The sequence below is a fragment of the Sphingomonas oleivorans genome, assembly GCF_003050615.1.
Taxonomy (GTDB): domain Bacteria; phylum Pseudomonadota; class Alphaproteobacteria; order Sphingomonadales; family Sphingomonadaceae; genus Sphingomonas_H; species Sphingomonas_H oleivorans.
The window spans coordinates 1-57,671 of record NZ_NWBU01000010.1 but is presented as its reverse complement, the minus strand read 5'-3'; the positions used below and the strand labels follow the sequence as shown (position 1 = coordinate 57,671).

The 57,671-nt window shown below is 64.6% G+C and carries 46 protein-coding genes, 2 tRNA genes and 1 pseudogene (1 of these 49 running past the window's edge); 21 read left to right on the top strand and 28 right to left on the bottom strand.

Annotated features, from left to right (window positions below; translation table 11 throughout):
• The 5 genes from CLG96_RS11680 to CLG96_RS11665 all read left to right on the top strand — a co-directional run.
• Positions 1–1,123 carry the 3' portion of a PrkA family serine protein kinase gene (locus tag CLG96_RS11680; RefSeq protein ID WP_207796673.1) on the top strand. The gene continues 821 nt to the left of window position 1, outside the view, so only the last 1,123 of its 1,944 coding nucleotides appear in the window; its start codon lies off the left edge, out of view; the stop codon is at positions 1,121–1,123.
• A gap of 21 nt (positions 1,124–1,144) precedes the next feature.
• Complete coding sequence (locus CLG96_RS11675; protein WP_107968172.1) at positions 1,145–2,452, top strand: YeaH/YhbH family protein; 1,308 nt, start codon at positions 1,145–1,147, stop codon at positions 2,450–2,452.
• On the top strand, positions 2,449–3,987 hold the full coding sequence (locus CLG96_RS11670; RefSeq protein WP_107968171.1) for a SpoVR family protein: 1,539 nt from the start codon (positions 2,449–2,451) through the stop codon (positions 3,985–3,987). The genes CLG96_RS11675 and CLG96_RS11670 overlap by 4 nt, the downstream gene beginning before the upstream one ends.
• Positions 3,988–4,086: 99 nt before the next feature.
• Entirely contained in the window at positions 4,087–4,245 is a 159-nt protein-coding gene (locus CLG96_RS18790) for a hypothetical protein (RefSeq protein ID WP_165799633.1), read from the top strand.
• 292 nt (positions 4,246–4,537) lie between these two features.
• On the top strand, positions 4,538–11,215 hold the full coding sequence (locus CLG96_RS11665; protein WP_107968170.1) for an autotransporter outer membrane beta-barrel domain-containing protein: 6,678 nt from the start codon (positions 4,538–4,540) through the stop codon (positions 11,213–11,215).
• Positions 11,216–11,584: 369 nt separating this feature from the next.
• On the opposite strand, the gene CLG96_RS11660 is transcribed toward CLG96_RS11665, so the two are convergent.
• A tRNA-Arg gene (locus CLG96_RS11660) sits at positions 11,585–11,661 on the bottom strand.
• Positions 11,662–11,767: 106 nt separating this feature from the next.
• On the opposite strand from CLG96_RS11660, the gene CLG96_RS18785 reads away from it, so the two are divergent.
• Entirely contained in the window at positions 11,768–12,304 is a 537-nt protein-coding gene (locus CLG96_RS18785) for a hypothetical protein (protein WP_165799632.1), read from the top strand.
• Positions 12,305–12,314: 10 nt separating this feature from the next.
• On the opposite strand, the gene CLG96_RS11650 is transcribed toward CLG96_RS18785, so the two are convergent.
• From CLG96_RS11650 to CLG96_RS11635, 4 genes are all read right to left on the bottom strand, one after another.
• A complete protein-coding gene (locus CLG96_RS11650) occupies positions 12,315–12,848 on the bottom strand; it encodes a gamma carbonic anhydrase family protein (protein WP_107968168.1) in 534 nt (177 codons plus the stop codon).
• 22 nt (positions 12,849–12,870) lie between these two features.
• Positions 12,871–13,866: a porphobilinogen synthase gene (gene hemB / locus CLG96_RS11645; RefSeq protein WP_107968167.1), complete on the bottom strand. Its 996-nt coding sequence runs from the start codon at positions 13,864–13,866 to the stop codon at positions 12,871–12,873.
• Positions 13,867–13,930: 64 nt separating this feature from the next.
• A complete protein-coding gene (gene fghA, locus CLG96_RS11640) occupies positions 13,931–14,782 on the bottom strand; it encodes an S-formylglutathione hydrolase (protein ID WP_107968166.1) in 852 nt (283 codons plus the stop codon).
• A 10-nt stretch (positions 14,783–14,792) separates the two neighbouring features.
• Positions 14,793–15,905, bottom strand: a complete 1,113-nt coding sequence (locus CLG96_RS11635) for an S-(hydroxymethyl)glutathione dehydrogenase/class III alcohol dehydrogenase (RefSeq protein ID WP_107968165.1) — start codon at positions 15,903–15,905, stop codon at positions 14,793–14,795.
• Between the two features lie 112 nt (positions 15,906–16,017).
• Here CLG96_RS11635 and CLG96_RS11630 point away from each other — a divergent pair, with 112 nt between their 5' ends.
• Positions 16,018–16,905 (top strand): diacylglycerol/lipid kinase family protein, encoded by an 888-nt coding sequence (locus CLG96_RS11630; RefSeq protein ID WP_107968685.1) that lies wholly within the window; start codon positions 16,018–16,020, stop codon positions 16,903–16,905.
• Between the two features lie 63 nt (positions 16,906–16,968).
• Positions 16,969–17,379, top strand: coding sequence for a DUF6766 family protein (locus CLG96_RS11625; RefSeq protein WP_243395752.1), 411 nt, complete (start codon positions 16,969–16,971; stop codon positions 17,377–17,379).
• Positions 17,380–17,460: 81 nt separating this feature from the next.
• On the opposite strand, the gene CLG96_RS11620 is transcribed toward CLG96_RS11625, so the two are convergent.
• From CLG96_RS11620 to CLG96_RS11600, 5 genes are all read right to left on the bottom strand, one after another.
• Positions 17,461–20,112 carry a valine--tRNA ligase gene (locus CLG96_RS11620; protein WP_107968164.1) on the bottom strand — a complete coding sequence of 884 codons (2,652 nt, stop codon included), beginning with the start codon at positions 20,110–20,112 and terminating at the stop codon, positions 17,461–17,463.
• A gap of 67 nt (positions 20,113–20,179) precedes the next feature.
• Positions 20,180–22,231: a S9 family peptidase gene (locus CLG96_RS11615; RefSeq protein WP_107968163.1), complete on the bottom strand. Its 2,052-nt coding sequence runs from the start codon at positions 22,229–22,231 to the stop codon at positions 20,180–20,182.
• 87 nt (positions 22,232–22,318) lie between these two features.
• A complete protein-coding gene (locus CLG96_RS11610) occupies positions 22,319–22,765 on the bottom strand; it encodes a DUF2497 domain-containing protein (RefSeq protein ID WP_107968162.1) in 447 nt (148 codons plus the stop codon).
• 57 nt (positions 22,766–22,822) lie between these two features.
• A complete protein-coding gene (locus tag CLG96_RS11605; protein WP_107968161.1) occupies positions 22,823–24,325 on the bottom strand; it encodes a TolC family outer membrane protein in 1,503 nt (500 codons plus the stop codon).
• A gap of 28 nt (positions 24,326–24,353) precedes the next feature.
• Complete coding sequence (locus CLG96_RS11600; protein WP_107968160.1) at positions 24,354–25,019, bottom strand: protein-L-isoaspartate O-methyltransferase family protein; 666 nt, start codon at positions 25,017–25,019, stop codon at positions 24,354–24,356.
• Between the two features lie 314 nt (positions 25,020–25,333).
• Between CLG96_RS11600 and CLG96_RS11595 the strand changes: the two genes are divergently transcribed.
• Entirely contained in the window at positions 25,334–25,528 is a 195-nt protein-coding gene (locus CLG96_RS11595) for a hypothetical protein (RefSeq protein ID WP_107968159.1), read from the top strand.
• On the top strand, positions 25,525–25,938 hold the full coding sequence (locus tag CLG96_RS18990) for a hypothetical protein (RefSeq protein WP_207796671.1): 414 nt from the start codon (positions 25,525–25,527) through the stop codon (positions 25,936–25,938). Before CLG96_RS11595 ends, CLG96_RS18990 begins: the two co-directional genes overlap by 4 nt.
• A gap of 32 nt (positions 25,939–25,970) precedes the next feature.
• On the opposite strand, the gene CLG96_RS11585 is transcribed toward CLG96_RS18990, so the two are convergent.
• Complete coding sequence (locus CLG96_RS11585) at positions 25,971–26,192, bottom strand: hypothetical protein (protein ID WP_107968158.1); 222 nt, start codon at positions 26,190–26,192, stop codon at positions 25,971–25,973.
• Between the two features lie 29 nt (positions 26,193–26,221).
• Between CLG96_RS11585 and CLG96_RS11580 the strand changes: the two are divergent.
• Positions 26,222–26,527: pseudogene (locus tag CLG96_RS11580) on the top strand (substrate-binding domain-containing protein); the annotation flags it as partial.
• Between the two features lie 21 nt (positions 26,528–26,548).
• Here CLG96_RS11580 and CLG96_RS11575 read toward each other — a convergent pair.
• From CLG96_RS11575 to CLG96_RS11535, 9 genes are all read right to left on the bottom strand, one after another.
• Entirely contained in the window at positions 26,549–28,042 is a 1,494-nt protein-coding gene (locus CLG96_RS11575) for a CYTH and CHAD domain-containing protein (protein WP_107968157.1), read from the bottom strand.
• 120 nt (positions 28,043–28,162) lie between these two features.
• Positions 28,163–29,140 (bottom strand): glycoside hydrolase family protein, encoded by a 978-nt coding sequence (locus CLG96_RS11570; RefSeq protein ID WP_165799631.1) that lies wholly within the window; start codon positions 29,138–29,140, stop codon positions 28,163–28,165.
• A gap of 101 nt (positions 29,141–29,241) precedes the next feature.
• The gene (locus tag CLG96_RS11565) at positions 29,242–29,547 is read right to left on the bottom strand and encodes an ROK family protein (RefSeq protein WP_107968155.1); all 306 of its coding nucleotides are present in this window, start codon (positions 29,545–29,547) and stop codon (positions 29,242–29,244) included.
• Positions 29,540–30,577, bottom strand: a complete 1,038-nt coding sequence (locus tag CLG96_RS11560; protein ID WP_107968154.1) for an ABC transporter ATP-binding protein — start codon at positions 30,575–30,577, stop codon at positions 29,540–29,542. The genes CLG96_RS11565 and CLG96_RS11560 overlap by 8 nt, the downstream gene beginning before the upstream one ends.
• 68 nt (positions 30,578–30,645) lie before the next feature.
• On the bottom strand, positions 30,646–31,779 hold the full coding sequence (locus tag CLG96_RS11555) for a glycoside hydrolase family 172 protein (protein WP_107968153.1): 1,134 nt from the start codon (positions 31,777–31,779) through the stop codon (positions 30,646–30,648).
• Positions 31,780–31,837: 58 nt separating this feature from the next.
• Positions 31,838–32,677 (bottom strand): carbohydrate ABC transporter permease, encoded by an 840-nt coding sequence (locus CLG96_RS11550; RefSeq protein ID WP_107968152.1) that lies wholly within the window; start codon positions 32,675–32,677, stop codon positions 31,838–31,840.
• Positions 32,674–33,663 carry a carbohydrate ABC transporter permease gene (locus CLG96_RS11545; RefSeq protein ID WP_107968151.1) on the bottom strand — a complete coding sequence of 330 codons (990 nt, stop codon included), beginning with the start codon at positions 33,661–33,663 and terminating at the stop codon, positions 32,674–32,676. The genes CLG96_RS11550 and CLG96_RS11545 overlap by 4 nt, the downstream gene beginning before the upstream one ends.
• Positions 33,660–34,982, bottom strand: a complete 1,323-nt coding sequence (locus CLG96_RS11540) for an extracellular solute-binding protein (protein ID WP_107968150.1) — start codon at positions 34,980–34,982, stop codon at positions 33,660–33,662. Before CLG96_RS11540 ends, CLG96_RS11545 begins: the two co-directional genes overlap by 4 nt.
• Before the next feature lie 148 nt (positions 34,983–35,130).
• Positions 35,131–37,677 (bottom strand): TonB-dependent siderophore receptor, encoded by a 2,547-nt coding sequence (locus CLG96_RS11535; RefSeq protein ID WP_165799630.1) that lies wholly within the window; start codon positions 37,675–37,677, stop codon positions 35,131–35,133.
• Positions 37,678–38,115: 438 nt separating this feature from the next.
• Here CLG96_RS11535 and CLG96_RS11530 point away from each other — a divergent pair, with 438 nt between their 5' ends.
• Positions 38,116–39,132: a LacI family DNA-binding transcriptional regulator gene (locus tag CLG96_RS11530; protein ID WP_107968148.1), complete on the top strand. Its 1,017-nt coding sequence runs from the start codon at positions 38,116–38,118 to the stop codon at positions 39,130–39,132.
• A gap of 26 nt (positions 39,133–39,158) precedes the next feature.
• Here CLG96_RS11530 and CLG96_RS11525 read toward each other — a convergent pair whose 3' ends face one another.
• Both CLG96_RS11525 and CLG96_RS11520 read right to left on the bottom strand, forming a co-directional pair.
• The gene (locus tag CLG96_RS11525) at positions 39,159–39,707 is read right to left on the bottom strand and encodes an ankyrin repeat domain-containing protein (protein WP_107968147.1); all 549 of its coding nucleotides are present in this window, start codon (positions 39,705–39,707) and stop codon (positions 39,159–39,161) included.
• A 78-nt stretch (positions 39,708–39,785) separates the two neighbouring features.
• Complete coding sequence (locus CLG96_RS11520) at positions 39,786–41,327, bottom strand: catalase (RefSeq protein WP_243395751.1); 1,542 nt, start codon at positions 41,325–41,327, stop codon at positions 39,786–39,788.
• A gap of 571 nt (positions 41,328–41,898) precedes the next feature.
• Between CLG96_RS11520 and CLG96_RS11515 the strand changes: the two genes are divergently transcribed.
• The 4 genes from CLG96_RS11515 (at position 41,899) to CLG96_RS11495 (ending at position 47,388) form a co-directional block, all read left to right on the top strand.
• Positions 41,899–43,524, top strand: a complete 1,626-nt coding sequence (locus CLG96_RS11515) for an efflux MFS transporter permease (RefSeq protein WP_107968145.1) — start codon at positions 41,899–41,901, stop codon at positions 43,522–43,524.
• 2 nt (positions 43,525–43,526) lie between these two features.
• Complete coding sequence (locus CLG96_RS11510) at positions 43,527–44,645, top strand: HlyD family secretion protein (RefSeq protein WP_107968144.1); 1,119 nt, start codon at positions 43,527–43,529, stop codon at positions 44,643–44,645.
• Positions 44,642–46,027, top strand: coding sequence for an efflux transporter outer membrane subunit (locus tag CLG96_RS11505; RefSeq protein ID WP_107968143.1), 1,386 nt, complete (start codon positions 44,642–44,644; stop codon positions 46,025–46,027). Before CLG96_RS11510 ends, CLG96_RS11505 begins: the two co-directional genes overlap by 4 nt.
• 455 nt (positions 46,028–46,482) lie before the next feature.
• Positions 46,483–47,388, top strand: a complete 906-nt coding sequence (locus tag CLG96_RS11495) for an AraC family transcriptional regulator (RefSeq protein WP_107968141.1) — start codon at positions 46,483–46,485, stop codon at positions 47,386–47,388.
• 21 nt (positions 47,389–47,409) lie between these two features.
• On the opposite strand, the gene CLG96_RS18780 is transcribed toward CLG96_RS11495, so the two are convergent.
• The 4 genes from CLG96_RS18780 to CLG96_RS11480 all read right to left on the bottom strand — a co-directional run bounded on the left by CLG96_RS18780 (position 47,410) and on the right by CLG96_RS11480 (position 49,277).
• On the bottom strand, positions 47,410–47,562 hold the full coding sequence (locus CLG96_RS18780) for a hypothetical protein (RefSeq protein WP_165799629.1): 153 nt from the start codon (positions 47,560–47,562) through the stop codon (positions 47,410–47,412).
• A 2-nt stretch (positions 47,563–47,564) separates the two neighbouring features.
• Positions 47,565–47,807 carry a DUF1275 family protein gene (locus CLG96_RS11490; RefSeq protein ID WP_423828203.1) on the bottom strand — a complete coding sequence of 81 codons (243 nt, stop codon included), beginning with the start codon at positions 47,805–47,807 and terminating at the stop codon, positions 47,565–47,567.
• Between the two features lie 66 nt (positions 47,808–47,873).
• Entirely contained in the window at positions 47,874–49,028 is a 1,155-nt protein-coding gene (locus CLG96_RS11485) for an aminotransferase class I/II-fold pyridoxal phosphate-dependent enzyme (RefSeq protein WP_107968682.1), read from the bottom strand.
• Between the two features lie 175 nt (positions 49,029–49,203).
• A tRNA-Cys gene (locus CLG96_RS11480) sits at positions 49,204–49,277 on the bottom strand.
• A 164-nt stretch (positions 49,278–49,441) separates the two neighbouring features.
• Here CLG96_RS11480 and CLG96_RS11475 point away from each other — a divergent pair.
• Together CLG96_RS11475 and CLG96_RS11470 are read left to right on the top strand one after the other, a co-directional pair.
• The gene (locus CLG96_RS11475; RefSeq protein ID WP_107968139.1) at positions 49,442–50,380 is read left to right on the top strand and encodes a 2-hydroxyacid dehydrogenase; all 939 of its coding nucleotides are present in this window, start codon (positions 49,442–49,444) and stop codon (positions 50,378–50,380) included.
• Between the two features lie 140 nt (positions 50,381–50,520).
• A complete protein-coding gene (locus CLG96_RS11470) occupies positions 50,521–50,958 on the top strand; it encodes a PRC-barrel domain-containing protein (protein ID WP_165799628.1) in 438 nt (145 codons plus the stop codon).
• Positions 50,959–51,013: 55 nt separating this feature from the next.
• Here the strand turns inward: CLG96_RS11470 and CLG96_RS11465 are convergent, their stop codons facing one another.
• Positions 51,014–51,802, bottom strand: coding sequence for an HdeD family acid-resistance protein (locus CLG96_RS11465; protein WP_165799627.1), 789 nt, complete (start codon positions 51,800–51,802; stop codon positions 51,014–51,016).
• A 244-nt stretch (positions 51,803–52,046) separates the two neighbouring features.
• Here CLG96_RS11465 and CLG96_RS11460 point away from each other — a divergent pair, with 244 nt between their 5' ends.
• Both CLG96_RS11460 and CLG96_RS11455 read left to right on the top strand, forming a co-directional pair.
• On the top strand, positions 52,047–53,357 hold the full coding sequence (locus CLG96_RS11460; RefSeq protein ID WP_107968136.1) for a cytochrome b/b6 domain-containing protein: 1,311 nt from the start codon (positions 52,047–52,049) through the stop codon (positions 53,355–53,357).
• A gap of 67 nt (positions 53,358–53,424) precedes the next feature.
• Positions 53,425–53,859, top strand: a complete 435-nt coding sequence (locus CLG96_RS11455) for a hypothetical protein (protein WP_243395750.1) — start codon at positions 53,425–53,427, stop codon at positions 53,857–53,859.
• 19 nt (positions 53,860–53,878) lie between these two features.
• Here CLG96_RS11455 and CLG96_RS11450 read toward each other — a convergent pair whose 3' ends face one another.
• Complete coding sequence (locus CLG96_RS11450) at positions 53,879–55,087, bottom strand: hypothetical protein (RefSeq protein ID WP_107968135.1); 1,209 nt, start codon at positions 55,085–55,087, stop codon at positions 53,879–53,881.
• Positions 55,088–55,194: 107 nt separating this feature from the next.
• Between CLG96_RS11450 and CLG96_RS11445 the strand changes: the two genes are divergently transcribed.
• The gene (locus CLG96_RS11445; protein ID WP_107968134.1) at positions 55,195–57,492 is read left to right on the top strand and encodes a coiled-coil domain-containing protein; all 2,298 of its coding nucleotides are present in this window, start codon (positions 55,195–55,197) and stop codon (positions 57,490–57,492) included.
• Positions 57,493–57,671 lie beyond the last annotated feature (179 nt).

Below are 57,671 nucleotides of genomic sequence, written 5' to 3'. Positions count from 1 at the left end.
GCTGCATCCGCTGCTGACCGCGACGCAAGAGGGCAATTATATCGGTACCGAGAATATCGGCGCGATCCCCTTCTCAGGCATCGTCATGGCGCATTCGAACGAGACCGAATGGCGCAACTTCAAGAACAACAAGGCCAACGAGGCGTTTATCGACCGTATCTACGTCATCAAGGTGCCCTATGTCCTGCGCGCGACCGAGGAGCGTCAGATCTATGAGAAGCTGTTGCGCGGATCCGAGCTCGCCAAAGCGCCGTGCGCGCCCGGCACGCTCGACATGCTCGCGCGCTTCTCCGTGCTGACGCGGCTGCGCGAGCATGAGAATTCGAGCATCTATTCGAAGATGCGCGTCTATGATGGAGAGACGCTGCGCGAGGTCGATCCGCGCGCCAGGGGCCTGCAGGAGTATAAGGATGCCGCGGGCGTCGACGAAGGGATGGACGGCATCTCGACGCGCTTCGCCTTCAAGGCGCTATCGGCGACCTTCAACCATGACCCGGCCGAAATCTCGGCGGATCCGGTGCACCTCATGTATGTGCTCGAGCGGATGATCCGTCAGGAGCAGCTCCCTGCCGAGACCGAGGCCCGTTACCGGGAGTTCGTCAAGGGCGAGCTCGCGCCGCGCTATGCGGAGTTCATCGGCAACGAGATCCAGAAGGCCTATCTCGAATCTTACCATGATTATGGCCAGAATTTGTTCGACCGCTATGTCGCCTATGCCGACGCGTGGATCGAGGATCTCGACTTCAAGGATCCCGATACCGGCCAATTGCTCAATCGCGAGGTGATCAACCAGGAGCTTTCCCGGATCGAGAAGCCCGCCGGGATCGCCAATCCCAAGGATTTCCGAAACGAGGTGGTCAAGTTCGCGCTCAGGATGCGCGCGAGCAACCATGGCCGCAACCCGAGCTGGACCTCCTATGAGAAGATCCGCAACGTGATCGAGCGGCGCATGTTCAGTCAGGTCGAGGACCTGCTTCCCGTCATCAGCTTCGGCTCGAAGAAGGACAGCGATACCGAGAAGAAGCATGACGAGTTCGTCGCGCGGATGATTGAGCGCGGATATACCGAACGCCAGGTCCGCCGCCTTGTCGAATGGTATATGCGTGTGAAGCAGGCAGGATGATGGGGGCGGGCTAGTCGGCAGATGTACATTATCGACCGACGCTTGAACCCGGGCGGCAAGAGCCTTGTCAACCGGCAGCGCTTCTTGCGGCGCGCGAAGGCGTCGGTTCAGCGGGCGGTCCGCGACAGCCTGAAGGATCGTAGCATAAGGGAGCTCGATCGGGACGGCGAGATCACGATCGTGCGCGACGGCGTGCACGAACCAACTTTTCATCGCACGGCGCAGGGCGGAAATCGGGACTATGTCCTGCCAGGCAACAAGGAGTATCTGGAAGGCGATACGATCCCGCGCCCGGGAGGCGGAACTGGCGGGCCGTTCGCCGGCACGGGCGACGGCGCGGACGAGTTCCGCTTCATATTGACGCGCGAGGAATTTCTCGATCTGTTCCTCGACGATCTCGAGTTGCCCGATCTGGCAAAGCGGCGTCTGGCCGGCGCTGTGGTGGAAGGCGTCAGACGTGCCGGCTACTCGACCACCGGCTCGCCGTCGAGCCTGTCGATCCCGCGGACTATGCGCCACGCGCTTTCACGCCGCCTCGCGCTGCGCCGCCCCAGCAACGCCGATATGAACCGGCTGGACGAGGAGATCGAGCGGCTAGAGCGCCAGGCTCCCCTTGGCGCGGACGATGCATCGAGGCTTGAGCATCTACACCAGGAGCGCGCACGGCTCGAGCGCCGCCGCCAGTTGATCGCCTATATCGACCCGATCGATCTGCGCTACCGCCGCTACGAGACGACGCCCAAGCCGGTCGCCCAGGCGGTGATGTTCTGCCTGATGGACGTCTCGGGATCTATGACCGAGCATATGAAAGATCTGGCGAAGCGTTTCTTCGCGCTGCTCTATCTGTTCCTCACGCGCTGCTACCGCCATGTTGAAGTCGTGTTCATCCGCCATACCGACCGCGCGGACGAGGTGGACGAGAATACCTTCTTCTACAGCAAGGAAACGGGCGGGACGCTGGTTTCCAGCGCGCTCGACAAGATGCTGGCCGTGGTCGCCGACCGTTATCGTCCCGAGGATTGGAACATCTATGTCGCGCAGGCATCGGACGGCGACAATCTGGCGCACGACAATCCCCAGGCAGTCAGCCTGATGCAGAATTCGATCGTGCCAATCGCGCAATATGTCGCCTATCTCGAAGTCGGGCGCGAGGAGGATCCGATGCCCGCCGGCACGTTCCCGAAGGCGAGCGACCTTTGGCAGGGGTATGAGAAGGTGATCGCGCCCAAGGGCCGCTTCGTCATGCGCAAGGTGCATCACCGCCGCGAAATCTATCCCGTGTTCCGCGAGCTGTTCCAACGGCGGACCGGGCGAGCCGAGGCGCAATGACCGGGCGCGCCGACGAGCTGCTCTTCACCGGCAGCGGCTGGGATTTCGACATGATCCGCCGCGTCTATGACGCCGTCGAGGAGGTGGCCATCGGCGAAATGAAGCTCGACATTTATCCCAACCGGATCGAGGTCATCACCGCTGAACAGATGCTCGACGCCTATTCGTCGACGGGGATGCCGCTTTTTTACAAGCACTGGTCGTTCGGAAAGCAGGTCCTTGCCAATGAGATGCTGTACCGCAAGGGAATGCGCGCGCTCGCCTATGAACTCGTCATCAATTCCGATCCCTGCATCAGCTATATCATGGAGGAAAACAGCGCGACGATGCAGACGCTCGTCATCGCGCACGCCGCATTCGGGCACAATCATTTCTTCAAGAACAACTATGTGTTCAAACAATGGACCGATGCAGAGGGCATTCTCGACTATCTCAACTTCGCCAAGCGGTACATCATGGAGTGCGAGGAACGCCATGGCCAGGCGGCGGTCGAGCGGCTGATCGATGCGGCACATGCGCTTATGCATCAGGGGATCCACCGCTCTCCCCGGGCCAGACCGCGCGATCTGAAGGCGGAAGCCGCGCGCGAGGCCGAGCGCCAGGCCTATCAGGAGCGCGTGTACAACGACCTGTGGCGAACGCTGCCCAGGGGCGCGAAACAGGCGTCGGCGCGCGCCGAAAAGCGCCGTGAGGCGCTCAATCTCCCCCAGGAGAACATCCTCTATTTCCTCGAGAAAACTGGGCCGAAGCTCGCACCCTGGCAGCGAGAGATCCTGCGGATCATCCGATTGATCGCACAGTATTTCTATCCGCAGCGCCAGACCAAGATGATGAACGAGGGCGCCGCGACCTGGTGCCATTATCGCATCATGACGACGCTGCACGAACGCGGCCGGCTCACCGACGGCGCGTTCATGGAGTTCCTCCAGTCGCATACCAATGCCATCCACCAACCGGCATTCGATTCGGGCCATTTCAGCGGCCTCAATCCCTATGCGCTGGGCTTCGGGATCATGCAGGACATCGCCCGCATCTGCACCGCGCCGACCGAGGAGGATCGCGTCTGGTTTCCCGAGATCGCCGGTACGGGCGATCCCGACGGCGTACTCAAGCATATCTGGGCGAATTACCGCGATGAGAGCTTCGTCGCGCAATATCTAAGCCCCCACCTCATCCGCCGCTGGCGGCTCTTCAAGCTCGACGACAAGGAGGCCACTCCTGAACTCAGGGTCGATGCAATCCACAATGAGCGCGGCTATCGCGAGATCCGCCACGCGCTCGCGCGGCATTACGATATCGGCTGGGAGGAACCCGATATTCAGGTCGTCGATGTCGATCTTGCGGGCGATCGCAAGCTCATCCTCGAGCACCGCGTCAACAATGGCGTGCTGCTGGCCGAATCCGATGCGGACAAGGTGCTCCAGCACATGGCGGATTTATGGGGCTATGACGTTTGCCTGAACGAAATCGACCCGGAAAGCGGAAAGACGCTGAAGCAACATCGCGCGCAGCCGCACTCCCCCTCACCTGGCTGAGCATCTACCTGACGGTTCCGCACATCGAACGGAGAAGTCGGCATTCTCCCCGCCGATGCCGACCTGTTCCTGACTGCTTGCGAAATGGAGCGGGTCGAGATGCTCGGCTGGGATTCATGGCTGGTCGAGCATCTCTGCGATCCGCAGAACGGCGAGCCAAGCCAGTCACTTGGCCCGTGGTGCGACCTTATACCGACGCTGGACGACACCGTGCCTGCCATTATCGGAGGAGCGGGCGATATCAGGCTGACGAGATGACGGTCCTTGTTGGGACCGGCTAAGCCTCCTTTGTCGGGGTCGTGAGGCGTGCAATGCGTGGGGGTCGGCCGCTGGCTAGCGGAGATCATCGCCTGAGCGCCATGGAAGGCGCGCTCTTCGCGGACCGCTCAATATAATAGTCGTGATAGTCTTGATAGTCGCAATCGCCCGGCGGCGCCTTCGTCTGCGATACCTGGCACAATATTAGACCCGATTTGATTATAAATCAGCCTTGTATTCATTTGCGATCAATCTGTAAGGCTCGGTTCGACGGGGTGTTACGGGGGAAATCATGAATATCGGGAAACGCACGTCCAAATGGGCGTTGCTGGCTGGCGGAAGCGTTGTTGCGGCACTCGCCATGATTCAACCGGCCCAAGCCGCGTGCGATACCTCGCCTCCCGCTCAGGGCAGCATCACTACCTGCACGGGTGACAATCAGCCCTTCACGGTCACGACCGATGCGCAGGTAACGATTGCCGGTGGCGCGACCGTTTCGGGCACCGGCATGTCCGCCATCCGCCTGAATAGCGGTGGAAGCAATCTGCGAATCGACGGAACGGTCTCGGCAACGGGCGCAGCTGCACTGACGGTGCAGAATGGCAATCCCTACTACAACTCTGATCCCTATGCTGGGGCTGCGTTCGGATATGGATCCTATGTCTATCCAGATGGCCTGGCGACCATTGTTGTGGGCGAACAAGGCAAGGTCAGTGGCGACACCGGAATCTGGATTGAAAAATCGCCCGGCAACTCCATTGGCCGTTCGAGGGCTTCGATCAACAATAGCGGCCTGATCACATCCACGGGCGGGAGCGCCATCCGCGGACCCGCAAGTAATGACATCTATTACAGCATGATCGCCAATACGTCGACGGGCACCATCACGGGGATCGCAGCCGGCGTCTACAACATCAGCAATGCGGGCATGATCGATGGTGGCACCAACGCGGCCATTACACTCAACCGCCTGATCGATCCTTTTTTCCTCTCCTCGAGCAGCAGCATTTCCAATAGTGGCACGATCATATCGTCGGCGGCAGGCACTATCGACAGCCGTCAGGACCGGACGAACATTTCGAACAGCGGTTCCATTGAGAATAGCGGCACCGGACACGCGATCCTGACGGCAGGCGGCCTTTCCCTGTCCAATAGCGGCACCATAAAGGGCAGCATACAGACGGGTGGTTCCTCAGTATCGCTGATCGACAACAGCAAGGGCGTGATTGAAGGAGACGTGCTTCTCGGCTCGGGTGACGACATATTGGTCGCTTCTGTCGACAGCAAGGGCGTGCTTTCGACCGGCATCACCGGAAGGATCGACGGCGGCGCCGGGGCAAACATCGTCAAGGTTGTCATTGCGGAGGACACGACCGCCAGCGGCACTTTGGCGCTCCCCACCAACTTCTCGGTCCTGAGCGCCGAACTGCAGGACAAGGCGCATCTGACACTGGATTCGAGCTTCAGCGGAACAGCGCGGATTGCGGCGAGCGGATCGGGAACGCTGGAGAATCAGGGCCGCATCGAAACCCAGGGCCGGGCGATCGATGCTGATGGCTTCGACTTTCCCGCGTCGCTGAGCGTGGTGAACGGCGGCACAGTCAAGGCCAGTCTGCAGAACGCCACCGATGCCGCCATCTTTCTGGATGGTGCTTCCTTCACCAACAACGGGACGGTCGAGGCGACGGGCGGGGTCGGCATTTTCATGCAGTCCGGATCGGGCACCGCTCTTGTCAATTCCGGAAAGATCAGCACCAGCGGTGGTCCGGGGATCCTGTTTGGCAACACTTTCGGCGGCGGCCGGCTGACAGTAGAGAACAAGGCCGGCGGCGTGATCGAGGGCGTATCCGCCGCCATCGCCATCGTGCCGGACAGCAATCCCTACGCCTCGGGCGCAACCAGCATCACCAATGCGGGTACGATCAACGGCAATGTCGATCTGGCAGGCAGGTCGAGCTTCGATCGCTTCGTCATGCAGCAGGGCGGCACGGTGAATGGCGATGTCCGCCTTGGCGAGGGCGATGATATTTTCATCGCTGACGGCTCCTTGGGCACAGACGGGTTCCGCTCCGGCATCTCCGGCACGCTCGATGGCGGGGCCGGGAACGATCAATTGCTCACCCGCTTCAAGCAGAATGCCGACATTGTTCTGGGCAACCATGTCAATTTCGAGACGGTTGGTCTGGACATTGGAGCCGGCAGTCTGGTCAAGGCCAGCGGCAGTAGCGCAGGCGCCGTCCTGAGCCTCTATGGCGAGGGGAGCGCCGATCTGTCGCTGGCGATCACCGGTCAGAACAGCCCATTGATTAACGCTTCCGGTTATGGCTTCGCCTTCCCGGGAGAGAGCTTCAGCTACACGTCAACCGGTACCACCATCATCAGCCGCGGCGTCCTGCAAGCGGCATTTGATGCCAATGCCTTTGGCGGTGGCGCGGTTCTGCTCGACCAACTCGATCGCTTCACCAATGAAGGCAGCATCACGCTCACGCAGGCCGCCAATCCCTATGGCATCCGCGCGGTAGCCATCGGTGGCGGACGTGAGGTTACGAACAACGGCCAGATTGTCCTGAGCGGCGGCGCCGGCATTGCGGGTGCACTATCCACGACCAACGCGGGGACAATCAGCCAGATTTCGGGCGGCGCATCCTCCATCGGTGTTTCCGGCGTTCGGGATCTGACGAACAGCGGCACCATCAGCACGGCCGGGGTGGCGGTCTGGACGAGCGATTATATATCATCGATCGTCCGGAACAGCGGCACAATCGCAAGCAGCGGCGCGCGAGCCATTATGGGCGGTTACAGCCCGACAGTCGTCGTTAATCAGGCGGGCGGCACGATTTCCGGCGGAACCGGTTTCGATGCCGTTGCGCTGTCGGGTGGCGGCGCCGTCTCCAATGCGGGGACCATCAACGGCAATGTCAATCTGGCCTACAGCGCCTTTGGCGGTACGGGTTCGGCAGGCGGCGCTTATGTCGATCATGGCGGTACGCTGAATGGCGATCTCACATTCGGCGCGGGGAACGACATCTTCGTCGCCACGGGCGACACGATCGGCGTCCTGGGAACCATCAATGCAGGCGCCGGCACCGATATATTTGCGCGCAGCTACGATGCCAGCAGGAACGTTGACCTCGGCTCCCTTCCGGCCCTTCCCGCCGGTTTCGAACGGCAGGGCGTCGGCGCTTCCGGGGCGAATACGGTGGTGACGCTAACCTCATCACTGGGACAGATTGGCGATCCGATCAGGCTGGTCGGCGATGGCACCATCGTCAACACGGCAGATATAACGACGGCGACAGGTCTGCGGCCGCGGCGTCTTGTTGCGCTTGGCACCGCGATCGATCCGCTCAACCTCTCGGGTGCCGGCTCCACGCTCGCGTTCATCAATCGCGGCACAATCGGCGACGGGGTGATCGGCTATGCGCGCAGCTTCGAAAATGAAGGAACTGTTCGCAGTCAAGTCGTGGGAAGCATCAGCGCCCAAATAACAGCCAGTGACGCGAGCAGCTTCACATTCAAAAACAGCGGCACCATCTCGTCACCTGACAGCAGCCCGAATTATTTCGGCGCGGCGACTGCCGTCACCATCAACGCTGCGACGGACAGGTTGATGATCGGCCAGGCAAATATCGAGAATAGCGGCGCGATTGAAGGCGGCATCGCGGTGACGCTGAACGCGAGGCAGTTCACCTTCGCGAACAGCGGCACCATCTCGCGCGGCAATAGCCAGAACATATCGGCGTCGATCGGCATCGGGCAAAGCTATGGCGTCAGTGACGACATCAATGCCGACAGCGTCAAAATCGAAAACAGCGGAATGCTTTCCAACGGCATCAGCGTCTATGGTGCCGCCCGGGCAATGAGCTTCGCCAACAGCGGCACCGTCGGCTCGACCGCTTATGGCGAGGCGATCTCCTTCACCCAATATATGCACCGGACGGGTGACACGACCATGGGCCTTTACGGCGATGTCGATCAGGACAGCGTCGCATTCGCCAACAGCGGAACGGTGAACGGCGGCGTGAATATCTACGCAAGCGCCAGAGCCCTCACAGTGACGAACAGCAGCATCATAGACGCCGCAGCCAATGCGCTGGCCGAGTCTGGCGATGCTGCCCTTGAAATAGAGTCGGACAGCCAGGGCAGCCAGACGATCAACTTCACCAACAGCGGGACGATCAAGACAGACCGTCTCGGCAAATCTGCCGTTTCCATCGGAAGCTACGCACGATCCGTCGACCAGCGGAGAAACGGCTATGATGAAACGGCAGCGCCCATCGATGGGGAGCCCACGACAACCGTCAGTATCACGAATTCCGGTGTCCTGAGCGCTGATGGGGGCGCCTTGCATCAGCCAGCCACTCCGCCGCCCTACCCGTGGTATCCCGCTACGCCGGAAAGTCTGCAACTGGTTTCAGCTCTGGGGATCAGTGCCTCAAGCGGAAGCGTTTCCAGCATTACCGTCACCAACGAAGTCGGCGGCATTATTTCCGCAACGGGCGCAACCCGAAATGCGGACGATCCCGAAGGCACCCCGCTCGCAGGGTTTGAGGATATCGGCTCGACAGCGTTCAAAGCCTCGGCCAACACAGTCACGCTGGTCAACGCAGGCACGATCCGCGGCCTCGGCGGCGGCGTTGCGCCTTCCGATCTGCTTATTTACGATGACATTTCGGATTATGCATATGCAGGCCGCTTCATGGCCGGCGCCATTCAGACGCTGAATTCGGCCGACACGATCACCAACCTCGCTACCGGCGCGATCAGCGGATCGGTCGATCTTGGCGCGATGGACGACAGCATGGTGAATTTCGGCACCATCAACGGCAATGTCTTCCTAGGCGAGGGGAACGACGCGTTCACGCACAATCTGCGCGCCACGCTGAACGGCACTGTGGACGGGAATGCCGGCACCGATGCGTTGGTCATCGACATCAACGGCGGCGGGCTGCTCGACCAGGCGACCCTCGACAAATTCGTCAACTTTGAAAGCTGGACGGTCAGCGGCACCGGCACGATCACGACAAACGGCCCGCTCGCCGTGGACAGCCTGTTCCTGCGCGATGCCAATTTAACGCTGGCGGCCGGGCAAACACTGCAGACCGCGAGCGACATTGCCGTCGTCCTAGTCGGCGGAACGAACAGCCTCATCAACATGGGCACGATCAAGGGCGGGCTCAGCTTTGCCGGCGGCACGAACAGCTTCGTCAATAGGGGGAGCATCGCCGGGCCGGTCACGCTGGGCAGCGGCAATGACGAATTCACCATCGGAGCAGGCTCCTCGGTCTCCGGCCCGGTAGATGCGGGCGCAGGCAATGACCTGCTGATCCTGGCGACCGGCGGCAGCGACGCGTCTCCCTATGAAATCGGCCTGTCCGCGTTCACCGGCTTCGAACGGACGCGACAGGACGGCGGCACGGTCGCGCTTTCCGGCGATTACACGACGGATCAGCTGGATATCGTCAACGGCCGGTTCATCGGACGCACGGGTTCGATCCTGAACGCGCCTCTCATCACAGTGAATAGCGGCGCCACCTTTGGCAGTGCCGGCACCGTCAACGGCAATGTCACGGTGCAGGGCACGCTCTCCCCGGGCGCGTCACCGGGAACGATGACGATCAACGGCGGCGTTTCACTCGTCGGCGGATCGACCACTTTGTTCGAAATGACGCCGACGGTGAGTGACGCCCTGATCATAAACGGATCGCTGACGATTGCGCCCGGCGCAACGCTAAAGCTGGTCGGCAACCGCCCGCTGACACCCGGTGTGACCTATCAGCTGATTACGGCGAGCAACGGCATTACTGGCAGCTTCACGACCATCGACAAGGCATCGACGGTGATCGGCTTCATCCGGCAGGGAAGCCAGAGCATCGACCTCCTCGGACAGTTCGTGGTCAAAAGCGGCGCCAATCCGCAGGTGGTTCGCACGGTCGATTATCTGAATGGCCTGCTGATCGCTGGCAACGCGACCCGTGCCATTCTGGATGCAGCCCCGTCTCTGTTGACGGCGGATGGTTCGGTGAATCCGGCGTCCATCGCGCGTCTCAATGCCGAAAGCTACGCCTCCGCGTCGCAGATCGGGGTAGAGAACGGCCTCACCATCGCGGCGGCGCTGCGCTCCGCCAACACCTCATCGCACGGTGACCAGCCCGGCCTCTTCACCTTCGGCCAGATGCTGGGGGGCTGGCGGCGGTTGCCCGGCGCCGCAGCCACAGGCACGTCGCGGGCGGACATTTCCACCTACGGCGCGCTCGCTGGAATCGGGCTGGGATCGCAAACGGCGTCGATCGGAGCCTTTGTCGGCTATATCAACGCACGGCAACGGATCGGCGCTCTCGGAACGAAGACTGAAGCAGACGGCTTTTTGGCCGGCGTGCTTGCTCAGGCGTCCTTCGAAGGATTCGAGATCGCCGCGTCGCTCAGCTACGATGGCAGTGAGGCAGACACTGATCGCACACTGTTCAACGGCATCAGGACAAGCGCCCATTATCGGCTGCGCGGCTGGACGGGGGATATGTCGCTCGGCCGATCCTTCGCCATCGGCGATGGTTGGTCGCTGCGGCCGGAAGTGGGCCTCACCCATGTCTCTTCGCGCCGCGGAAGTGCGACCGAAAATGGCGACGTAACATGGGGTCTCACCGTGGACGCCCGTCGAACGAAGGCGACCTTCCTGAACGGCGCCTTCACGCTAAAGGGCGCCACAGAGGCCCGCATCAGCCCCTGGCTTTCAGTTGGTGTACGCCATCAACTGAGCGATACCCATAGCGCGGCGACCGCCGCCTACGTCGGTGTTCCCGACGGCCTGACAATCGTTGGCGTCAAGCGTAACGCGACGCTGGCCACCATCGGCGCCGGAGCGACCATGCAGGTATCGATGGGCACGGCCCTCTTCTTCGGCGCCAATAGCGAGTTCGGCGCGGACAGCAGTGGCGAAAGCGCAACGGTCGGGCTGAAGATCCGCTTCTAAAGCAGCGAGCGAGGCGACGCGGTTCCGGTCAATCGGCCGGCGAAAATATGTCGTCTCGCTCTTCTACCCGCCGCAACTGCTTGAGCACCGACAGATGATTGAACGCTTAGCCGTACCCCACCCGTGCCGTGACGGCCCGCCATTGCCCCGCTCAGCGGGGCACGCGTCGCGCCGGACAGGATTAGAAGATACTTCTCCCTAGAGGCATGGCGCTGAAAGAGCACCGTGGTCGGCGGCGCCTGCAAACCGAGCATATGAGCGCGAAGCACCGGCTACACCGGCGCGCAGAAAATTCCCCGTACAAATGAACCTCTAGTACAAGGCGCCCCCACAGAGGCCTGCCTAGCCATTGACCTAATTTTAGGAAAATGGCGCGCCCGGAACGATTCGAACGTCCGACCCTCAGATTCGTAGTCTGATGCTCTATCCAGCTGAGCTACGGGCGCGTTGGAGTGGCGCTGATAGTCGGGCCGTGCAGGGGACGCAAGCCTGTTTTTGAAGATAATTTCGATCGCCATACGATTATGGCAGACGCTTCAATCAGCGAGGCGCTTGTTCTACAGCGTCACCATGTCCGTCGCCTCCCGCCCGCGTCGCCCGATCTTCCTCATCCTGGCCGGATCAGCCGCGCTGTCCGCCTGCTCCGGCAGCCTTGCCGATTATCCTTCGCTCGCGCCGCGCCCGATCGAGAAGAGCGCCAATGCGCCCGAACCCGCTCCGCCCCCGCTGCCGACCGCAGCCGACCCCGCGCTCGCGGCACGCATCGCGCCGATCGTCGCAGCGGCGCAAAAGGGCCATGCCGATTTCATCGCGGAACGTAGCGCAGCCGAAAGCGCGATCGTGCGGGCGCGTGGCGCCTCATCCGAAAGCGAAGCCTGGGTCGCGGCGCAGCAGGCGCTGTCCAGCCTCGATACAGCGCGTGGCGTCGTGCAGAGTGCGGCGGCGGATATGGATACGCTCCGCCGCGATCAGGCGGGTGCAGCTCCCCCGGACCTTGCCGCGCTTCAGGCAGCCGCCGATCAGATCGCCGCCTTTCAGACGGAGGAGGACGCTGCCGTTGCAGCGCTCGCCGCCCGCCTGCCGGAATGAGGAACCCGGCTCAGCCCTCCCCGAGTGCCGCGCGATGCTCCTTCGCGAGCGCGACATAGGCGGCGACATTGCGCCGATTAGCCTCGATCTCCTCGGGCGATAGATCGCGCACATAGCGGGCGGGGCGCCCGGCCCACATCTGCCCCGCGCCGATCCGCTTGCCGGGCGTGAGCAGCGCGCCGGCGGCGAGCATGCCGTCCGCCTCTATCTCGCTCGCATCCATCACGATCGCGCCCATGCCGACAAAGGCCCGATCATGGAGCTTGCAGCCATGGAGCATGGCGAGATGGCCGACCAGGCAATCCGCGCCGATCTCCGTGGAATGGCGCGCGGTGGTGACATGGACGACCGTGCCGTCCTGAATATTGGTGCGCGCGCCGATCCTGATGGATTCGACATCGCCGCGCAGCACACAATTATACCAGATGCTGGCATCCTCGCCGATTGTCACATCGCCGATCAGCCGCGTGCCCGGTGCCACGAAGACGCTTTCGGGCACGCTGGGCAGGATGCCGCGGAAGGGAAGAATGTCGCCCTCGCGCATCAGGCCGGCCGCTCCACCCCGATCATGCGCCCATTAGCCGCGCGGCATAGGCCGCATGATAGGTCAGCACGCCCGAACAGCCGGCGCGCTTGAAGGCGAGCAGCGTTTCCAGCACCAGCGCATCGCGCTCGCCTGCGCCGGCCGCCACGCCCGCCTCGATCAGCGCATATTCGCCGGACACCTGATAGGCGAAGACCGGCACCTCGAAACGATCCTTCACGCGCCAGACGATATCGAGATAGGGCAGGCCGGGCTTGACCATCACGCTGTCCGCGCCCTCGGCCAGATCGAGCGCCACTTCGCGCAGCGCCTCTTCCGCATTGGCGGGATCCATCTGATAGCTGCGCTTGTCGCCCTTCAGCAGGCCGCGCGAGCCGACCGCGTCGCGAAACGGCCCATAATAAGCCGAGGCATATTTGGCGGCATAGGCCATGATCTGGACATTAAGATGCCCACCGGCTTCGAGCGCGGTGCGGATCGCGCCGACACGGCCGTCCATCATGTCCGAAGGGGCGACGATATCCGATCCCGCCTCCGCCTGGACGATCGCCTGGCGAACCAGCAGCTCGCTCGTCACATCGTTGATCACATAGCCTCTTTCATCGACGATCCCGTCATGGCCGTGGCTCGTATAGGGATCGAGCGCAACATCGGTGAGGATGCCGATATCGGGCACCGCATCCTTGATCGCGCGGATCGCACGGCACATCAGATTGTCGGGATTGAGCGCCTCGCGCCCATCGTCCGTGCGCAGATTGCGTGGCGTGTTGGGGAAGAGAGCGAGACAGGGAATGCCGAGCGCCTTCGCCTCGCGCGCGCGCTCCACCACCAGATCGACCGACCAGCGCGACACGCCGGGAAGCGTGGCGACCGGTTCCTCTATCCCCTGCCCCTCGGTCACGAACAGGGGCCAGATCAGGTCGGCGGGCGTCAGCAGCGTTTCGGCGACGAGCGCGCGGCTCCAGGCGGCCTTGCGGATGCGGCGGAGGCGGAGGGCGGGGAAAGCAGCATAGGTCATGATCGCTGCCCTACCCCCAATGCGCCGCCCAGGCAAAGCATGACGTCCCCGATCGACGGCCCCATCAGCGGAACCTCAGCCGCTCCGCATGCCAGCGCAGATGATCGGCCATGAAGGTGGAGATGAAATAATAGCTGTGATCGTAGCCCGGCTGCATGCGGAGCGCGAGCGGGATGCCCGCCGCGCGGCAAGCTTTTTCCAGCAGCTCGGGCTTGAGCTGTTCCGCCAGGAAGGGATCGGCATCACCCTGATCGACGAGCAACGCGTCGAGCCTTGCCCCGTCCTCGATCAGCGCGGTCGCGTCATGGCGCCGCCACTGCGCGCGATCCTCCCCGAGATAGCCGCCCAGCGCCTTCACGCCCCAGGGGCAGTTGATGGGCGAGGAAATCGGCGCGAAGGCCGAGACGCTGCGATAGCGGCCCGGATTGGCGAGCGCGAGCGTCAGCGCGCCATGCCCGCCCATCGAATGGCCCATGATCGCCTGCGCGCCCATATCCGCCGGGAAGTTCGCCTCGATTATCCCCGGCAGCTCCTCCAGGATATAGCTAGCCATGCGATAATGCCGGGCGAAGGGTTCAACGGTCGCATCGACATAGAAGCCTGCGCCCAGCCCGAAATCATAGGCGCCATCGGGATCGTCGGGCACGCCCTCACCGCGCGGGCTGGTGTCGGGCGCTACGAAGATCAGGCCCAGCTCCGCGCAGGCCCGGCGATATTCGCCCTTCTCCGTGACATTGGCATGGGTGCAGGTGAGGCCCGAAAGATAGAAGACGACCGGCAGCTTCGCGCCCGCGCCTGCTTGTGGTGGCACGAAGACGGAGAAGGTCATGTCCGTCCCCGTCGCGGCGGAGGCATGGCGGTAGACGCCCTGCACGCCGCCATGGGATTTGCTCGTGGAGAGGGTTTCCAGCGTCATCGGCGACGGCTCAGTAGACGACGACGCTACGGATCGACTTGCCCTCATGCATCAGGTCGAACGCATCGTTGATGCGGTCGAGCGGCATGCTGTGGGTGATGAGATCGTCGATATTGATCTTGCCGTCCATATACCAGTCGACGATCTTCGGCACGTCGGTCCGCCCGCGCGCGCCGCCGAAGGCAGATCCCTTCCACACGCGGCCCGTGACGAGCTGGAAGGGCCGCGTCGAAATCTCCTGCCCCGCCTCGGCGACACCGATGATGATCGATTGGCCCCAGCCGCGATGGCAGCATTCCAGCGCCTGGCGCATCACCGCCGTATTGCCCGTGCAGTCGAAGCTGTAATCCGCGCCGCCATCCGTCGTATCCAGGATCGCCTGCACGACCTTGTCCCTGCCCACTTCGAGTGGATTGATGAAATGCGTCATGCCGAACTTCTCGGCCATGGCGCGCTTGGCGGGATTGATATCGACGCCGATGATCTTGTCCGCGCCCACCATCCGCGCGCCCTGGATGACATTGAGGCCGATGCCGCCAAGGCCGAACACGACCACATTGGCGCCCGGCTCCACCTTGGCGGTGTAAATCACCGCGCCGATGCCGGTCGTGACGCCGCAGCCAATATAGCAGATCTTGTCGAACGGCGCGTCCTCGCGGACCTTCGCGACCGCGATCTCGGGCATCACCGTGAAGTTGGAGAAGGTCGAGCAGCCCATATAATGGTAGAGCGTCTCGCCGCCGAGGCTGAAGCGGCTCGTCCCATCCGGCATCAACCCGCGTCCCTGCGTCGTGCGGATCGATGTGCAGAGATTGGTCTTCTGGCTGAGGCAGCTTTTGCACTGGCGGCATTCGGGCGTGTAGAGCGGGATCACATGATCGCCCGGCTTCACGGAGGTGACGCCCGGCCCCACCTCGCGGACGATCCCTGCCCCCTCATGCCCCAGGATCGAGGGGAAGATACCCTCCGAATCCTTGCCCTCCAGCGTATAGGCGTCGGTATGGCAAATGCCGGTCGCCATCACCTCCACCAGCACTTCGCCCGCGCGCGGACCATCCAGCTCGACCTCATGGATCTCCAGCGGCCGGTTTGGTGCGACGGCAATGGCTGCGCGGGTCTTCATGACGGATCTCCTGAAAATTCGATGGGCCGCTATAGAGGCGGCCCTCCGCCCGCGCCAAGGCGGATATGGCGAACATGATGCAGCCGAAACGGTTTCCGCGCGTTCATTGGGCGTGACAGAAAGGCCCCTCCCCCGCTCCGCCGCGCTGATCGTCAACGCCAAGTCCCGCAAAGGCCGTAAACTCTATCGCCGCGCGGCGAAGCGACTGAAGGCGGCGGGCATCACGCTTTCGGCGAGTCATGCGGTGCGCGATCCTTCGACGCTGCCCGCCATCGTCCGGCGGGAGGTGCTGGCGGGCGCGCCGATGGTGATCGTCGGCGGCGGCGACGGATCGCTTTCTTCCTCGGTCGATCATCTGGTGAATCATGACTGCGTCTTCGCGCTGCTCCCGCTCGGCACCGCCAACAGCTTCGCGCGCACGCTCGGCATCCCGCTCGACATGGACGGCGCGATCGAGGTGATCGCACATGGCCGGCGCCGCCGCATCGATCTGGGCATGATCGACGATGATTATTTCGCCAATTGCGCGGCGATCGGCATGTCGCCGCTGATCGCGGAGAGCGTACCACATGGCCTGAAGAAATGGCTCGGCCGGCCTGGCTATCTCGCCTGGGCGGCGATCAAGGCATTTCGCTTCCGTCCCTTCCGTCTCACCGTCGGCGAAGGCGAGACGGCCGAGACGCTCGACGCGCTGGAGGTGCGGATCGCCAATGGCCGCTATCATGGCGGCACCGAGCTGGTGGAGGCGGAAGTGGACAGCGGCCAGATTGTTGTCCAGGCGGTCACCGGCCGCGCGCGCACTCGGCTTGCACTAAGTTGGCTGCTGAGCCTCCTCCACGTCCGCGCGGCGCGATGGACGGTCCGCGAATTTCGCGACCGATCGCTCCGCATCGCCACCGATCCGCCGCTGCCCATCTCGATCGACGGCGAGGTGCTGGCGAAGACGCCGGTCATCGCCCGGATCGCGCGCGGCGTGATCGAGGTGGCGGCGCCGGCCTGATCTCCGCTCGACCGGAACCCGGGCAGGGAAAATTTGGTTCGGCACAATATTGGCTGGGAGACGATGATGAAACGCTATGCCTATGGCTGGATCACGATTCTCTTCTTTCTCTTCTCGATCGTCGGACATTGGCTGTTCGGCTGGTACGCCTATGTCGACGAGGCGGTGCAGCATGGGCAGCCGGCCCAATTCAGCCAGTTCGCCATCGAAATGGGCCGCGATACGTTCGAGAACTGGCAGTCCGAATTCCTCCAGCTCCTCTGGCAGGTCATCGGCCTCGCCTATTTCCTCTATGTCGGTTCGCCCGCGTCGAAGGAAAATGACGATCGGATGGAAGCCAAGGTCGACATGCTGCTGCGGCTACAGGCCGGCGAGAAGGCCGACCGCATCATCGCGCGGCTGGACGAACAATATATGCGCACCGGCGGCCATGCCAAGCCGCACGGGCATGAACGACGCCCCGTCACCATATGACGCGGAAGCTCGGAACCTCCCCGACAACTGTCCGATTTCTACAAATCGTCATCCCTGCACAGGCAGGGATGACGGGAGAGTTCAGCCCAGCCGCGCCAGCGCCGCCTTCAACCGCACCGCTTCCGCGCTGCGCTCGCCATGGTCGGTGCGCGCCTTTTCGACTGCCTCGGGCTTGGCCTTCTCGACGAAGCCCGGATTGCCGAGCCGCTTGGCGAGCGTGTCGCGTTCCTTCTCCGCCGCATCGATCGCCTTGATCAGGCGCGCACGCTCGGCGGCAAGATCGATCACGCCTTCGAGCGGCAGCACGAAGGTCGCCTCATCGACGATGATCTGCGCGGAGCCGCCCTCGGGCGCACTGTCATGGCTGACGCTCTCGATCCGCGCGAGGCGGCCGAGCACCGCCGCCTGACGCTGGAGTCGATCGGCCGTCACATCGCTCGCATCGCGCACATGAGCCGTGAGCCGCGCGCCCGGCGGCACGTTGAGCTCGGCACGCGCGGCGCGGATCTCGCTGACCAGCCGGATCACCCAGTTGATCTCCTCGGCCGCCGCCGGATCGATCGCACGCGCATCGGGCATCGGCCATCTGGCGACGATCAGCTCATGCTCGCGCGGGCCCATCGCATGCCACAGCTCTTCGGTGATGAAAGGCATGAAGGGGTGGAGCATGATCAATATCTGATCGAGCACCCAGCCCGCGACGCGGCGCGTCTCTTCGGCGCCCGGGCCCTGAAGCTCGGTCTTGATGAGCTCCAGATACCAGTCGCAGAAGGTCGCCCAGACGAAATGATAGATGGCGTTGGCGGACTCGTCATAGCGCAGGTCCGCAAGTGCGAGGTCCAATGCCTGCACCGTCTTCACCGTCTCGGCGATGATCCAGCGATTGACGGGCAGATCGGCCTCGGGCGCGTCGATCGTCGTCGATGCGCCGATGCCGTTCGCCTGGGCGAAGCGCGCCGCGTTCCACAGCTTGGTCGCGAAGTTGCGATAGCCCTCGACGCGACGCTCATCGAGCTTGATGTCGCGCCCCTGGCTTTCCATCGCAGCAAGCGTGAAGCGCAGCGCGTCCGCGCCATATTTGTCGATCAGGCCCAGCGGATCGACCGTATTGCCCTTGGACTTGGACATTTTCGACCCATCCGGCGCGCGCACCAGCCCGTGCAGGTAAAGCGTCTTGAACGGCGCCTCATGCAGGAAATGGAGCCCCTGCATCACCATCCGCGCATCCCAGAAGAAGAGGATGTCGAAGCCGGAGATCAGCACATCACTGGGATAATGGCGGCGGATCATCGACATGTCCTCCGGCCAGCCGAGCGTGCCGAACGGCCAGAGCGCGGAGGAAAACCAGGTATCGAGCACGTCCGGATCGCGGCTGAGCGGCACGCCGACGCCCGCGATCGCCTGCGCGCCCGCCTCGTCCTCGGCGACATAGGCATTGCCCTGATCGTCATACCAGGCCGGGATCTGATGACCCCACCAGAGCTGGCGCGAGACGCACCAGGGCTGGATATTCTCCAGCCAGTTATAATAGGTCTTCTTCCACGTCTCCGGCACGACGCGGATCGCGCCCGAGCGCACCGCATCGAGCGCCGGCCCGGCCAGCGTCTTGGCATCGACATACCATTGGTCGGTCAGCCAGGGCTCGATCACCACGCCCGAACGGTCGCCATAGGGCGTCTGGATCACACGATCCTCAACCTTTTCGAGCAGACCCGCTGCCTCGACCAGCTCGACGACTTTGCCACGCGCCTCGAAACGATCAAGCCCCAGCAGCTCGGCCGGGACGAGCCCGTCCGCCGTCTGCGTCACCTTGGCATCGGCATCGAGCATGTTGAGCATTTCGGAAGGCTTGAAGCCTGCGCGCTCGCCCACCTCGAAATCGTTGAAGTCATGGCCGGGCGTGATCTTGACGGCGCCCGATCCCAGCTCCGGATCGGCATGCTCGTCCGCCACGATCGGGATCAGCCGGCCCGTGATCGGCAGTCGCACATTCTTGCCGATCAGCGCCTTATAGCGTTCATCTTCCGGATTCACCGCGACGGCCATGTCGGCGAGCATCGTCTCCGGCCGCGTCGTCGCGACCGAGATATGGCCGGAACCATCCTCGAGCGGATAGCTCAGATGCCAGAATTTGCCCTGCACCTCCTTCGTCTCCACCTCGAGATCCGAGATGGCGGTGCGGAAATGCGGGTCCCAGTTGACGAGCTGCTTGTCGCGATAGAGCAGGCCCTGATTATGCAGGTCGACGAACACCTTGACGACGGCCTTGGAAAAGCCCTCGTCCATGGTGAAGCGCTCATTCGCCCAGTCGCAGGACGCGCCCAGGCGGCGAAGCTGGCGCGTGATCTGCCCGCCCGACTGCGCCTTCCATTCCCACACATGCTCGACGAAAGCCTCGCGGCTCATGTCGGTGCGCTTGACGCCCTGCGAATTCAGGTTGCGCTCGACCACCATCTGCGTCGCGATGCCGGCATGGTCGGTGCCGACCACCCACAGCGCGTCCCGGCCCTGAAGCCGCGCATGGCGGACGAGAATGTCCTGCAGCGTATTGTCCAGCGCATGGCCGATATGGAGCGATCCCGTCACATTGGGCGGCGGGATGACGATGGTGAAGGGCTGCGCATCGGGCCGTGCGGGGCGGAACAGACCGCCCTCCTCCCAATGGGAATACCAGCGCGCCTCGATGGCGGCGGGGTCGAAGGTCTTGTCGATGGTGGTCTGGTCGCTCGTCATGGGCGGGCGTCTTAGCGGCAGCCGTCGAAATCCGACAGCCCCTGAAAGACACCCGCGCTTCCAGAGCCTAATTTGCGGCCTTGCCCGTCCAGCGATCCAGCCAGCCGAGCACCTCGCCATACCATTGCAGGCTGTTCTTCGGCTTCAATATCCAGTGATTCTCGTCCGGGAAGACGACCAGCCGCGACGGCACCTCGCGCCGCTGGAGCGCGGTGAAGGCCGCAAGCCCCTGGGTATAGGGGATGCGGAAATCCTTCTCGCCATGGAGCACCAGCATCGGCGTCTTCCATTGGGTGACATGGTGCACCGGGTTCCACCGCTCATATTCGCCGGCCTGCCGATAATAAGGGCCGCCATGCTCCCATTCGTCGAACCATAGCTCCTCGGTCTCATAGGCCATGGCGCGCGCATCGAACACGCCGGCATGGGTGACGAGGCATTTGAACCGATCCGGCCAATTGCCCGCGATCCAGTTGGTCATATAGCCGCCATAGGAGCCACCCAGCGCGCAGGCTTTGTCCGCATCGAGCCACGCAAACTGGTCCGTCGCCGCCTTCAGGCCGAGCTTCAAATCGGTGAAGGGCTTGCCGCCCCATTGCTTGTTGATCGCATCGGTGAAGGCCTGACCATAGCCGGTGCTGCCATGGAAATCGACCAGCACCGCGCCATAGCCCGCGCCCGCGAACAGCGCCGGATTCCAGCGATAGGACCAGGCGTTGCCGAAGGTGCCCTGCGGCCCGCCATGGATCAGATAGGCAATCGGCGCCTTCGTGCCCGCGGGCAGATTGGCGGGCTTCAGCGCATAGCCCCAGACGGTGTCGCCATCGGCGCCGGTGAAGCTGAAGCGCGTCGCCTGCGGCATATCGACCCCGGCAAGCTTGGCGGCATTGACCGAGGTGAGCCGCGTCGCCCTGCCCCGCTCGCTGGCATAGAGGTCCGCAGGCGCGGTCAGCGATTCGAGCGCATAGACCAGCCGCTTGCCCGAGACCTGCACGCCCGAGACGGAGCCCTCCCCCGTCAGCCGGCGGACCTTGCCGTCGGAAAGATCGACGCGGAAGATCGGCCGATCGAAATGGTCGGTCGCGGTGACGTAGAGGCCCGTCGAATCGGGCGCCCAGACGAACGAGTCGATCGAGCGGTCCCAACCCTGCGTCAGCGCGCGAATCTCGCCCGTGCGCAGGTCGCGCAGCTTGAGCACCAGGCGGTCGGACTCATAGGTCGGCCGCTCCATCGAGGTCCAGGCAAGCCAGCGGCCATCGGGCGAGACGGCGGGCTGCGTATCCGTGCCGTCATTGCCGGCGGTCAGATTGACCGGCGGTGCCGATCCGTCCGCTGGAACCGAGAAGATATCGAGATTGGTCGATCGCGCCTCGATCCGGCCTGCTTCGCGCAGCGCGAAATAGATGATCTTGCCGTCGGGCGACCAGGCCAGTTCGCTGCCGTCGCCATAGGGCTTTGACGGCGCATCGCCGACGAGCCCGCCGACGAGCGGCTTGCCCGCGCCCTCAGCCTTGCCGCCCACGATCGGCAGCACGAAGAGCTGCGAGCGCTCACCATTCGCCCATGTGTCCCAATGACGGGCGAAGAGCTGGTCATAGCTGCGCGCGCTGCCAGCATTGGCATCCTGCTTCACCTTCGGCCGCTCGAGTGACGGCGCGCCCGGCTTGCGATCGGCCCAGACGAGCAGGCGATCGCCCTGCGGCGAAAGCTTGAAACCGCTGATGCCATAGCCGCCCTCCGTCACCTGCGTCGGCGTGCCGCCGGTGATGGCCACGCGCCATAGCTCGTCGCCATCGCCCTTGCGGTCGGACAGGAAATAGAGGCTGCCGTCGCGCGCGAATTGCGGCGCGGTCTCGTTCGCTTCGGCGAGCGAGACGAATTTTTCGGGCTGCGCATTCGCCGCGCGCAGATCCAGCCGCCAGAGATCGAAACGGCCCTTATTCGCGGCGAGATCGGTCTCGCGCTGCTGATAGACGAGCCAGCGGCCATCCGGCGACACGACAGGATCGGCGATGCGCGAAAGCATCGCAAGATCGGTAGGGGTCAGGGGACGCGCCAGTGTCGGCGCAGCGGAAAGAACGGCCAGCGATGCCAGGCCGAGCAAGAGCGACTTGTTCATGGGCGGCAGGCGTAGCACTCCAGTAGGACAGTGCAAGGGCTGCAACCGTCACCCCTATATGCCTGCCGACGGCCGGGCGCGTTTGGCCTAGCCGATACGCCCCGTGATCCGCGCGATTTCGCGGGCGACAAGTTCCTCCACCAGCCCGGGAAGCCGCTCGTCGAGCCATTGCTTGAGCAGCGGCCGCAGCATCTCGCGCACCAGCCCGTCGAGCGTGTTCGCCCCCGCATCCGGCCGCACGGCGATGGACGAGAGCGCGGCGAGCGCCTCCCGGCTCGTGCGCGCCGCCCGTTCGGAGATCAGCGCTTCCACCGGCCCCGGCGCGAACAGCGGCGGCTCGTCCATGGGCTCGGTCAGTTCCAGCACATCCTCGTCCGTCTCGGCACGCAGATCCGACGCGGCGGCATCGTCCGGCGTGGACGGCCGGACGCGTGCCGCCGCCAGCGCCGCCGCGCTGTCATCCGCGATGATGCGTTTGATGGAAGCGAGAATATCTTCCATCGAGGGCTCATGCTTGCCGCTGCTGTCCACCATGAGGCGGACTATCGCCCAGTTCCCCCGAGGAGTCACGGGGGAAGGAAGAAGCTGGGGCTAGCTTCGCGGCGGATTGTTCCCCTGCGCGGGCGAAGGCGTCGATTCCGCGGGCGTCGACGGCACGGGAGCGGCGCTGGTCGGCTCGGGCGCGGGCACGTCCACGGTGCGCGTCGCGACCGGAACGGGCTTTGGATCGCTGTCCCAGTCCGAGATGCGGTTGCGGACGCGCTTATAGTTCAGCTCGGGATCGTAGAGCGCACCGCCATCGAGGCCGAGATCGCGTGCTTCCGCCCGGCCCATCGCCGCCAGCAGCGCGAAGCCAGCGACATAGGCATCACGCCGCGCGGTGACGAGCTGGACGCGGCTGTTGAGCAATTCCTGCTCGGCGTTGAGCACGTCCAATATGTCGCGCGTGCCGACGCTATTTTCGGCGCGCACGCCTTCCAGCGCCAGCTCGTTCGCCGACACCGCCGTCTGCGAGGAGGCGATCACGCTCTGCGCCGCGCGATATTGCGAGTAAGCCGTGCGCGCATCGGCGACGACGGCCCGCTCTGTCTCGGTCACCTCCTCGAGCGATTGGCTCGCCAGCGCCTGGGCCTGGCGCACGCGCGCGGCAGGCTGACCGCCCTGATAGAGCGGCAGGGTGGCGCCGACGCCCAGCGTCACGGACTTCTGCATCTGCGAGACAGACGCGCCGGGAATGGGCGAGGATACGGTGCCCAGAAAATTGGCGTAGCTGCCCCCCGCCGTCGCCGACAGGGTCGGGAGGCGCGCGGCATTGGCGACGCGCACATCATAATCCGCCGCACGGCTGCGCTGCCGGGCGGATTCGAGCGCTGGATTATTCTCGATCGCGACATCGACGGCATCGTCGGCCATGGTCGGCAGGCTCGGCAGCGACGGCGGCGTTTCGAGCGCCTGCGGGAAGGAGCCGACGACCTCCAGATAATTTTCGCGGCTGCCATCGAGCTGCGCCCGCGCCGTTTCGAGACTGCTCATGGCGATCGCCAGACGCGCTTCCGACTGGGAGACGTCGGTGCGCGTGAGGTCGCCCACCTGGAAGCGATCGCGCGACGCGGCGAGATTGGTCTCGAGCACCCGAACGTTATTTTCGTTCAGGCTGACGATCGACTGATCGCGGATCACGTCCATATAGGCCGCCACGACCCGCGTGAACACATCCGCCTCGATCGAGCGGAGCCCTGCCCGGCCCGCCAGGACGCGCGCATCCGCCGCCCGGATGCCATTTTTCACCGCGCCGCCCTGAAAGATCGGCATGCCAAGATCCGCCCGCCCGCCGATCGAACGCGTCGGCGCGGTGACGGAATTGCCCTGGGGCACGACGAATTCATTATAGCCGCCGCTGGCGCTCAACGATGGGCGCGCGCCCGCCTTGGCGATCGGCACGCCCTCGTCGGTTGCCCGCTGACCGGCGCGCGCGCCGGTCAATGTCGGATTCGTGCGATAGGCCTTTTCCAGCGCCTCGCGCAGCGTATCCGCCTGCGCGGGCATGGCGGCCATCGCGGCAAGGCAGACCCCGGCCCGCAACATCAGGCGCATGGCGACAATCCCCCCTAGGATGAACTGATCAGAAAACGAATTGCGGCGGCTTGGCGAAGCCGGGCAGCGACACCGCTTCGGCATCGGCAAAGGGCGTGAAGCCGAAGCCCTCGCCCGCGCGGCGGCCGATGCCGAGGCGGGTCACGCCGCGCTCGACGATTGCCGCGGCAAGCCTTCCATCATCGGCGAGCTGGGCGATCAGCGCGTCCGGAATCGTCTCGATCGCGCCATCGACGAAGATCAGGTCATAAGGCGCCTTGGCAGGCCAGCCTTCGGCCAGCGGCCCTTCGACGAACTCCACATTAGCCGGAACGCCGGCATCGCGCGCCGTCGCGAGCAGCGCAGCATCCTCCTCCAGTGCCACCACCGAGCCGGCGAGGAGAGAAAGGAGCGCCGCCGCATAGCCCGTCGCGGCGCCGACCAGCAGCACCCGATCCTCGGGCGCGACCTGCGCTTCGGTCAGCAGCCGGCCCGTCACCATCGGCGCGTTGAGCGCGCGCCCGCCGCCCAGCGGCACGGCCGTATCGACATAAGCGAGCGCCGAGCGGCTGCGCGGCACATGCCGTTCGCGCGGCACCTCCCCCATGGCGGCGATCACACGCGGATCGCTCACGGCGGTGGTCCTCAACTGGCTGGCGACCATCGCCCGCCGCATCGCATCGAAACTTTGATCGGTCACTTCAGCCAGCCCCATAATTTACTGTTCTAGTCGTACAATACACCAACGCTATGCTCAAGGGATTATCGCGGGTCAAGATCAAGGCCAAGCCGCTTGTCTCGTCAGGAGGCCATCATAGTCCGGCGCACGGCATTTTCGTGCCGACGGAACAGCCTTTCACTTCCTCCGTTCCGGCATGGCGTGGAGCAGCCATAATGATTGTTAATGTGGGCGAATGGCGAAATTGCCACTCGTGGCGCCGCGCAACGACATCGGAGCGGACCTACACCATGGACAGACTATTTCCTCGCGCAATCATATCCTGCCTCATTCATGCGAGGCTGCCCGCAATGTCCGAGCTCGAGGAAGTCGCCAGCCGGATCTGGCATGAGGCGCTCGCCCGCCATTCGCGCCTGGCATGGCACCAGCTTCCACGCGATTCGGCGGAGTATAGGCGCGCCATGGCGGCTGCGCTGACCGCGCTCGGCTGCGGCGGGCGCCCCCTCCCCACGCTGCTATCCTTGCCCCTAGGGAGGCCGGCATGACCGCGATCGACACGGGCAGCGGCGAGACGCCGCGAGCCGAGGGTACGTCCGAGCACCATCTCCTGCACGAAATCGCCAATTGCGGCTGCAACAAGATCCTGGTTGAGGAGGATTCCGGAACCGCCTGGGCCGAGCAGGCGGCCGTGCCGCATGGCAAGGCGGCGAAGCCCGCGCCCCGTTCTCCAAGACCCTCCACCGCTACGCTGCTGCTGATCGGCGGCGGACTGGCCGCGGCGGGCATCGCTGCGGCGCTGATCCCGCGATGGCGCCGCGGCAGCCGGCCCGCTCCGGATCGGGCGCGACCAACCGCACCCGCCGAACCGGCCGCAGCCTGGGACGAGGTCGACGAAGCTTCGGACGAATCCTTTCCGGCGAGCGACCCCCCCGCCTTCACGCACATGAACGCGTGAGCGCTCCGCCTCGCCGGAACGGAAGATGAAAGTCAGACGCGTCGCGGCATGGGGATCGGGGTGGAGCGCGACGGCATCGGCGCTGCGATCGGCGGCGTGAGGCCGTTGACGAGATCCGCGATCCGCACCGTCTGGCCGGTCTGGAAGCAATGGTTCGCGGCGACGCCGATCAGGATCGAATAGGCCCCGCCACGCTCGTCGGACGAGCGACGGAACCTGTCCGCCGGCGGCGTGCCGAAAACATCTTCCAGCATCGCATCGTCGCCGCCGCCATGGCCGCCCTCGGCCGTCCACCGCCATTTTCGCGAGCAACGACATCATGGCCGCCGGCGTGCTCAAGGAAGCGATCGCGCGCAAAATATCGGTGCCGGGGGATGTGTCGGTCGCCGGCTTCGACGACAGCCCCATCGCCAGCATGCTCTCGCCCGCGCTCACCACGATCCGCCGCCCTCTGGTGGAAATGGCGCGCAACGCCACCGAACGGCTGATGACGATGATCGGCAGGGGCGCCGTCGAACGCTATGCCGATATCGAGGCCGAGCTGACGCTGGTCGAACGGGAATCGACCGGCCCGGTGCGGCCGGACTGAGCCGCCACGCGGACCAAGCCGTCAGCACCAGAAGCGCTTGACGCGCGCAAAATCATCGAAGGCGGCCTCAGCGGCGGAAATTCCCTTTCCGGCATCGGGATCGAACCGCTCGGCCGCCAGTGCCTCCAGCCGCTGTGCGATAAGCGGATCGGGATCCTGACGAGCAAGATCGGCAATTATGTCCCGTCCCGTCTCGGCATCGTTGAGCTCGCCCAGGCTGGTCTGGATCCGGTCCAGCGCAGCGAGGAAGCGTCGGCGGCGTTTTTTGGCCCGCTTGTCTTCATAGAGGCCGGCGAAGAATTCGGCGGCATAGCGCAGCTTCTTCGCGGCGATCCTAAGATCATGCCGCTCGGCCGGATCGAGCCCGGCAATATCCCTTCCCGCCTTGCGGAACTTCCGCCGGCGGCGATCGAGCAGTTGTCCGGCAAAGCGGATCACCGGCAGGTTGCGAAGCCCGGCCTTGTCGAAATCGGTCGTCCCGCGCCAATCGCCCGCTTCCGCCCAACGGGCGATGTCGAGGATCAGCCCGCGGCTGCGCGGTGAATTCAGGCCCACGCAAACGCGATCATAGACATCGGCCCGCGCCGCATCGAGCCGGGGCTTCAGCTCGACAATGTCGATATGGCCGATCAGCACATCGAGATTGCGCGCCTCGCCGAGCAGCGCGGCCAGCCATTTGAGCTCGGCCCGCATTTTTTCGCTTTCGGGATCACTCAGCAACGGTCTGAATAGCGACAGGGCCGAGCGCAGCCGCCGCAGCGCGACACGCGCCTGATGCACCGCCTCCGCATCCGCGGCGGCAAGGATGAGCGGCTCGTTGAGCCGGAAATGGCGCAGACATGCGCGTACGATCGTCGCGAACGCTTCCCCTGCCGTATCCGTGATGCCGAGCAGGACCGGGCCGGCCTTGCTCGCGGCGCCCGCGCCCTGCTCCACCAGCGCATAGCCGCGATCGGCCTTGCTGCGGACGCCGAGGCGCATGCCTCCTACATCGCCGAGCCGGTCGAGCCAGGCGAAGAGCGTAGCGGGCTCACCCTCCTTCAATTCCAGTTCGAGCTCGCAAAAAGGCTCGACCACGCCAAGCGCCAACACGCAGCCGCGATCGAATGCCAGCTCGATCCGGGCATCCCCTTCCTCGATCTGCCACAAGGCGCGTTCAACCTCGCTGCTGAACAGCGGCATGAGCGACCAGGCCGGCACAGCGAGATGATCGAGCGGTGTATCCGCTATGGCACGCGGATCGGGCTCGGTGCCGCCTATTTCAACTTCCCATTCGGCCCGGTCGAACAGGCCGGCATTGCCGCCGGCATCGGCCTTGATCGTCTGGAGATAGCGATTTCCGGATCGGCGGATGCGCAGCGACAGGCCCGCCGCACGCAGCCTGCGATCGGACGTGTCATAATAGGTCGAAACCAGCGGCTTCGCGGCGGAGGGGCCGAGAAGCTCGGCGAGCCGCCCGCCAAGCGTCTCCGCCTGCGCCGGATCGAGTTCCAGCTTGAGTTCGACTTCCGCCATGCCGCCGTTCCGGCCCGTTCCCGCGCATCCTGTCCGGATGCCGAACCGGAAAGCCCGGCATCGTGGAAATTCCCTAATGTAGCCGGTCCCGAGCCGATGTTCATCAGGCAAGCGACGGGATCAGGTCAACGCTTCGACCCTGCTTTCCAGATGCAGCCCGCGATCCTCGTCAAAGGCAAGACGATAAGGCCCGTCTATCTTGCCAATAAAGCGGCCATCCTCGTCGCTGTGCCGGAAGGCGAAATAATAGCATTGGCCATCATGCTCCACCGCGCGCCCGGCATAGCGCGTCGCCTGCATATCGCCGTCAAAAAACGGCCCCGGCCCGAGCCGCCACGGCCCGGTCGGCGCGTCCGCGACAAAATAATGCGTGCCCGTCACGGCGCCGCCCGGCGCGACCTTGCGATACTCCTCGCCGAAGAAGCGTGCCTCCGTGCAGAACAGGCATATCCATCGGTCGTCCATCCGGATGACTTGGGGCACTTCGCAATGGCCGAAAAAGCCGGGCTCGGAAATTGGCGGCCGGGCCTTCCACTCCACCAGATCATCGGAAACGGCATGGCCGAGCACGCCGCGCGACGAGCTGTCCCCCTCTTTCACCCGGGCGGTGAATATCATGTGAAACTGGCCCGATGCGGGATCGCGCATCACCCAGGGATCGCGCCAGGCGCGGTCGTGCCACAGCCCGGGGGAATATTCCTCATACCATCGCTCGTCGAGATCGAGCGCCGCGCCGTCCCCGGCACGGGTCCAGTGATGAAGATCCGTGGAGGTGGCGCGGAAGATGCGCTGCTTCATCCCGCCCTCGGCGCGGCTCGTCCCCGTATAGAATAGGTGCCAGAGGCCATCATGCTCGATGATGCTTCCCGTCCAGGTCGTGTAATCGTCCAGCGCGGGCTCCGCATTCGGGGCGAAGCAGGCGCCATGATCGGTCCAGTTCAGAAGATCGGGGGACGAGGCATGCCCGATCTTCACATGCCAATGGCGCTGATCGGGATCGTTCAGCGATTTGGGCGCGTGCAGATAGAAGAGATGATGCGCATCGGGCGTCCGCGCGAACCAGAAATCCCATACCCAATAGTCCCTGAGTTCAAACATTTTGCACATCCCTCCTCTTTGCGGCGGCCCCGGCCGGGCCGCCGCTTGATGTTTCGGTCCTGAAATTTCGTCTTGCCCCCGCAGAGCGGGAAATCGCTCAGCTACCGTCCATGGCGAGCGCCAGCGTTCGCCCAGCCGGGCTTGGGCATGTCGGTGATATGGCCATAGGCTGGGGAAGATGGGTTCAGATCGAGGGGGCCGAAGGATCCTATGCCCAGGCCGCTCAGCGGGCCGAGCATGTCCCTGCCCTGCCGGAAGAAGGCCAGAACCTTCCCGAACGTCTCTCCGGGCGTGATCGTTTCTATCCGGGCCCGCGCGCGTATGTGGCCGGGGCCCGAGCCGATCAGGCAGCTGAACTTGGTTCCGCCCGCCTCGATCGCGTCGAAGAGCTTCTTTCCATCATCCATGGCCCGCCTCCCGTTCCAGGCGCATTCCGCTCTCGCCGTCGAAATAATGGGCGCGGCCATGCTCCATCTTCAGCGCCACATGCTGCCCTAGAGCGAAATCCTCATCGGGAGAGACCTTGGCCACGAGCGGGCGGTCCTGCCCGATATTCACATAGATGAGCACCTGCTCGCCGAGATTTTCGATGAATTCGATCTTCCCGGCGAAGCTGGCCAGATATTGTTCGTCGCGGGAGATGGACAGATGCTCCGGACGAATGCCCAGCACCATCTCCCTCGACGCCCCCGGCCCTGTCGTCGACAGGCTGATGAAGTTCATCTGCGGCGATCCGATGAACCCCGCCACGAACAGATTGGCGGGGCGGTTGTAGAGATCGAGCGGCGATCCGACCTGCTCGATCCGGCCGGCATTGAGGACGACGATCCGGTCGGCGAGCGTCATCGCCTCGACCTGATCGTGCGTCACATAGATCATCGTCGTCTTGAGCGACTTATGAAGCCGCGCAATCTCGATCCGGGTCTGCACGCGCAATGCGGCATCGAGGTTCGACAGAGGCTCGTCGAACAGGAACAGCCCCGGCTCGCGCACGATCGCCCGTCCGATCGCGACGCGCTGGCGCTGCCCGCCCGACAATTGCTTGGGCAGGCGATCGAGATGGCCCGCAAGATCCAAGGATCTCGCAGCCTCCTGCACGCGCTTCTCTATCTCCCTTTTGTCCATTCGCGCATTTTTGAGGGAGAAGGACATATTCTCACGGACGGTCATATGCGGGTAGAGCGCATAGGATTGGAACACCATCGCCACCCGCCGATCGGATGGCGACATTCCGTTCGCCAGCACCCCGTCGATCAGCAGTTCGCCGGACGTGATCTCGTCCAGCCCGGCGATCAGCCGCAGCAGCGTCGATTTGCCGCAGCCGGAAGGGCCGACGAAGACGATGAATTCGCCCGATCCGATATCGAGATCGATCCCGCGAAGAATGTCGTTCCGGCCGAGTGATTTGCTTATGTTGGCCAGTTTGATCGATGCCATGCAACCCTCTCCTGGGCGGCGGGCGGCCCGCCGCCGGGCTGGAGGAACGTAAGCGGATGGGACCGGCATCACCGGTCCCACAGCCCATGTTCGGGCCAGCGCCGCACGAGCCTGTCCTCCACCTTCGGCAGCGCCTTGATCGGCCCGTTGCGATCGAGCTGATACCAATAGGCGACGCTCGAATAATCATTGGCCTGATCATTGGCATGGCCATGCTCGAACGTGACCTTGATCGACTTGCTGAAGTGGATCGGATCCTCGATGTGGAAACGGTAGAGGCTCCACTTGCCGAAATGCTCCTGCGCGTCCGATCCCAGCGAAATGCCGTGATAGGGCGTCGAATGCTCGCCCGAGGGAAAGCCCCAGGACATACCGAAATAATCTTCGGTGCCGGTGCCGTGCAGCGAGGGCGGCCAGGGCTCGCCATCGATGAAGATCATGTCGTCGCCCTCGCCGGGCCAGGTGAACTGCTGGTTTGAAGCGTCGAAATTGTCGATGTTGAGGACGCAGCCGACGAAATGCCCCCTGCCCACCGTATCGAGCACGACATAATTGTCGTCGCCCGTCAGGTTGACGCCGCCAAGGTCCCAGGGCGCCGGATCCTGATAGGGATGCTGATGGACGATCTTCTCGCAAGGATTTTCACGGTTCCAGCTCGCGTGGAAGCGCCCGAAATCCTCCGGCAGATCTTCCGCATATTTCTCATAATCGATGTAGAAGAAGAGATTTTCGATCGGCTCCTCGGCCTCGTTGACGATCTGGACGCGCGCGCCCTTCTGGAAGGGCATCGGGAAAAAGCTCGTCATCGCCGCCGAGAAGGGTCCCTTAGGTCCGCGACGATTGCCGAAGGTCGTGACCAGCGGCAGCGACCAGAAATGATTGGCGGTGGCATGGCCGACGCCGAAAAAGTCGCCCAGCGGCACGGAAACGCTTGGGCTCTCCTCGCCGTCCCAGAACATCTGGAACACGAGCTTGCGGAGATATTGGGGCGAATAGCAGCGGGTCGTCACCCACATATGCTTGATCGACCCGGCGCCTTCGATCTCCGCCATGACGCAGGTCTCGCCCGGCTGCACCTGATAGAAATCCCGATTGCCGCCGGTGCGGTCCCAGCTCGAGGCGCGATGCGAGGTGACGCCCCGCCGGATGATCGGCAGGCCGGCGAGCGGGCTCGCGGGAAGGAAGGGGTTACGCAAGGTCATCAGGCCATCTCCTTTGCTTCAACGGATTGATATGGTGTGATTTATTGGCTTTCCGGGCTCATCCCTTGACCGCGCCCATCGCCATCCCCTCGACGATGCGCCGCTGGATGATGATGGCGAGGATCAGCACGGGGATGGTGAAGAGCGTGCCCGCCGCCGTCATCGCGCCCCATTCGGACGAATAGACGTTCAGAAGTTCCGAGACCGCGACCGGCGCCGTCTTCGCTTCGACATTGGTAAGCAGCAGCGCGAAGAGATATTCGTTCCAGGACAGCATCGCCGCGAAGATTGCCGTCGCCGCCAGACCGGGCGTGGCGACGGGCAGGATGATGCGGGTGAAGGCGGTGAAGCGGTTGCAGCCATCGACGATCGCGGCTTCCTCCAGATCCGCCGGGATATCCTGGAAGAAACCCGAGCTCATCCAGATGACGAAGGGCAGGTTGAGCGCGGCATGGACCAGGATCAGCCCGATCTGCGTGTCGATCAGCCCGGCCCAGCGGATCATGCCCAATATCGGGATTGCGAGCGTCACGGGCGGCACGACCCGTGCCAGCAGCGCCAGCAGGAAGAAGGATCGCACGACCGGCGAGTGCGACCGCGCCACCGCATATCCCGCCATCGATCCCAGCGCCATCGCGATCGCGGTGGAGCCGAAGGTCACGACCAGGCTGTTCCACATGCTGCGCCCGATATTGAGCGCGCTCGCCATATGGAGATAGTTCTCGATCGAAAAATGCGAGGGCAGCAGCCGCGGGGGCGAGGCGATCACTTCCGCCGCCGGCTTGAAGGAGGTCAGCACGATCGTCAGGAAGGGCGCGAGATAGAATAGAGCGAAGAGCAGCGCTCCACCCAGCAGGGCGATTTCCCACAGGCGCGATTTGCGAAGGCCGATCATCATGCCCGCCCTCCCGCATCGCTGGGCCGCAGGATCAGATAGACGCACAGAGCGAGGATCATCAGCCCGACGGTGAACAGCACCGCGATCGCCGAGGAAAAGCCGACATCGGCATAGCGCGCGAGCGTCCGGTAGATCTGCGTGCTCAGCACCTCGGAGGAGAAGCGCGGGCCGCCCCCCGTCAGGATCCAGATGGCGTCGAAGGTCCGCGCCGCATCGATCAGCCGCATGACGAGCGCGACCGCGATCACCGGGCGCAGCAGCGGCAGCTTGATCAGGAATATCTCCCGCACCAGGCTCGTCCCGTCGATCTTCGCAGCGTCGCTCAGGCTTTTCGGCAGCGCCTGCAGGCCGGCGAGCAGGATCAGCACGATGAACGGCGTCGTAAGCCAGATATCGACGATCATCGCCGCCGGAAGCGCGAAGGCCGGGCTCGAAAGCCAGGGCAAGGCGCTCGGGCTGTCGATCAGCCCGATCTGATAGAGCGCCCAGTTCAATATGCCGAATTCGGAAGAATATATGTAGCGCCAGGCGACCGCCGCGATGATCGGCGCGATCATCAGCGGCAGGAGCAGGATCGTGCGGACGATTTCCCTGCCGCGCTTCAGCCTGTCGATGAACAGTGCGACCGCGAAGCCGAGGACGAACTCGACGCAGACGACGACCGCCGTGAACAGCAGGCTGTTGCCCACTGCCATCCAGAAACGGTGCGAGCCGATCGCGCGGACATAATTGTCCAGTCCATCGAACTGCCGCGAGCCCGGATCGATCAGATCATAATGATAGAAGCTATTGTAGATGACGAGAATGAGCGGAAACAGCAGGAACAGAGCGAGATAGACGAGCGCCGGACAGGACATGGCGATCGCCACGAAATTCCTGTCCTGCAGCATCGATCTCATTCTCGATCTGACATGGCTGTCGCGGCGCGGCTGCCCGCTTTGCACGGAGCCGTTGTGCAGATGGTGCATCAGGATGGGATAGGTCATGGCCGTGCTCGCTGACGGTTGAGGATGAGCGCGATCTCGTCGCGCGCCTGCGGGAGAGCCTCTTCCGGCGTCTTCTCGCGGAGGAGGATCGTCTGGAGCGTGGGGATCAGGACGCTCTCCTCAATCTCGCTCCATCGCCTGAGCGCGGGCCGATCGAACGTGCCCCTGTCCTCCAATGTCCGGATCAGGGCCGGAAGATGTGCGCCCTCCGGCATGGTCGCCCGCGCTTCCAGCACGGACCTGCGGGCGGCGACCCCAAAGGCATCCGCGACGGCATCATCATGCTCGAACAGATAGGAGACGAGCGCCCGCGCCGCCGACTTCGACTTCGACGCCCGGAAGACGACATTATACCAGGCCCCCGGCACGGCCCCGCCGACATTGGGCGCAACCCCTATGCCGCCAGCCCTGCCGGCCGCCGCGCTGCGATAAAGATCGGGCAGGAAATGGGCCCAGACATAGGTGGTGGCGAGCTTGCCCGCCTTGAACAGCTCGACATTCTGGGGGCTCGCCATCTCCATATAGGTGGGCGGCACCAGCTTCGCGTCGATCAGGTCGATCAGGAAATGGGACGCCTTCAGATAGGGCTGGCTATCGATAACGATCTCGCCCCGCCCGTCCGTCACATAGGATTTGGCGCCCGCCTGCGCGGCCAGATAGAGCCAGTTGGTGACGGCATCGCCATGCCCGCCAAATCCTTCCAGGCTGGTGCCGAACATGTCGGTCTTGCCGTCCCCGTCGAGATCACGCGTGAAGAAGGCGGCGACGTCCTTCAGCTCCTGCCAGTTGGTCGGCGGCCGGAGCGCATAGCCATAGCGGCGCCGGAAAGCCGCCTGTTCCGCAGCATCGTCGAACAGATCCTTGCGATAGACGAGGATCTCCGCATTGTCCCAGAGCGGCATGCCATAGAGGCGGCCGTCGAACGTCGCCCCCGACAGGAGATGCGGGAAAAGATCGGCGCGGACCTCGGGTGTCGCCAGATCGTCGAGCGGTTCGAGCACATTCCTGACGAGCGGGAACCAGAGCACATCGATCGCCGCGACATCATAAGCGCCGGTCGGCGACACGACCTCCGAGATCAGCTTGTCGCGAACGCCCATATAAGGCGCCGTCGCAATCTCGAGCTTGACCTTATATTTCTTCTCGAAATCCGGCTTTACTTTCTGGAGCGCCTTGAAGGCCGGACTTCCGCCCTCGACCAGAACCGTGACCTTGGCTTCGCCAGCTTCGGCCGAACGATCCGGATATTGCGATATCGCGAACGCCATCAGCCCGACCAAGACTGCAAGCGCGCCCTTTACGTACGCTCTTCTGCCCATGGCATGATCCTCGCCACTAATATTTTTTCATTATTATGCGTCTTATTCTTTTCTTCTTCGCGAACCGCTCGGATCATATGTCCGCCGAGCCGGAAACCCTAGCCTCCAACCGGGAGGCTCAACATCCGGTCGAGCCTCCCCTGCCGGATCAGAAGCTGATACCGATGCTCGCCGTCACCGCCCGTCCCAGGATCGGCCGCCCTTGGAAGATCGGCGTCCGCTGCCCCTGGATCGTGTCCGTCCGCGGATTGCCTTCCTGAAGGCCGCTCGAATTGTTGAGGTTCGACACGACCAGCAGCAAGTCGATATTGCTCGCCAGACCGACCGAAAGCCCCGCGTCGATCGTCGTATAGGCCGGCAGCAGCGCCACATTGGCGAGATCGGCATAACGATCGCCCACATGCGTTACCGAGGCATAGAGTTTCAGGCTCCGGAGCAGGCTCTCCGAATTATGGGTGAGCAGCTCATAATAAGGCCGGACGTTCAGCATGAATTTGGGATTGCGGATGATCTGGTTTCCGCTGGGATCATTGGTGATCCCCACGCCCTGCGGCACCCCGTCATAATGGGGATCCTGATAGACGCCCCTCAGGTCAAAGCCGAGGCCCACCGGCCGGAGCTTATAGTTCAACTCCCACTCGATGCCCGTTCCCTTGGTGTCGATCGCGAAGGCGGTCGCATCGGTCTGCCCCGCCACGGTGAGCGCGAAGACGGCGGGAGTAAAGCTATTGTAGAAGCCGACGACGAAGGCGTTGAAATCGCCGAAGGACGTATCGAAGCGCGCCTTCACGCCCGCTTCGGCCTGCTTGATCTTGGATATCTGAAATTCGCCGTCGAAGCGGCTATTGTCATAGGCGTCGCGCATCGAGGGCAAGGCCTCGCTGCTCGTATAGCGCCCGAAAATCGCGAATTGCTTGCTCAGCTCATAATTGATGCCGATCGTCCAGGCGAAGGCGTCCAGTTCCTCATCGACCGGAGTGAAGGTCCCGTTCGGGAACATGCCGATGTCGAACAATGTGCGGGGATTGCCGTCCAGGTCGCGTTGCGACTTGTTGCCGACAAGTCCCTCATATTCGTTGATCTGATAACGCGCGCCGGCATCGATCCGCAGCGCATCGCTTATCTGCCAGTTGTCCGACACGTAGAAGGCGTTCTGCGTCATCGCCATCGTCGCATCCTTGGGCAGGAAGGTCGGATTGATGACGCCGCCACGGGTGAGCTGCGTACCCGCTATCTCGTTGCCGGCGGCATCGAGCGCGATCACGTCGAGCGCGCTTGGCCGCGATTTCACGCCATGGAGGAAGTTGTTCCAGATCCAGGTCTGATCGAAATCGAGATGATCATAATAATAGCCGATGACGATGTCATGGCCGCTGATGGTCTTGTTGATCTGGAAGTCGTTGATGAATTCGCGGATCTTCGAGTCGATGAACAGCCAGCCGCTTTCCTGGATCAGGCCATTGCCGTTGAGCGCATTGATCTGATCCGGCCCGATGAGCGTCTGCCCGGAATTGACGAAGCGGAGCGCCAGCGATTGCACCGTGGGATCCACCGCCCGCGCCCTGGCCAGCTGGCCGGCCAGGAAATTATTGGCATTTTGCGGATCGAACACGGAGAAGATCGAGCTTAGCTGAAGCGTCCCGTCGCCGATCCTGGCCCGATCCTTCAGGCTCCAGCCGTCGCCCAGATCCTTGTTAAATTCCAGATCGAAGGTCGCATATTTGGGGTGGCTGCCATCCTGCAGATCGGCCTGGATCGATCCGCGCTCGCTCACCAGCGTGAAGTTGCGGAAGTCGTTCGACACCATCGTGCCATAATGGGGATTGATGCCCGGCAATCCGGAAACCGACCCGTCGGCATTCCGCGCGAGCGGGATGGGAAGATAGAAGATGTTCCGGTCGTTCAGATATTTGGCGCGCAGCGTCAGATCCCAGTCATCGTCCGTATAGGTCAGGCTGCCACGGATCTGCCCGCCTTCATTCGCCTTGAAGCCAGGATTGCGGACGCCATTGTCGACACGATAAAAGCCTCCGACCGCGAAGGTCATATTTTCGGCCAACGGGCCGGAGGCAGTGAAATCACCCCGGCGCAGCCCATAATCGCCGATGGTGATTTTCCCCGATCCCTGAAATTCCTTCGTTCCCCCCTTGGTGATGACGTTGATCGCGCCGCCCGGCGCGCTGGAATAGAAGATGGAGGCGGGGCCGCCGCGCACGACCTCGACATTGGTTGTCATGTCGTCGATGCGCGAGAGGACGTCCGGATTGGTGAAGGGCACATCGCCATCGCCGATCACCGGCAGGCCATCTTCCAGAAGCGGATTGAAACGATAGCCGGCGGGAATGGGAATGCCCCGGGCGAACACATTGCCGCCGCTGACGCCGCCCGATCCTTCCGCCCAGAAACCAGGCACATCCTCCAACAGGCCGGTAATGCTGATCGGGGACTTTTCCTCGATATAGGTCGCATCCATCGTCGAGATGGCGTAGGATGTCTCGAATTTCGTGATGTCGACCGATCCCACGCGGCCCGTGACGATGATTTCATCGAGCGCAGAAGTGCCATTTCCCGGCGCCTGACCGTTTTCGGCCGGCCGCGGCTGCTGCACTTGCTGAGCATATGCCGTAGAGGAAAGTGAAACCGTCAGCGCGCCCACGCAGACGGTACAGAACAATAGTTCGTTCACCTTTATCATTTCCACCCTCTCCTTCATTATTATTTTTCGCTTTCCGGGGGATGATGCGTCGGGTGGGCGCACCAGCCGTTCCGGGAAGCCGCAGCGTCGCTTTTTCGGATCGCTGCATGCCGGGATTTGCCGACATGTAAGGATGCCTATCCCGCTGCCCGCATAATGTCAACGTTGACATTTTTAGCTGCCCCAATATTGTTCGCTGCAATGCGGCAAGTTCCGGAATATTCCGATGAAATGGAAGCGACCCAGCCTTGTAAGAGGCACCATATTCTTGCCCAGGGCATCCCATCGGGAGAATATCAGCCCAAGTTCCGATCGGGCCGATTACCCAGGCATGGAGACTCGCGACGGCATGGCGCCCCTATGCGCGATGCGCGCCGAGCGGGTTGGACTGGCCTTCGCCGATCCGCTACAAGATCTACCGAATGATAGAGGCCAGGCGTGGTAAATATCAAGGACGTGGCGGCGGAAGTCGGCGTATCCGCAAAGACGGTATCGCGCGTCGTAAATGGCGAGAGTGCGGTCAAGCCGCAGACCAGGAAACGCATCGAGGAGGCGATAGAGAAGCTCGGCTATGTCCCGAACCAGGCCGCGCGCCTCGTCAGGACCAACCGCTCGCGCGTCCTCGGCATATTGACCGATTTCGTCTCGACGACGCCCTATTCGGTCGAGATCATCCGCGGCATTCAGGACAGGATCGCCGAAACGGATCATAGCCTGCTGATCGCCAATACGGCGGGCGATCCGGCGATGGAAAGGCGGATCTGGCAGACGTTTCGCGAGCACAGGATCGACGGCGTATTTTACGCCACCATGTATCATCGGCATGTCGCGTTCGATTTCGATCATCCGCCGCTGCCGATGATCTTGGTGAATTGCTCCTCGCCCGATCATCCCGAGCTGCCGTCCGTCGTGCCCGACGATTATGAGGGCGGATATGAGGCCGCGCGCTATGCGATCGAGCAGGGCCACCGCGCCATCGCCTATATCACGCTCAATCCCCTCATCCTCGCCGCGGAGCTGCGCGATGCCGCATTCCGGGCGGCGCTGTCCGATCATCATGTCCCGCCGCAGGAAAAATGGATCCGCCCGGGCATAGTCGGGGAAATCGGCAAGGAGGAAGTGGTGGCCTTCGCCGAGGCGCTCGCCCTTCTGGGCGGAAAGGCAAAAAAGAAGCCGACGGCGATCGTCTGCGGGAATGACGAGATCGCCTTGCAGGTGCTTTGCGCCGCGCTGTCGCTGGGGCTCCGCATCCCACAGGATGTCGCCATCATCGGCTATGACGATTTTCATGTCATATCGATGCTGGTCGAGCCCAAGCTCACCACCGTGGCGCTGCCTTATTATGAGATGGGCCGGCGGGCGGGCGACAATATGATGGCGGTGCTGTCCGGCGCCGACATGATATCCCGGGTCGAGAAGATCCCCTGCCCGCTGGTGAAGCGCGCTTCGGCCTGAAGGTGCCGGCCGGCGGCGCGCGCCCCTTATTCTTTCGTCAGGCGCTGCACGACGGCCTCATTCCCTTGGCCCCTGGCCACGGACATGGCCGAGCGGCCCGACGCATCGAGGATAGCGGGATCGGCACCGGCGGCGATCAGCATGTCGATCTGGCTCGTGCGGCCGAACAGCGCCGCCATCATCAGCGCGGTCTGGCCGGCCTTGTTGCGCGCATTGACGTCGCAGCCGGCCTTGAGCAGCCGCGCCGCGATCGCGTCATGCCCCTTGAAGGCAACGCCCATCTGCGCGCTATTGCCCTGGTCGCGGTCCGGCAGGCAGGGATCGGCCTTGGCCGCGATCAGCGCCTCGACCGTATCGAGATGGTCATTATAGGCCGCCAGGATCAGCGGGGTGAAGCCCCGCGCATCATATGCGTTCACGTCCGCGCCGACCTGCACGAGCGAAGCGATCAGATCGGTGCGGCCGAGCCGTGCGGCCTCGAACAACAGTTGCTGGCGCCGCTCGGGCGTCGGAAGCGCATCCGGCACAGGTGCGGGGGCGGCCGCCAGAAAGGCGGCGATCAGCGATGCGAACATTGGTCTCGGTTCCTGTGAGAATAGGAAGGCCCCGGTCCAGGGCAGGGTCTGGACCGGGGCCAGATCAGCGCCAAAGGCTCAGCGCGCCGCCATCTGCTCGGGATTGGCCGCCTTATATTCGGCCACCGCCCGATCGACTTCGGCCATCGGAACATTCACCGCCTTGGCGAGACGCGTGCCGAAATCCCGGTCGGCCTGGCTGAAATAGCTCAGCATGATCGTCTTGGTGCGCTGGGACGTCACCACGCCCAAGTCGCCCGCGAGATTCTTGATCAGGTCCGCTTTGTCCGCCGCCGAAAGCGAGCGGTAGAAAATGCCCGCCTGCTCGAAATTATTGGTCTTCGAAATCGGCTTGGCATCGACCATGCCCGCCACTTCATAGCTGGACTGGCGATAGGCCTGCGCGGTCGCCTTCTCCGCCGTCCGGGCGGGGAAATAATTGACGTCGGCCGTGCGCCCGCCCGCGTTCAGCTGGCCGTCTTGATTATTGTTCACCACCGCCACGCGCGGCCGGTTGACCGGTAGCGACTGGGCATTGGCGCCGATGCGATAGCGTTGTGTATCGGCATAGCTGAACAGCCGCCCCTGCAACATGCGATCGGGCGACGCTTCGATCCCCGGCACCATGTTGGACGGCGCGAAGGCGGACTGCTCGGTCCATTCGAAGAAATTATCCGGCACCTTGTTCAGCACCATCTCGCCGATCTTGCGGAACGGCACGTCCAGCCACTCCTTGGTGTCGTCGAACGGATTATAGTTCAGCCTGGCGAATTCGGACGCCTTCATCGTCTGGATCATCAGATCCCATTTGGGGAAATTGCCCTTGCCGATCTCCGAATAAAGATCGTCGGTCAGATAGTTGAACGGCGCTGTCGCCGCCTGCGCGCCGTTCAGATTTTTGACGCCCTGACGGCTGATCCAGCGGAATTTGGCGAAGATGATCTCGCCATCCTTGTTGACCAGCCGGAAGGCATGGACGCCATTGCCGTCCATCGTCCGATAGGAAGCGGGCGTGCCGAGATTGGAATAGACATGCGCCAGCATGTTGGTCGCTTCGGGCGTCGCCGAGAAGAAGTCGAAGAAGCGGTTGGGATCCTGCCTGTTGGTGACCGGCGAGGGCTTCAGTGAATGGATCATGTCCGGAAACTGGATCGCATCGCGGATGAAGAAGATCGGCAGATTATTGCCGACCAGATCCCAATTGCCTTCGTCCGTGTAGAATTTCGTCGCGAAGCCGTGCGGATCGCGCATGCCCTCGGGGCTGCCCGAAGGATGGATCACGGTGGAGAAGCGAACGAACACGGGCGTCTGCTTGCCCGGCACGAACAGCGAGGCACGCGTGAACTCGCTGATGTCGGCGGTCGCGGTGAACATGCCCTGCGCGCCCGTGCCACGGGCGTGGACGACGCGCTCGGGCACGCGCTCGCGATCGAAGCGGGCGAGCTTCTCGATCAGATGGCTATCCTCGAGGAGCACGGGCCCCATATCGCCCGTCGTCTTGGAATTGCGATTCTCGCCGATCGGCGCGCCATTGTCGCGCGTGAATTGCGGCGCGGCACTCTGCGCCTGCGCCGCCTGAAGCGTCGGCGCCAATGCGCTCGCGGCGATCAGCGCCGGCATGACCATGTTTCTCGAGAAAAGGCTGTTCACAAACATAAAGACTCCCCGTTCTGCGCGCCATCCCGATGCGGAGACGCAAGTGACTGCGCCGGCAGACGGGTCGTCCGGCGCGACGGGGGATGCTTTGCGGCGCGCGGCGCGCTCAGCCAAACGAGCTTTCTGGATCACTGAGAATGGCTGTCTCGATCATCGCAACATGACGTTGCATCCGGCACCGCGGAATGCCGGCACCGCTCGCGGGATGTGAACGCTTATCGCGTCGAATGTCCCGCGCATGTCACAAGATCGAGACTATGTGAGGACATCTTCTGGATAGCGGGGCAGGTGCCGACACCTGCCTTCCATTCAATCGACAGCATAATTGTACAAGATGATGGCCATATCTGCGGGCACAGTCCAGAAAGCATCAGCAGCTGTGAGGAAGGAAGTTGCAGAAATGCCGATCAGCACCCTCGCTACCCAGAGGCCGTGACTTTGTCGCGGCCAGGATGATGGGCCCCTGGCGGAGCGATTTCTCCCTGACCCGTCAAGCAGCCCCCATATTCCCGCCGGATCTCGGCAGGGCATAGACATGACTGCCGCATATTCTTTCAGGCCGGAAGAGCGGCCGACTTTCCCCGGCTCGCCATTCACGCCGATGCATTCCGGGCGGCGGCGGCTGGGCTATGTGGCGGTGGCACTGCTCGTCGGCATCGCCTCAACGCTGGGCAACGGTCTTGTCAGCGTCAATGTCGTCAACCTGTCGGGCGCCCTCGGCACCTATGCCGCCGAGACGAGCTGGTTGCCCGCCATCTACGTCGCGACCAACGCAAGCGCCAATCTGATGCTCGTCAAGGCGCGAGCCCAATTCGGCATTCCGGCGATAACGCATGGGCTGCTGATCGCCTATGCGCTGGCCGGGCTGTGGCAATTCGCCTTCCCCGGTTTCGCCTCGGCGGTGCTGATCCGCGCGATCTGCGGCATGACGGCGGCAGCGCTCACCACGCTCACCATCTACAATCTCATGCAGGCCTTTCCGGTCAAGCTGCGGCCCCTGGCGCTGGTCTTCGGCATCGGCATTCCGCAGCTCGGCATGCCGCTCGCGCGCCTGTTCCCGGTCGAGATGCTGGCGCTCGGCAACTGGCAAGGCCTGCACCTGATCGAGCTCGGCCTGGCGCTGGTCGTGCTTGCGGCCATTTCCGCCCATCCGCTGCCGCCAAGCGAGCGGAGCAAGGCGTTCGAGCCGCTCGATTTCGTCACCTTCGGCCTGATCCTGCCGGCGATGACGCTCCTTTGCGGCGTGCTCGGCCAGGGACGGCTATTATGGTGGACCGACACACCCTGGCTGGGCTGGGCGCTGGCGGCGGCCGTGCCGCTGTTCGCCGCCGCGATCCTGATCGAATATGGCCGAAGCCGCCCGTTGCTCCAGCTCGACTGGATAGGCAGCCTGGATATAATGCGCTTCGCCGCCGTCGCGATGATGGTGCGCATGGCACTTGCCGAGCAGACCTATGGCGCGGTCGGCCTGCTGACGTCCGGCGGGCTCACCAACGATCAGCTCCATAGACTTTTCATAATCGTCGCCGGCGCGATGGTGCTGGGCACCGTTACGGCTGCCATGACCCTGTCGGAGCGGCGATTGCCTTATCAGGTGATGGCCGCCGCCCTCATCATCGCGCTCGGCGCCTGGCTCGATACCGATGCGACCAACATCACGCGTCCCGCCCAGCTCTACTGGAGCCAGGCGCTGATCGCCTTCGGCTCGACGCTCTTCCTCGGCCCCGCGCTGCTCTACGGATTCCTGCGGATGGTCCGGCGCGGCGCCGACCATCTTGTCAGCTTCATCGTGCTGTTCAGCGTCACGCAGAATGTCGGCGGCCTCGCCGGCTCGGCCCTGCTCGGGACTTACCAGGTCGCTTCCGCCCGGGCGCATGCGGGTGCGCTGTCGGAGCATCTCCTTGCCGCGGATCCGCTGGTTGCCGCGCGCATCCAGGGCGGTGCCGCGACGATCGCCGCCGTCATTGCCGATCCGGCCCGGCAGAGCGCCCAGGGCGCGGCGCTGCTCGCGCAGGCAATGACGCGCGAGGCCAATATCCTCGCCTATAACGACGTCTTTCAGCTGGTGGCGGCGCTGGCGCTGCTGACCGCCCTTTATGTCGGCTATCGCATCCTCATCTACGCGGCCCGCCGCCGGCGCCAGGCCCTGGCGGAGACATAATCATGACCAATGCGCCGAAACCGGCCGTAGCCGAAGCTCCGGTGGAGCCGCCTCCCGCGCCCACGCCGGGCTGGCGCCCGGAACGCAAGGGCAAGCTCGCGATCTTCCTGATCGTCCTGCTCGCGATCGCCGCGGTCCTCGCCATCCTGGCGGCCTGGCGACTGCCGCCGTTCAGAGGCTCGATCGAGCCGACCGAGAACGCCTATGTCCGGGGCCGTACGACAGTGATCGCGCCGCAGGTGAGCGGCTATGTCGTGGCCGTCCTCGTCACGGATTATAAACATGTCCGCGCAGGGCAGGTTCTGGCGCGCATCGACGATCGGATCTATCGCGCCCGTGTCGCCCAGGCGCGCGCCAATCTCGACGCCCAGCTCGCAGCGCTCGCCAACAGCAGGCAGGCGCGTGCCGCGCGCGCCGCCGGCCTGGAAGGGCAGACCGCCGCGCTCGGCAGCGCCCGTGCGCAGCTTCTTCGCGCCCGTGCCGACATGGCCCGCGTCGATGATCTCGTCCGCGACGGATCGGTCTCGATCCGCGAGCGGGATCAGACGATGGCTGCGCTCCGCCAGGCCGAGGCGCAGGTCCGCCAGGCCGAAGCCTCGGGCGAGATCGCGCGGCAGGACATCCGCACCGTCGATGTCGGCCGCGGCGGGCTGGAGGCGCAGGTCGAGGCCGCGCGCGCCCAGCTCCGCCTGGCCGAGATCGATCTCGGCAACACGGTGATCCGCGCCCCCGAGCCCGGCCAGGTCGGCGAGATCGGCGTCCGCCTCGGCCAATATGTCACGCTCGGCACCCAGCTCCTGTCGCTCGTACCGCCCGAGCGCTGGGTCATCGCCAATTATAAGGAGGCGCAGACGGCGCGCATGGCACCGGGCCAGCGCGCCAGCTTTACCGTCGATGCGCTGGGCGGCGCACGGCTCACCGGCCGGGTCGAGCGGCTCTCGCCCGCGGCCGGATCGGAATTTGCGGTGCTGAAACCCGATAATGCCACGGGCAATTTCGTGAAGGTGCCGCAGCGCATCGGCGTCCGCATCGCGATCGATCCGAGCCAGGCGCTGGCTTCGCGGCTGAGGCCCGGCATGTCGGTCGAGGCCCATGTCGACACGGCGGCAGGATCGCGATGAAGCGGATCGTCCCATTCGTGACAATCGCCGCACTCGCCGGCTGTGCCGGGCCCCGGCCCGAACCGCCCGCCGCCGCAGCCGTGCAGCCGCCGCCGGCATGGCGCAACGCTCTCGACGGAGAGGCCATCGTGGCGCACGGTTGGTGGCGGGGTTTCGGCGATCCGGTGTTGACCCGGATCGTCGAGACGGCGCTCGCCAACAATATGGATATCGCCATCGCCGCCTCCCGGGTGGAGGAGGCGCGCGCCCAGTTCCGGTTCGCCGAGGGGCAACGCCTGCCCAGCCTCGTCGCCGCCGCCGCTGGCAGCGAGCAGCGCTCGGTCAATGCCTTCGGCATCGGTACGAACCAGACGGTGGGTCAGGCGCAGCTCTCCGCTGCCTATGATCTCGACCTGTTCGGCCGCCTCTCCAGCGTAAGCGCGGCCGCCCGCGCCTCACTGCTGGCGACCGAAGCGGCGCGCGACACCATCCGTCTCGCTATCGCCTCCTCTGCCGCGAGCGGCTACATCCTTTTGCGTTCCCTCGACGCCCGCCTCGTTCTCCTTCGCGACACATTGGCGGCACGCGCGGAGTCGCTTCATATCGCCCGTCGCCGCGCCGAGGCGGGCTATTCCACACGGCTTGAGCTGCAACAGGCCGAAGCCGAATATCACGCCACCGAACAGCTCATTCCCTCCGTCGAACTGGCGATCAGCCGGCAGGAAGACGGCCTCCGCCTGCTTCTCGGCGAGAGTCCCGGCGCCATCGAACGCGGCACCGCCTTTGCTATGCTCAGGCCGCTTCCCGTCCCCTCCGCCCTGCCCTCGGCCATGCTCCGCCGTCGTCCGGATATCGCCCAGGCCGAACAGCAGCTCGTCGCCGCCGATCGCTCGCTCGATGCCGCCCGTGCCGCGTTCATGCCCGGTATCCAGCTCACCGCATCGGGCGGCTATGTCGCCTCCACGCTCCTCTCCGATCCGATCGGCATCTTCTCGCTCGGCGGCAGCATATTGGCTCCGCTGTTCCAAGGCGGGCGTCTCCATGCCCAGGCCGATGCGGCGTCGGCGCGGCGCGATCAGGCGGCCATCGCCTATCGCCGCGCGGCGCTGACCGCCTTTCGCGAAGTCGAGGATGCGCTCGCTGCAGTCCGCCGTACCGCCGAGCAGGAACATGCGCTGGCCGCCCAGCGCGAGGCGCTCGCGGGTGCGCTCCGACTCGCGACCAACCGCTACCAGGCCGGCTATTCTCCCTATCTCGACCAGCTCGACGCCCAGCGCGGCCTGCTCGCCGCCGAGCTCGCGCTCGTCCAGTCCCGCGCCGATCGGCTGACCGCGCTGATATCGCTCTACCAGAGCCTCGGCGGCGGATGGGATGCGGCTCCGACGCACGGCGCGCCGGGATGAACGTCGCCAGCGCTGAGCAGACATTGCGCAATCATGATATTGGTTGAACGAATTTGATCTTTTATAGGCCCGCATATCGACGGGAATAAATGCCCGTGCCATGACTCTCTTCGGGCTCGTAATCTCTCGGCCCGGTCGTCGAGGACGGCCGGCGTCAAAGGAAGTGTGTCCGGTACAGTTTTGCACGGAATGATGGCTCATGCCGGCAGATGGAATCAGGGCAAATCGTCAGTCGGGAATGATGCGCGTCCCGACCGTCCGGACATTTTCGCATCAACGCTTCGCGAAACCGACATAGCGATCACCCGGCTGCGCCGCGCGGACCATGGTCATGGTATGATGACGGCTTATGATTTCGAAGACTCGTTCCTGCTGACCGTCCAGCTCATGGCCTTCGAGTTCGGGCTCTGGCGGACAGGTCGGCCGCAGCCCGACTGCTCCTTTTCGGCGCATCGATGAGCCGGCGCAACCCGAATATCACATCCGAAATGGTGCACGCGCCTGTCGCGCGAACCATCATCGCGGGCAGATCCAAACATACCGAAATCACCGCGACCTATCTTCACCAGACCAGGCCCGGCCATGGGCTCACCCATCCGACGATGCTCGACGATGCCTTCATCGCGATCCTGGCATTCGAACCCTGCGGCGGGTCGAGGCAGCTTTGGGCCGATGGTCGCCTTGTGCCCAGCGTGCCCTTCAAGACCGGATCGACCTGCATCTTCGACCTTGGCCAACGCTGGGTCAGCGAGATTTGCGATCCGTTTCGAAACATGCATTTTTATGTGCCGCGCGGCGCCCTCGACGGCTTGGCCGAGATGCTCGATGGGCCGCGCGTCGGCGGACTCCTGCTGGCGCCCAGGGACAAGCGGCAAGATCCATTCCTCCTCAACCTGGGGCATGTCCTGATCTCTGCAATGGATCGTGGCGCGGAGCCGAGCCGCTTGTTTCTCGACCATATCGGCAAGGCCATATTGGTGCATCTGGCCACCGGCTATGGCAGCCTCGTCACCCGGGGAGCCTCCCCGGGCGGGCTCGCGCCATGGCAGTTGCGGCGCGTCATCGACTATATGACCGCCAATCTCGCCGGCGACTTCGGAGTAGCCGAGCTCGCGCAACTGACCGGCTTGTCGGTCGGCCATTTCACGCGTGCCTTCCGGTCCAGCACCGGCCTTCCTCCTCATCGCTGGCTCATGGCGCGCCGCGTGGACAAGGCGCGCGATCTGCTGCTCAACACTGAGCTCACCCTTGCCGAGGTGGCCTCGGCCTGCGGCTTCGTCGACCAGAGCCATTTTACCCGCCTGTTTTCGTCGACAATGGGCGCACCGCCCGGGGAATGGCGAAGAGAGCGGCGTAGCTGATCGGCGCTTCGGCGACAGCCGTCACACATTATCCTCGCGCACGAGAATCAGCGTTGCCGCGACAATGACGATAGCTGCGAGCAGCAGGAATGGGCCAAGGTCGGTTTTCACGACGAGGAGCGCGCCAAAAGCGCCGCGCCGCAGAGCATCGAGGCGACTGCGGCGACGCGACATCCTCAATTCGCATTCCCGCCTCCGCCAAAGGGCGAGTCCGCGGCGATGCCGGTGACGGTCAGCGTCAGCACGGTCGTCGTGAGATCCGGCACCTTGAGCTGGCGGATCATAGCGTTGCGGCTGCCCATGGCGACGGCCGCCCATGAGGACGTCGTCGAACGATAGTCGTAATCCAAGGCACAGATTGCCGCGATCAAGAGCAGACCCGCTTCCAACGCCGCCATGACAAGCAGCCAATGCCGGATGAGCAGTGATTGGATGGAACTTATGCTTTTGGAACGAATGCGACCCTCAGCTTCCGGCCGACGACGCTAGACGCGTTGCCGGGCAGCCCTGTCGTGCGCCGCTGCGAACCAGGGTGTCATCCGCGCGATCGCATCCTCCACCCGGTCGGTGGAGACTGCGAAGCTCAGGCGCATGAAGCGGTGCCCCTCGATCGGATCGAAGTCGACGCCGGGCGCCGTCGCGACGCCGGTTTCCTCGAGCAGCCGCGTACAAAAGGCGATGCTGTCGTCGGTCAGATGGCCGATATCGGCATAGATGTAGAAGGCGCCATCGGGCGGGGCGATCCGCGTCAGGCCGAGCGCCGGCAGCCGTCCGAGCAGCAAATCGCGATTGTGCCGATAGGTTGCGACATGGCCTTCGAGTTCGTCGCGGCAGTCGAAGGCGGCGAGACCGGCATGCTGGCTGAGCGAGGGCGGGGTCAGGAACAGATTGCCCATGCGCGCGCGGGCCGCGTCGATCAGGTCGGGCGGCACCACCAGCCAGCCGAGCCGCCAGCCGGCCATGCTGAAATATTTGGAGAAGCTGTTGACCACCAGCGCCTCAGGCTCGTCCTCCAGGATCGAATGGGCCGGGCCGACATAGCTCAGGCCATGGTAGATCTCGTCGGAAATGATGCGGATGCCGCGCGCCCGGCAGATGGCGACGATGGCCCGCATCTCCTCGGCCGGGATGATCGTGCCAGTCGGGTTGGCGGGGCTCGCGACGATCACGCCCTGCGGCGCCGGATCGAGCGCCGCGATGGCAGCAGCGGAAATCTGGAAGCGGTCGGCGGCTCCGCACGGAATTTCCACCGGCTCCATGTGAAGCGCCTTGAGCGTGTTGCGGTAGGCGACATAGCCGGGCCGCGCCAGCGCCACGCGCGCATGCGGCGCGAAGGCGCAACTCAGCGCGAGCACGAAGGCGGGCGAGGCGCCGCAGGTGAGGATCAGCTGCTCGGGCTCGATCGCCACGCCGTAGCTGTCGCGATAGTGATGGGCGATCCGCTGCTTCAGGGCAGCACTTTCCCAATAGCCCATGCCGTCGCTGTCGAGCACGCGATGCGCAAGCTCGATCGCCGCGCGCGGCGCGCCGGTCGAGGGTTGGCCGAACTCCATATGAATGACGGAGCGCCCTTCGGCGGACAGGCGATGCGCGAGCCGGCTGATCGCGATGGCGTGGAAGGGATCAATCCTGGCTGTCATCCCATTCCGCTCCTGCATCCATTTGCCCGGCGCCCCCAGAGGCGCAGCCTTGAATCAAAGGGCGTGTCACCTCGTCAAGCCTTGTCCACCTGGCCAGCATGTCGCTCATTGCACAAGCGGACGACCGCTTATGCGCAACAGGCAGATGCCGAGAGACAGACATGAATGAAGAGAGTGGAGGCCCGAGCCGGAATCGAACCGGCGTGCAAGGATTTGCAGTCCTCTGCGTAACCACTCCGCCATCGGGCCGGAGGTGCCGCGCTTTGCGCAAGGTGGCGGCGGATGTCAACCTCCGCGGTATCCGCAAGCGCGGTTCAATTCGCGGCGAAGCTGCCCTAAGGGAGTGACGCCGCGCCGGCTCCCCTCCCCATCCCGCCGGCGATCGGCCCTGACGGAAGAGAGAAAAATCGTCGATGCGCCCTGAAATCCTGCTCGTCGCAGACTCCTCGCCCTGGCTCGATCAGGGCCTGACCGAAGGCTATGAAGTCCATCGCCTCTCCGAAGCAGACCAGCCCGAGGCGCTTCTCGCCGAGATCGCACCACGCATCCGCGCGCTCGTCACCTCAGGCGCCAAGGGAGCGAGCAACGCGCTGATCGATGCCCTGCCCGCGCTCGGGCTCATCGCCGTCCATGGCGTCGGGCTCGACCGGATCGATCTCGCTCATGCCCGTGCGCGCGGCATCGCCGTCACCACCACGCCGGACGTGCTGACCGACGATGTCGCGGACATGGCGCTCGCGCTCGTGCTGGCGCTGTCCCGCCGGATCGCGGCCAATGACCGCCATGTGCGCGCCGGCCGGTGGGAGGCCGGCATGCCCGTTCCGCTCGGCCGCAGCGCGACTGGCCGCCGCTACGGCATCATCGGGCTGGGACAGATCGGCTCCGCCATCGCCAAGCGCCTGCGCCCGCTCGCAGGCGAGATCGCCTATCATAATCGCCGCCCCCTGCCGGCGAGTAACTATCATTATCATGACAGTGCGGTCGGATTGGCCGAAGCGGTCGATACGCTCATCCTCGCCGCCTCGAGCAAGGCGGGCGAGCCGCCGATCGTCGACCAGGCGGTGCTTGATGCACTCGGCCCGGATGGCCTGTTCGTCAACATCGCCCGCGGCGCCGCAGTGGACGAGGAGGCGCTCGTCGCGGCGCTGCGCGAGAGCCGCATCGCCGGTGCCGCGCTCGACGTCTTCGCCGACGAGCCCAGAATGACGCACGAGCTATGGAGCCTCGACACGGTCGTCCTCCAGCCGCACCAGGGCAGCGCCACACGGGAAACGCGCATCGCCATGGCCGATCTGCTGCTCGCCAATCTGGCCGCCTTCTTTGCGGGCGAGGCGCTCGTCACGCCTGTCTGATCCGGCGTCTGATCCGCTATCCTGACACCGGGTCGGGTCTCCGGAAGAAACCGACTCGGAACATGATCCACATCATGTCGCGCCCGTCCGATCCGCGCCATGTTCGCACGCCTCAAAAAAGCCTGCGAAGGAGAGAGATCATGAAGCCCCTTGAACTATTCGATCATCGCGCACGTCCCGCGCGCGAGGGCCGGGGCCGACTGCGCCGCTGGTCTGGAATCGCCTTTATTTCGGCACTGGCGCCCATGCTGGCGGGCATCGGTTCGGTCGCGACGGCGCAAGAGCCCGTGGCGATCACCGTGGTCGACGTGCAGACGGTGGCGCTCGGCTATCGGACGAGCGAGCTGATCGGCCGGCCAGTCAGCAATGGCCGCGAGACGATCGGGCGGATCGATGATCTTGTCATCGGGCGCGACAAGGTGCTGTTCGCAATCATCTCCGTCGGCGGCTTCCTCGGCCTCGGCGATCGCAAGGTAGCAATACCCTATTCGAGCCTTCAGGTGACGCCCGACTCGATCGTGTTTCCGGGCGCGACCGATGCCGCGCTCCGCAAGCTCCCCGAATTCCGCTATCGTTGATCCGACAGGAACGAGGCCTTGGCCGGCACGACCGGACAGGGCCTCGTTCCGGCGCTCATAATATGTGGGTCGCTGGCCGGCTCGGGGGCGCCTCCAGCGGCGGCTCCTGCTCCTGGCTGCGCAGGCGCAGCCGATAGGCCAGGCCGAGCAGCATGACGCCGGCCAACGTCGCCTGGAGGCCGATCAGCCAGGTGATCGTCAACAGGCCGAGCGGCGGCGAAAGGAGGAGGATCAATCCGAGCAATATGGCGACCGCGCCGCCGGCGATCATCCATATCCGGCCATGCGTCTGCTTCAGGCGGATCGCCGCCGCGATCGTCAGCACACCCGTGATCAGCGCCCAGGCCGCCAGAATCAGGACGAAGGCGAACATCGTCAACAGCGGATAGAATATCGCGACCGCAGCCGCCGCCAGCGCAACGATTCCGTTCAGCAGCAGCAATCCCCAGCGCTCGCGCCGCCGTGCGCCGCGGACGGCCAGCATGATCGACAATATGCCGTCGACGGTGCAGTAGACGGCGAAGATCATCACCAGCGTCATCAGCGTGATCGACGGCCACAGCACTGCCAGAAGCCCCAGGACGATCGCGCTCGCCCCGCGCAGCGCGACCGCCCACCAATTGCGCGCGACAATCCGGTTGAGGCGCACCGGATCGATGAAGGTCGGATCGAAAAAGACCCTGAGTGACGGATCGGGTATCTGCTGCTCACCCTGGTCGCGGTCCCCGGGCCCGGTATCGGGCGCGCTGCCCGCCGCCGGAATCCGTCCCGGAGGCTCGCTTGTGGGAAAGGGTTGGCCGCCGCTCGTGCGGACGGTCCCATCCGGTTTATCCTTGCGGATCATGGCTTGGATCTCCTCGTTCGATCGGCCTCGAGGGCGCGATGACGATGCGGTTGTCGACATGATGACGCCGGGCAGGAGGCACGAACGCCGGGTTAGGACGGCGCCCGGGAATCCGCCTTCACGATCGTTAGTTTTTGTGGGCGGGCCGCACGGAAAGAGTGACAACCGGCCTCTTCCTCCCGGCTTCTCCCAGACCATATAAGAACCGAAACGATCGCGTCGCCAGAAGGAGCCCCGACGTCCAATGTATCAACGGATCGAGACGAGCGCCCGCTATTCCGGTGTCGCCAAGCTGCTCCACTGGCTGATCGCCGCGCTGATCCTGGCGAATATCCTGCTCGCCTGGCGCATGGAAGGCTCGCCCGGCGCCGTCCGCTATGCGATTTTCCAGCTTCACAAATCGATCGGCATCACCGTCCTGCTGCTGACGCTGATCCGCATCGGCTGGCGGCTGACGCATCGTCCGCCGCCGCTCTCCGCCCACCTCGCGCGATGGGAACGGACGCTGGCACACATCGTCCATCATGGCTTCTACCTGCTGATGCTGGGGCTGCCGCTCACCGGCTGGCTATTGGTCTCGACCAGCCCGACGCGGATCGCGACCTTGCTCTACGGCACCATCCCCTGGCCGCACATCCCCGTGCCCGCCGCCAGCGCCGCCTCGGCCAATGAACTGGCGGAATTCGGCCATGAAAGCCTCGCCTATCTCGCCTATCTGCTGATCGTCCTGCATGTGGCAGGGGCGCTGAAGCATCATATTATCGATCGCGACGGGGAACTCGGGCGGATGCTGCCGGGGCGTGCGACAGCGACGTTGCTGGACGCGAGGCTCGGCGCGATCGGGCTTATACTGCTCCTGATCGCGGGGCTGACGAGCAGCTATCCCTGGTTTGCGGCACGACAGGCGGCATCCGTCCAGGCCGCCCCTGCGCCTGCCGAGCCGGCCATGGCCAAGCCCCTCGCCCAGTCGGCGGCTTCGGTTCCCGCACCTCAACCCGAAACAATCCCGGCCCCCAAGACCGCCGCCGCCGAATCCACCGAAAAGCCGGCCGAACCCTCCGAATGGATCGTCGACAAAGCCGCCTCCTCGCTCGGCTTCCGCGCGAGCTGGAACGGCGCGGCGGTCGAGGGCGGGTTCGGCAAATGGGATGCGGACATCCGTTTCGATCCCGATGCGCTCGACCGATCCGCCGTCACCGTGCGGATCGACATGGGTTCGGTCACCGCGAGCGACGATAATGCGGCCGGCGCGCTGCCCGGAGGCGACTGGTTCGACAGCGCCGCCCATCCCCGGTCGCGCTTCACCGCGACCAAATTCCGCGCGCTGGGCGGGGACCGTTACGAGACACGGGGAATGCTCTCCATCCGCGACACCTCGCGCCCCCTCACCTTGCCCTTCACGCTCAGGATCGATGGGGACAAGGCGAAGATATCGGGCACGGCGACACTCAGCCGCACCGCCTTCGGCGTCGGCCAAGGCCAATGGACGGCGACGGACGAGGTCGCCGACGCGGTTTCCGTCACCGTTCAGCTCAGCGCGATCCGCAAGAAGTAGCGCGTCGTCCCCCGGAACCGCGCGGCAATCCCTGCCGTTTGTCGGGACAGCGGAGAAGGACGCGCTGATGGAAAAGAGGCTTTCCGCGCCCGAAGCCTATCGCTGGGCCGTGCAGTCCATAGGCAGCCATGTGATCGGCTGGGCGCTCGACCCCGCCGAGCGCGTGGCTCTGCTCGCGCGCTTTCCCCCGGCCTATCCCGATATCGTTGCCGATCATGTCACGCTCGCGGCCAATACAAGCGGGCACACGCCCCTTCCCGACGAGCAGGAAGGCGAGATCGTCGGCGAGAGCGACGATGGCGCGGGCGTGCAGACCATGATCGTCCGGATCGGCGGCATGACCGATCGGCCCGATGGTGGCACCTATCATATCACCTGGTCGCTCGATCTGGCGAAAGGCCGTCGCGCGATCCAGTGCAATGACGTGATTCGCGGGCTCGGCTGGAAAAGGCTGGACGAGCCCGTCCCCCTCTCGCTCCGCCCGGCCCGCTTCTCGCCCTGAACGGCAGCGTCAGGGCCGGCTATCCGGCCAGGCGCACATGCCGCGCCAGCCGCCATTGGACATAGGCGAAGGAGGCGAGGGCATAGAAGGCCAGCGCAGCCAGGCCCATGCCCCACTGGCCGAGCAAGGCGAAGGGCAGGAAAGCCCAGATCAGCCCGTCCGTCGAGGCAAACCAGGGCGAGCCGGGCCATTCCGTCAGCCGGGCGGCGATGCGCCGCTCCACCGTCAGCGCCGCCATGCCGGCCAATATCGCCGCCGTCACCAGCCACCAGCCCCATCCGCCCGCCGCCGCCACGGCCGAGGTGGACGCCATGAGCGCCAATGCCGCGGCGATGCGGCGGAGCTGCTCCAGCCTTTCGCCATGGCGCACCGCCGCCGCGCGGATCAGCGCCAGCCGCCCGGCGATCGACGCGACCGGCCCGGAAAGCAGCAGCAGGGTCAGCGCCAGCCCGCCCGAATGGACCGCCACCGGCACCGCGATCAGCGCCAGCAGCGCCGCCGCCGCCGCCAGCCAGAAGGGATCGAGCAGCCGGCGGAAGATCGGCCCCAGCGCCGGATCCTCGATCCAGGGGAAAAGGAAGCGCCCCGGCCAGTCGCGCGCCAGCCCCCGTGTTCCCGACAGCAGCCGCTTCTCAATCGCGCCGACGCCCGCCGAACCATGCGCGAAGATCGGCAGGCCCTCCGCCCCCTCCTCCTGCGCGGCGACCCGCGCGGCGCCTTCCTGCACCGCACGACGCAGCAGCGTGGAAAGCGGATCCCATTCGCCGAGCATCGCCGCCGTATCGCGCAGCCGCGTCCCGTCCAGCAGCGCGACGCCGCCCCAGCGCACCCTGCCGTCGATCCGCTCATAGGCGTCGCGCCCGCTGCCGTCGGCGACCGTCAGCAGCGCGGGCACCTGCGCCGCCGCCACCCGGTCGAGCGCCGCCTGATCCGCCATGCAGCCATCCGCGATCAGCAGCAGCCGCTCGTCGGGATGCACCCGATCGGCCGCGTCCGCGATGGTCGGCGCGAATTCGATCGCGATCCCGTCCCGCCGCAGCCGATCGAGCGCGAGCGCGAGCCCCGCCGGCAGCCGCTCGACGAGCAGGATCAGGTGACGCGCGCCCGCCCGCACCGCGCGACGCGCCTGATGCTCGACCACGGTGGCACCTGCCAGCGGCGCTGTCGCGCGCAGCGTTTCGCCATCCTCGGCCGGTTCATATGCGGCGATCAGCGCGGCGAGCGCCACATTTGCCTCCCTGTCATGAGATCAAGCGGATAGGCGCTGCGATGGACGATGCAAGGCCCTACGCATCCTCCCCTTCCGCCCGGCCGCAAAGATGATAAGCTCCGTCCATGGCAGCAGGGGCGCATTCGATCGAGCCCTGGCGCGACGAGCACGCGCCGGAGGAACAGGACGTCACGCAAAAGGTGGCGGACGATCCCGGCTATTATGATTTCGCCGATCGCGCGCCCGAGCCCGAACCCTCGCCGCTGGAGCGCCGGCTTCCCGCCGCGCTGTTTCTCGCCGCCGCCTTTCTTTGGATCGGGCTGGTCGCCTGGGGCGTGGCGGAGGCGGCCTCCGTCGCTTCGCTCAGCCCGCTGCGACTGATAAGCTGGATCGGGCTTGCGAGCGGCCCACTCGGCCTCCTCGCCTTGGGCTGGCTGATCGTCACGCGCAACGGCCGGGGCGAACTCAGCCGCTATGCGCGGGTAGCCCGCGCGATGCGCGCCGATTCGCAGAATCTGGCGCAGGCGTTGGTCATCCTCTCCCGCCGGATCGAGCAGAGCCGCGCTGCGCTCGAAAACGAGAGCAGCCGCTTCCTCGCGCTCGGCGACGAGACGGTCGCCCGTTTTGCGCGAATCGGCGAGGATCTGCGCGGCGAGACCGCCGCCTTTGTCCGTCATGCCGAGCTGCTGGAAGGCACAACCGCCGCCGCGCGCGCCGATCTCGGCATATTGCTCACCGATCTGCCCGAGGTCGATGCCCGCACCCGATCCATGGCGGATCTGCTCAAGGCATCGGGTGCCGGCGCCGAGGCCCGCGCCCAGGCGCTCGAAGCGCAGCTCGCCGCGCTCGTCACCGCTGCGCAGGCCGCCGAGGATCGCACCACCGACGCCGCCGAACGACTTGGCACGCATCTCGCCCGGATCGAGGGTGGCGGCGCTGCCGCCGGCCGCCGGCTGGAGGATGCCTCCGCCGACATGGCGCGCACTGTCGACAATGCGCTGCTCGGCGCCACCCAGGCTGTGGAGGAGACGCGTCGCGGCATCGCCGCGCAGAGCGCCGCGCTCTCCGCCATGGTCGAGCAGAGCCGCGCCGCGCTGGATCGCGCCGGCGCCGATTCGGCCGAAGCCCTGTCTCGCCGGCTGGACGAGATCGGCACGCGGATCGATGGTTTCGCTGCCAGCCTCGCCGCGCAGGACGCCGCCTCGCGCGCGCTGCTGGCGGCGCTGGATCAGGCGCTGTCCCGTGTCGAGCAGCGCTTCGAGTCGCTGGGCGATAGCGGCACCGAACGCACCGCCGATCTTGCCGAGGCGATTGTCGCGCTCACCGACCATGCCGAAAATATCGGCAGGGCGCTGGACGGCAGCGCCAGCACTGCCGAGACGCTGCTCGATCGGGTCGCCACGCTGCGCGCCACGATCGATGCCGGCGCGCGCGATCTGGAAAACAGCATTCCCGCCTCGCTCTCGCGCCTGCGTCTCCAGGCCGAACGCAGCCTTGAGGCCATCGCCGCCGCGGCGCCGCAGGCCGAAAGCCTCGCCACGCTCGCCGCCGCCGCCACCGACCGACTGGGCGAAGCCGACGCGCTGATCCAGCGCCAGACGCAGGCGGTCGATGCGCTGGGCGCCGGGGTCGAAGCCCGCCTGTCCACGCTGCGCGAACAGACCGAGGCGCTCCATGCCCTGCTCGACGAGACGGGCGCGGCGACGCAAGCGTTGGTCGATGGCGCGGGCGGCCAGCTCGTCGATGCGCTGCTGCGCGTCCGGGATGCGGCCGGCAAGGCATCCGACCATGCCCGCGAGGCGCTCGCCACCGCCATTCCCGGCGCCGCGCGGATGCTCGGCGATGCGGCCGGGCAGGCGATGGAACAGGCGCTCGCCGATCGCGCGCGCCAGCAGATGGGCGCGATCGCCGCCACCGCCGAACGGGCGGTCGACGCCGCCAACAAGGCGTCGGAGCGGCTGATGCGGCAGATGCTGACCATCGTCGACACCAGCGCCGCCGTCGAACAGCGCATCGCCGAGCATCGCGACGAGGCGGAGCGCGCCGATCAGCAGAATTTCTCGCGGACGGTGGCGCTCCTCATCGAGTCGCTCAATTCCACCGCGATCGATGTCGCCAAGATCCTGTCAAACGAGGTGACGGACAGCGCCTGGGCGGCCTATCTGCGCGGCGATCGCGGCGTCTTCACCCGCCGCGCCGTGCGCCTGCTCGATTCAGGCGAGGCACGGGAGATTGCGCGCCATTATGGCGAGGATGCCGAATTCCGCGAGCAAGTGAACCGTTACGTCCATGATTTCGAGGCGATGCTCCGCCGCATCCTCTCCACCCGCGACGGCTCGCCGCTCGCGGTCACGATGCTCTCGTCGGACATGGGCAAGCTCTATGTCGCGCTCGCCCAGGCGATCGAGCGGCTGCGGGTATAGGACCGGAAACCTAAAGCGCTTTCCACCCGACCGCGCTCAGCCTGAGCGCGGTGATTCAATCCAGGCAAAGGCAGGCCAGGCAAAGGCAGGATGGCGGGCTAGAGCGTTGAGCTTGAACTCGGAATCGGGCTGGGGATTCCCGGCGGGTTGAAAATATGATTCACCCTTTGCGGAGGTGG

What these genes read in the sequence shown, in the direction of transcription:
- CLG96_RS11600 (WP_107968160.1), bottom strand. Translation starts at nt 25,019, where the DNA reads ATGGGGCTGGCTGAAGTGACCGATCAAAGTTTCGATGCGATGCGGCGG.
- CLG96_RS11610 (WP_107968162.1), bottom strand. Translation starts at nt 22,765, where the DNA reads ATGGTGGACAGCAGCGGCAAGCATGAGCCCTCGATGGAAGATATTCTC.
- CLG96_RS11535 (WP_165799630.1), bottom strand. Translation starts at nt 37,677, where the DNA reads ATGATAAAGGTGAACGAACTATTGTTCTGTACCGTCTGCGTGGGCGCG.
- CLG96_RS11545 (WP_107968151.1), bottom strand. Translation starts at nt 33,663, where the DNA reads ATGACCTATCCCATCCTGATGCACCATCTGCACAACGGCTCCGTGCAA.
- CLG96_RS11605 (WP_107968161.1), bottom strand. Translation starts at nt 24,325, where the DNA reads ATGCGCCTGATGTTGCGGGCCGGGGTCTGCCTTGCCGCGATGGCCGCC.
- CLG96_RS11665 (WP_107968170.1), top strand. Translation starts at nt 4,538, where the DNA reads ATGAATATCGGGAAACGCACGTCCAAATGGGCGTTGCTGGCTGGCGGA.
- CLG96_RS11570 (WP_165799631.1), bottom strand. Translation starts at nt 29,140, where the DNA reads ATGTTTGAACTCAGGGACTATTGGGTATGGGATTTCTGGTTCGCGCGG.
- CLG96_RS11575 (WP_107968157.1), bottom strand. Translation starts at nt 28,042, where the DNA reads ATGGCGGAAGTCGAACTCAAGCTGGAACTCGATCCGGCGCAGGCGGAG.
- fghA (WP_107968166.1), bottom strand. Translation starts at nt 14,782, where the DNA reads ATGACGCTGGAAACCCTCTCCACGAGCAAATCCCATGGCGGCGTGCAG.
- CLG96_RS11670 (WP_107968171.1), top strand. Translation starts at nt 2,449, where the DNA reads ATGACCGGGCGCGCCGACGAGCTGCTCTTCACCGGCAGCGGCTGGGAT.
- CLG96_RS11625 (WP_243395752.1), top strand. Translation starts at nt 16,969, where the DNA reads ATGATGAAACGCTATGCCTATGGCTGGATCACGATTCTCTTCTTTCTC.
- CLG96_RS11525 (WP_107968147.1), bottom strand. Translation starts at nt 39,707, where the DNA reads ATGTTCGCATCGCTGATCGCCGCCTTTCTGGCGGCCGCCCCCGCACCT.
- CLG96_RS11650 (WP_107968168.1), bottom strand. Translation starts at nt 12,848, where the DNA reads ATGCGCGAGGGCGACATTCTTCCCTTCCGCGGCATCCTGCCCAGCGTG.
- CLG96_RS18790 (WP_165799633.1), top strand. Translation starts at nt 4,087, where the DNA reads ATGCTCGGCTGGGATTCATGGCTGGTCGAGCATCTCTGCGATCCGCAG.
- CLG96_RS11620 (WP_107968164.1), bottom strand. Translation starts at nt 20,112, where the DNA reads ATGACGAGCGACCAGACCACCATCGACAAGACCTTCGACCCCGCCGCC.
- CLG96_RS11555 (WP_107968153.1), bottom strand. Translation starts at nt 31,779, where the DNA reads ATGACCTTGCGTAACCCCTTCCTTCCCGCGAGCCCGCTCGCCGGCCTG.
- CLG96_RS11585 (WP_107968158.1), bottom strand. Translation starts at nt 26,192, where the DNA reads ATGCTGGAAGATGTTTTCGGCACGCCGCCGGCGGACAGGTTCCGTCGC.
- CLG96_RS18990 (WP_207796671.1), top strand. Translation starts at nt 25,525, where the DNA reads ATGACCGCGATCGACACGGGCAGCGGCGAGACGCCGCGAGCCGAGGGT.
- CLG96_RS11520 (WP_243395751.1), bottom strand. Translation starts at nt 41,327, where the DNA reads ATGCCGGCGCTGATCGCCGCGAGCGCATTGGCGCCGACGCTTCAGGCG.
- CLG96_RS11485 (WP_107968682.1), bottom strand. Translation starts at nt 49,028, where the DNA reads ATGACAGCCAGGATTGATCCCTTCCACGCCATCGCGATCAGCCGGCTC.
- CLG96_RS11550 (WP_107968152.1), bottom strand. Translation starts at nt 32,677, where the DNA reads ATGATGATCGGCCTTCGCAAATCGCGCCTGTGGGAAATCGCCCTGCTG.
- hemB (WP_107968167.1), bottom strand. Translation starts at nt 13,866, where the DNA reads ATGACCTATGCTGCTTTCCCCGCCCTCCGCCTCCGCCGCATCCGCAAG.
- CLG96_RS11540 (WP_107968150.1), bottom strand. Translation starts at nt 34,982, where the DNA reads ATGGGCAGAAGAGCGTACGTAAAGGGCGCGCTTGCAGTCTTGGTCGGG.
- CLG96_RS11465 (WP_165799627.1), bottom strand. Translation starts at nt 51,802, where the DNA reads ATGATCCGCAAGGATAAACCGGATGGGACCGTCCGCACGAGCGGCGGC.
- CLG96_RS11565 (WP_107968155.1), bottom strand. Translation starts at nt 29,547, where the DNA reads ATGGATGATGGAAAGAAGCTCTTCGACGCGATCGAGGCGGGCGGAACC.
- CLG96_RS11560 (WP_107968154.1), bottom strand. Translation starts at nt 30,577, where the DNA reads ATGGCATCGATCAAACTGGCCAACATAAGCAAATCACTCGGCCGGAAC.
- CLG96_RS11615 (WP_107968163.1), bottom strand. Translation starts at nt 22,231, where the DNA reads ATGAACAAGTCGCTCTTGCTCGGCCTGGCATCGCTGGCCGTTCTTTCC.
- CLG96_RS11470 (WP_165799628.1), top strand. Translation starts at nt 50,521, where the DNA reads ATGAAGCCCCTTGAACTATTCGATCATCGCGCACGTCCCGCGCGCGAG.
- CLG96_RS11675 (WP_107968172.1), top strand. Translation starts at nt 1,145, where the DNA reads ATGTACATTATCGACCGACGCTTGAACCCGGGCGGCAAGAGCCTTGTC.
- CLG96_RS11475 (WP_107968139.1), top strand. Translation starts at nt 49,442, where the DNA reads ATGCGCCCTGAAATCCTGCTCGTCGCAGACTCCTCGCCCTGGCTCGAT.
- CLG96_RS11445 (WP_107968134.1), top strand. Translation starts at nt 55,195, where the DNA reads ATGGCAGCAGGGGCGCATTCGATCGAGCCCTGGCGCGACGAGCACGCG.
- CLG96_RS11460 (WP_107968136.1), top strand. Translation starts at nt 52,047, where the DNA reads ATGTATCAACGGATCGAGACGAGCGCCCGCTATTCCGGTGTCGCCAAG.
- CLG96_RS11635 (WP_107968165.1), bottom strand. Translation starts at nt 15,905, where the DNA reads ATGAAGACCCGCGCAGCCATTGCCGTCGCACCAAACCGGCCGCTGGAG.
- CLG96_RS11510 (WP_107968144.1), top strand. Translation starts at nt 43,527, where the DNA reads ATGACCAATGCGCCGAAACCGGCCGTAGCCGAAGCTCCGGTGGAGCCG.
- CLG96_RS11455 (WP_243395750.1), top strand. Translation starts at nt 53,425, where the DNA reads ATGGAAAAGAGGCTTTCCGCGCCCGAAGCCTATCGCTGGGCCGTGCAG.
- CLG96_RS11595 (WP_107968159.1), top strand. Translation starts at nt 25,334, where the DNA reads ATGTCCGAGCTCGAGGAAGTCGCCAGCCGGATCTGGCATGAGGCGCTC.
- CLG96_RS18780 (WP_165799629.1), bottom strand. Translation starts at nt 47,562, where the DNA reads ATGTCGCGTCGCCGCAGTCGCCTCGATGCTCTGCGGCGCGGCGCTTTT.
- CLG96_RS11505 (WP_107968143.1), top strand. Translation starts at nt 44,642, where the DNA reads ATGAAGCGGATCGTCCCATTCGTGACAATCGCCGCACTCGCCGGCTGT.
- CLG96_RS11515 (WP_107968145.1), top strand. Translation starts at nt 41,899, where the DNA reads ATGACTGCCGCATATTCTTTCAGGCCGGAAGAGCGGCCGACTTTCCCC.
- CLG96_RS11495 (WP_107968141.1), top strand. Translation starts at nt 46,483, where the DNA reads ATGAGCCGGCGCAACCCGAATATCACATCCGAAATGGTGCACGCGCCT.